The 57,074-nt window shown below is 72.2% G+C and carries 50 protein-coding genes and 3 pseudogenes; 19 read left to right on the top strand and 34 right to left on the bottom strand.

The genetic code is table 11. The features are described from left to right. Positions 1–457 precede the first annotated feature (457 nt). Positions 458–1,765: a helix-turn-helix domain-containing protein gene (locus tag GCL84_RS18815; protein ID WP_235926418.1), complete on the top strand. Its 1,308-nt coding sequence runs from the start codon at positions 458–460 to the stop codon at positions 1,763–1,765. A 447-nt stretch (positions 1,766–2,212) separates the two neighbouring features. Here GCL84_RS18815 and GCL84_RS18810 read toward each other — a convergent pair whose 3' ends face one another. The 17 genes from GCL84_RS18810 to GCL84_RS18730 all read right to left on the bottom strand — a co-directional run bounded on the left by GCL84_RS18810 (position 2,213) and on the right by GCL84_RS18730 (position 21,134). Beyond that, complete coding sequence (locus tag GCL84_RS18810; RefSeq protein ID WP_156756821.1) at positions 2,213–3,007, bottom strand: nuclear transport factor 2 family protein; 795 nt, start codon at positions 3,005–3,007, stop codon at positions 2,213–2,215. A 31-nt stretch (positions 3,008–3,038) separates the two neighbouring features. Further along, on the bottom strand, positions 3,039–3,587 hold the full coding sequence (locus tag GCL84_RS18805; protein WP_156756820.1) for a hypothetical protein: 549 nt from the start codon (positions 3,585–3,587) through the stop codon (positions 3,039–3,041). Positions 3,588–3,616: 29 nt separating this feature from the next. Further along, complete coding sequence (locus tag GCL84_RS18800; protein WP_156756819.1) at positions 3,617–4,840, bottom strand: MCE family protein; 1,224 nt, start codon at positions 4,838–4,840, stop codon at positions 3,617–3,619. Beyond that, positions 4,840–5,907, bottom strand: a complete 1,068-nt coding sequence (locus tag GCL84_RS18795) for an MCE family protein (RefSeq protein WP_156756818.1) — start codon at positions 5,905–5,907, stop codon at positions 4,840–4,842. Before GCL84_RS18795 ends, GCL84_RS18800 begins: the two co-directional genes overlap by 1 nt. Further along, positions 5,907–6,908 carry an MCE family protein gene (locus GCL84_RS18790; RefSeq protein WP_156756817.1) on the bottom strand — a complete coding sequence of 334 codons (1,002 nt, stop codon included), beginning with the start codon at positions 6,906–6,908 and terminating at the stop codon, positions 5,907–5,909. Before GCL84_RS18790 ends, GCL84_RS18795 begins: the two co-directional genes overlap by 1 nt. Further along, on the bottom strand, positions 6,908–7,900 hold the full coding sequence (locus GCL84_RS18785) for an MCE family protein (protein WP_235926417.1): 993 nt from the start codon (positions 7,898–7,900) through the stop codon (positions 6,908–6,910). The genes GCL84_RS18790 and GCL84_RS18785 overlap by 1 nt, the downstream gene beginning before the upstream one ends. Next, the gene (locus GCL84_RS18780; RefSeq protein WP_156756815.1) at positions 7,897–8,916 is read right to left on the bottom strand and encodes an MCE family protein; all 1,020 of its coding nucleotides are present in this window, start codon (positions 8,914–8,916) and stop codon (positions 7,897–7,899) included. Before GCL84_RS18780 ends, GCL84_RS18785 begins: the two co-directional genes overlap by 4 nt. Beyond that, positions 8,913–10,166, bottom strand: a complete 1,254-nt coding sequence (locus GCL84_RS18775; protein WP_156756814.1) for an MCE family protein — start codon at positions 10,164–10,166, stop codon at positions 8,913–8,915. The genes GCL84_RS18780 and GCL84_RS18775 overlap by 4 nt, the downstream gene beginning before the upstream one ends. Further along, positions 10,163–11,002 carry an MlaE family ABC transporter permease gene (locus GCL84_RS18770; RefSeq protein ID WP_156756813.1) on the bottom strand — a complete coding sequence of 280 codons (840 nt, stop codon included), beginning with the start codon at positions 11,000–11,002 and terminating at the stop codon, positions 10,163–10,165. The genes GCL84_RS18775 and GCL84_RS18770 overlap by 4 nt, the downstream gene beginning before the upstream one ends. Before the next feature lies 1 nt (position 11,003). Further along, positions 11,004–11,843, bottom strand: a complete 840-nt coding sequence (locus GCL84_RS18765; RefSeq protein WP_156756812.1) for an MlaE family ABC transporter permease — start codon at positions 11,841–11,843, stop codon at positions 11,004–11,006. After that, a complete protein-coding gene (locus GCL84_RS18760) occupies positions 11,816–13,057 on the bottom strand; it encodes an ABC transporter ATP-binding protein (protein ID WP_197523348.1) in 1,242 nt (413 codons plus the stop codon). The genes GCL84_RS18765 and GCL84_RS18760 overlap by 28 nt, the downstream gene beginning before the upstream one ends. A gap of 49 nt (positions 13,058–13,106) precedes the next feature. Beyond that, positions 13,107–14,363: a hypothetical protein gene (locus GCL84_RS18755; RefSeq protein WP_156756811.1), complete on the bottom strand. Its 1,257-nt coding sequence runs from the start codon at positions 14,361–14,363 to the stop codon at positions 13,107–13,109. Positions 14,364–14,755: 392 nt separating this feature from the next. Then, on the bottom strand, positions 14,756–15,097 hold the full coding sequence (locus GCL84_RS18750) for a hypothetical protein (RefSeq protein ID WP_156756810.1): 342 nt from the start codon (positions 15,095–15,097) through the stop codon (positions 14,756–14,758). 25 nt (positions 15,098–15,122) lie between these two features. After that, on the bottom strand, positions 15,123–17,219 hold the full coding sequence (locus GCL84_RS18745) for an AMP-binding protein (protein ID WP_156756809.1): 2,097 nt from the start codon (positions 17,217–17,219) through the stop codon (positions 15,123–15,125). A 436-nt stretch (positions 17,220–17,655) separates the two neighbouring features. Further along, complete coding sequence (locus GCL84_RS18740) at positions 17,656–18,906, bottom strand: lipase family protein (protein ID WP_156756808.1); 1,251 nt, start codon at positions 18,904–18,906, stop codon at positions 17,656–17,658. A 235-nt stretch (positions 18,907–19,141) separates the two neighbouring features. Continuing rightward, on the bottom strand, positions 19,142–20,854 hold the full coding sequence (locus tag GCL84_RS18735) for a DUF6801 domain-containing protein (RefSeq protein ID WP_156756807.1): 1,713 nt from the start codon (positions 20,852–20,854) through the stop codon (positions 19,142–19,144). Between the two features lie 106 nt (positions 20,855–20,960). After that, positions 20,961–21,134, bottom strand: coding sequence for a hypothetical protein (locus GCL84_RS18730; protein ID WP_156756806.1), 174 nt, complete (start codon positions 21,132–21,134; stop codon positions 20,961–20,963). A 563-nt stretch (positions 21,135–21,697) separates the two neighbouring features. Here GCL84_RS18730 and GCL84_RS18725 point away from each other — a divergent pair. Together GCL84_RS18725 and GCL84_RS18720 are read left to right on the top strand one after the other, a co-directional pair. Then, positions 21,698–23,041: a PucR family transcriptional regulator gene (locus tag GCL84_RS18725; RefSeq protein WP_235926415.1), complete on the top strand. Its 1,344-nt coding sequence runs from the start codon at positions 21,698–21,700 to the stop codon at positions 23,039–23,041. Between the two features lie 244 nt (positions 23,042–23,285). Beyond that, positions 23,286–23,843 carry a serine O-acetyltransferase gene (locus tag GCL84_RS18720; RefSeq protein WP_156756805.1) on the top strand — a complete coding sequence of 186 codons (558 nt, stop codon included), beginning with the start codon at positions 23,286–23,288 and terminating at the stop codon, positions 23,841–23,843. 227 nt (positions 23,844–24,070) lie between these two features. On the opposite strand, the gene GCL84_RS18715 is transcribed toward GCL84_RS18720, so the two are convergent. The 7 genes and pseudogenes from GCL84_RS18715 to GCL84_RS18695 all read right to left on the bottom strand — a co-directional run bounded on the left by GCL84_RS18715 (position 24,071) and on the right by GCL84_RS18695 (position 32,170). Continuing rightward, positions 24,071–24,778, bottom strand: coding sequence for an FkbM family methyltransferase (locus tag GCL84_RS18715; RefSeq protein WP_197523347.1), 708 nt, complete (start codon positions 24,776–24,778; stop codon positions 24,071–24,073). Between the two features lie 129 nt (positions 24,779–24,907). After that, entirely contained in the window at positions 24,908–25,279 is a 372-nt protein-coding gene (locus GCL84_RS18710) for an acyltransferase (protein WP_156756803.1), read from the bottom strand. 42 nt (positions 25,280–25,321) lie between these two features. Beyond that, positions 25,322–25,561, bottom strand: coding sequence for a hypothetical protein (locus GCL84_RS18705; protein ID WP_156756802.1), 240 nt, complete (start codon positions 25,559–25,561; stop codon positions 25,322–25,324). A gap of 269 nt (positions 25,562–25,830) precedes the next feature. Continuing rightward, a pseudogene (locus tag GCL84_RS31025) lies at positions 25,831–27,912 on the bottom strand (DNA gyrase subunit A); the annotation flags it as partial. Positions 27,913–28,644: 732 nt separating this feature from the next. Beyond that, positions 28,645–28,851 (bottom strand): annotated as a pseudogene (locus GCL84_RS31020) (hypothetical protein); the annotation flags it as partial. Positions 28,852–28,863: 12 nt separating this feature from the next. Then, positions 28,864–30,066 (bottom strand): annotated as a pseudogene (locus tag GCL84_RS31015) (DNA gyrase subunit A); the annotation flags it as partial. 52 nt (positions 30,067–30,118) lie between these two features. Further along, positions 30,119–32,170, bottom strand: coding sequence for a DNA gyrase/topoisomerase IV subunit B (locus GCL84_RS18695; protein ID WP_156756800.1), 2,052 nt, complete (start codon positions 32,168–32,170; stop codon positions 30,119–30,121). Between the two features lie 272 nt (positions 32,171–32,442). Here GCL84_RS18695 and GCL84_RS18690 point away from each other — a divergent pair, with 272 nt between their 5' ends. After that, positions 32,443–32,952, top strand: coding sequence for a lytic polysaccharide monooxygenase auxiliary activity family 9 protein (locus GCL84_RS18690; RefSeq protein WP_156756799.1), 510 nt, complete (start codon positions 32,443–32,445; stop codon positions 32,950–32,952). A gap of 17 nt (positions 32,953–32,969) precedes the next feature. Here the strand turns inward: GCL84_RS18690 and GCL84_RS18685 are convergent, their stop codons facing one another. Further along, a complete protein-coding gene (locus GCL84_RS18685) occupies positions 32,970–34,451 on the bottom strand; it encodes a helix-turn-helix domain-containing protein (protein WP_156756798.1) in 1,482 nt (493 codons plus the stop codon). 234 nt (positions 34,452–34,685) lie between these two features. On the opposite strand from GCL84_RS18685, the gene GCL84_RS18680 reads away from it, so the two are divergent. Both GCL84_RS18680 and GCL84_RS18675 read left to right on the top strand, forming a co-directional pair. Then, positions 34,686–34,838, top strand: coding sequence for a hypothetical protein (locus GCL84_RS18680; RefSeq protein WP_156756797.1), 153 nt, complete (start codon positions 34,686–34,688; stop codon positions 34,836–34,838). A 603-nt stretch (positions 34,839–35,441) separates the two neighbouring features. Then, positions 35,442–35,789 (top strand): hypothetical protein, encoded by a 348-nt coding sequence (locus tag GCL84_RS18675; RefSeq protein WP_197523346.1) that lies wholly within the window; start codon positions 35,442–35,444, stop codon positions 35,787–35,789. An 18-nt stretch (positions 35,790–35,807) separates the two neighbouring features. On the opposite strand, the gene GCL84_RS18670 is transcribed toward GCL84_RS18675, so the two are convergent. Genes GCL84_RS18670 through GCL84_RS18650 form a run of 5 tightly spaced genes read right to left on the bottom strand, consistent with a single transcriptional unit; the run spans position 35,808 to position 39,894 of the window. Further along, entirely contained in the window at positions 35,808–36,374 is a 567-nt protein-coding gene (locus tag GCL84_RS18670) for a 1,2-dihydroxy-3-keto-5-methylthiopentene dioxygenase (RefSeq protein ID WP_156756796.1), read from the bottom strand. Between the two features lies 1 nt (position 36,375). Further along, positions 36,376–36,981, bottom strand: a complete 606-nt coding sequence (mtnB, locus tag GCL84_RS18665) for a methylthioribulose 1-phosphate dehydratase (protein WP_156756795.1) — start codon at positions 36,979–36,981, stop codon at positions 36,376–36,378. Then, the gene (mtnC, locus tag GCL84_RS18660) at positions 36,978–37,697 is read right to left on the bottom strand and encodes an acireductone synthase (protein WP_156756794.1); all 720 of its coding nucleotides are present in this window, start codon (positions 37,695–37,697) and stop codon (positions 36,978–36,980) included. Before mtnC ends, mtnB begins: the two co-directional genes overlap by 4 nt. After that, complete coding sequence (locus GCL84_RS18655; protein WP_156756793.1) at positions 37,694–38,716, bottom strand: s-methyl-5-thioribose-1-phosphate isomerase; 1,023 nt, start codon at positions 38,714–38,716, stop codon at positions 37,694–37,696. Before GCL84_RS18655 ends, mtnC begins: the two co-directional genes overlap by 4 nt. Next, a complete protein-coding gene (locus GCL84_RS18650) occupies positions 38,716–39,894 on the bottom strand; it encodes an acyl-CoA dehydrogenase family protein (protein ID WP_156756792.1) in 1,179 nt (392 codons plus the stop codon). The genes GCL84_RS18655 and GCL84_RS18650 overlap by 1 nt, the downstream gene beginning before the upstream one ends. Positions 39,895–40,162: 268 nt before the next feature. Here GCL84_RS18650 and GCL84_RS18645 point away from each other — a divergent pair, with 268 nt between their 5' ends. The 8 genes from GCL84_RS18645 (at position 40,163) to GCL84_RS18610 (ending at position 47,337) form a co-directional block, all read left to right on the top strand. Beyond that, a complete protein-coding gene (locus GCL84_RS18645) occupies positions 40,163–40,423 on the top strand; it encodes a hypothetical protein (protein ID WP_156756791.1) in 261 nt (86 codons plus the stop codon). Then, on the top strand, positions 40,420–40,665 hold the full coding sequence (locus GCL84_RS18640) for a hypothetical protein (protein WP_156756790.1): 246 nt from the start codon (positions 40,420–40,422) through the stop codon (positions 40,663–40,665). The genes GCL84_RS18645 and GCL84_RS18640 overlap by 4 nt, the downstream gene beginning before the upstream one ends. A gap of 37 nt (positions 40,666–40,702) precedes the next feature. Further along, positions 40,703–43,417: an FtsK/SpoIIIE domain-containing protein gene (locus GCL84_RS18635; RefSeq protein WP_156756789.1), complete on the top strand. Its 2,715-nt coding sequence runs from the start codon at positions 40,703–40,705 to the stop codon at positions 43,415–43,417. Beyond that, positions 43,414–43,785 (top strand): hypothetical protein, encoded by a 372-nt coding sequence (locus tag GCL84_RS18630; RefSeq protein ID WP_156756788.1) that lies wholly within the window; start codon positions 43,414–43,416, stop codon positions 43,783–43,785. Before GCL84_RS18635 ends, GCL84_RS18630 begins: the two co-directional genes overlap by 4 nt. Positions 43,786–44,062: 277 nt before the next feature. Continuing rightward, complete coding sequence (locus GCL84_RS18625; RefSeq protein WP_156756787.1) at positions 44,063–44,908, top strand: aldo/keto reductase; 846 nt, start codon at positions 44,063–44,065, stop codon at positions 44,906–44,908. A gap of 4 nt (positions 44,909–44,912) precedes the next feature. Beyond that, positions 44,913–45,863: a magnesium transporter CorA family protein gene (locus GCL84_RS18620; RefSeq protein ID WP_235926414.1), complete on the top strand. Its 951-nt coding sequence runs from the start codon at positions 44,913–44,915 to the stop codon at positions 45,861–45,863. A gap of 134 nt (positions 45,864–45,997) precedes the next feature. Then, positions 45,998–46,645: a hypothetical protein gene (locus GCL84_RS18615; RefSeq protein WP_197523345.1), complete on the top strand. Its 648-nt coding sequence runs from the start codon at positions 45,998–46,000 to the stop codon at positions 46,643–46,645. A 101-nt stretch (positions 46,646–46,746) separates the two neighbouring features. Further along, positions 46,747–47,337, top strand: a complete 591-nt coding sequence (locus GCL84_RS18610) for a C39 family peptidase (protein ID WP_156756785.1) — start codon at positions 46,747–46,749, stop codon at positions 47,335–47,337. Here GCL84_RS18610 and GCL84_RS18605 read toward each other — a convergent pair. Next, positions 47,325–48,434 (bottom strand): ROK family transcriptional regulator, encoded by a 1,110-nt coding sequence (locus tag GCL84_RS18605; protein WP_156756784.1) that lies wholly within the window; start codon positions 48,432–48,434, stop codon positions 47,325–47,327. The two genes, GCL84_RS18610 and GCL84_RS18605, sit on opposite strands and share 13 nt — an antisense overlap. Positions 48,435–48,522: 88 nt before the next feature. On the opposite strand from GCL84_RS18605, the gene xylA reads away from it, so the two are divergent. Both xylA and xylB read left to right on the top strand, forming a co-directional pair. After that, positions 48,523–49,683 carry a xylose isomerase gene (gene xylA / locus GCL84_RS18600; RefSeq protein ID WP_156756783.1) on the top strand — a complete coding sequence of 387 codons (1,161 nt, stop codon included), beginning with the start codon at positions 48,523–48,525 and terminating at the stop codon, positions 49,681–49,683. Beyond that, complete coding sequence (xylB, locus tag GCL84_RS18595) at positions 49,680–51,071, top strand: xylulokinase (RefSeq protein ID WP_156756782.1); 1,392 nt, start codon at positions 49,680–49,682, stop codon at positions 51,069–51,071. The genes xylA and xylB overlap by 4 nt, the downstream gene beginning before the upstream one ends. A gap of 75 nt (positions 51,072–51,146) precedes the next feature. Here the strand turns inward: xylB and GCL84_RS18590 are convergent, their stop codons facing one another. After that, positions 51,147–51,689 carry an AAA family ATPase gene (locus GCL84_RS18590; RefSeq protein ID WP_156756781.1) on the bottom strand — a complete coding sequence of 181 codons (543 nt, stop codon included), beginning with the start codon at positions 51,687–51,689 and terminating at the stop codon, positions 51,147–51,149. On the opposite strand from GCL84_RS18590, the gene GCL84_RS18585 reads away from it, so the two are divergent. Continuing rightward, complete coding sequence (locus GCL84_RS18585; RefSeq protein ID WP_156756780.1) at positions 51,688–52,836, top strand: alkaline phosphatase family protein; 1,149 nt, start codon at positions 51,688–51,690, stop codon at positions 52,834–52,836. The genes GCL84_RS18590 and GCL84_RS18585 overlap by 2 nt on opposite strands. A 7-nt stretch (positions 52,837–52,843) precedes the next feature. On the opposite strand, the gene GCL84_RS18580 is transcribed toward GCL84_RS18585, so the two are convergent. Continuing rightward, positions 52,844–53,053: a hypothetical protein gene (locus GCL84_RS18580; RefSeq protein ID WP_156756779.1), complete on the bottom strand. Its 210-nt coding sequence runs from the start codon at positions 53,051–53,053 to the stop codon at positions 52,844–52,846. Between the two features lie 339 nt (positions 53,054–53,392). Here GCL84_RS18580 and GCL84_RS18575 point away from each other — a divergent pair, with 339 nt between their 5' ends. Both GCL84_RS18575 and GCL84_RS18570 read left to right on the top strand, forming a co-directional pair. Then, positions 53,393–54,964, top strand: coding sequence for a glycoside hydrolase family 13 protein (locus GCL84_RS18575; RefSeq protein WP_156756778.1), 1,572 nt, complete (start codon positions 53,393–53,395; stop codon positions 54,962–54,964). A gap of 1 nt (position 54,965) precedes the next feature. Continuing rightward, entirely contained in the window at positions 54,966–56,003 is a 1,038-nt protein-coding gene (locus GCL84_RS18570; protein WP_156756777.1) for a LacI family DNA-binding transcriptional regulator, read from the top strand. Positions 56,004–56,051: 48 nt separating this feature from the next. Here GCL84_RS18570 and GCL84_RS18565 read toward each other — a convergent pair. Beyond that, positions 56,052–57,074 (bottom strand): ABC transporter ATP-binding protein (locus GCL84_RS18565; RefSeq protein WP_156756776.1); only part of this gene is annotated, 1,023 nt, incomplete at its 5' end.

The raw sequence follows: 57,074 nt of genomic DNA, 5'->3' as shown, positions 1-57,074 counted from the left end.
GGTCGTTTCCGGGCAGGGGGTCGGGTGGTGAGGCACAAGCACTTGGAACCACCGGCGGCGCGGAAGGTTGCCGCCCGCGGAGGAGTTGTCCGGAAAAAAGGTGCGGGCGCGGCGCGCGTTCCCGTTCCCCGCGGGCGCCGGGAGGGCCATCCGGGTCTCACCGCGGCGTCGACCTTCCGGTGGCCGGGCGATTGAAGTACGCTTGCGTACCCAGCGGTACTCCGCAGTCCCACACAACCGACGTGGGCGGTTGTGGACCAATGACAAACTTACCGCCCGCACAGACCCCATTCAGGGAATAGGCGCAGAAGAAGTTCCCGGACCCGTCCGATCGCTGTAGATTCGCCCACAAGGCAGCGCTCGTTCGGAGAAGCGCTGGCGGCGCTTTCCGCGCCCTTATTTCACGCGGCGATCGACGACCTTCTCGGTCGCGATTCCCATGCCGGAGGAGGCGACCGTGGCAGAGCAGCGGGACGAACCGGACGGACTCGCCGAGTTCCCGCTGCGGATCGCCTTCGACTCCTTGCTCTCGCCCGCGGCCACGGCGGGCGAGCGCGACGACCAGGACGTGACCTCGATCGACCTGTGGTCACTGCTGCCGTCGGACCTGGCCCCGCTGTTCCGGCCCGGTGTGCAGGACCTGACCGAGGAGATCCGCAGCGAGCTCAACCGGGCCATACCGGCTTTCAGCAGGCGCATGGACGGCCCGTTCGGCAAGTCGGTCACCGAGGGCATCCAGCAGGCGATCATGCAGTTCATCGACCGCCTCGCCGACCCGACCGCGCCGCAGGACGACCGGGCGCAACTGTTCCGGGACATGGGCCTGCACGACTTCTACGACGGCCCCATCCTCGACGTGCTGCAGACCGCCTACCGCATCGGCGCGCGCGTGGCGTGGCGGCGGATGGCGCACGTCGGCGACCGGGCCGGGGTGCCGACGGCGACGCTGTGCCTGCTCGCCGAGGCGATCTTCGCCTACATCGACGAGCTGTCGGCGCTGTCGGTCGAGGGCCACGCCTCGGTGCGGGCCAGGGAGATGGGCGCGCTGGAGCGGCGCCGCAGACAACTCCTGGAGGTCATCCTCTCCCCCGCCGCGGCCACGCCGCAGGCACTGACGCGGCTGTCGGAGGCCGCGCGCTGGCCGGTGCCGGACCGGATCGTCACCGTGGCCCTGGAGGTCCGCGACGACGCCGTGGAGCTGCCCGGGGCGAACATGGACGGCCGGGTGCTGGTCGACCTGGAGGGCTCCGAGCCGTGCCTGGTGCTGGCCGAGGAGCACCGCGACCTGCTGCACAAGCTGCCGCAGGACCTGCCCGGCTGGCGCGCCGCGGTCGGCCCGACCGTGCCGGTGGCCGAGGCCGCGGAGTCGCTGCGCTGGGCGCGGCGGACGCTGACCCTGGTCGGCCAGGGCGCGCTGCCCGACGTCGAGGTGACCTGGTTCGAGCGGCACATGTCGGTGCTGTGGCTGCTCAACGACCCGTTCCTGGTGCAGGAGATCTCGGAGCGGGCACTGGCCCCGATGGCCGAGCTGACCGGCAAGCAGCGCGACAAGCTGTCCGAGACGCTGTTGATCTGGCTGGAGACCCGGCGCAGCGCCCCGGAGATCGCCCAACTGCTCGACGTGCACCCGCAGACGGTGCGCTACCGCCTGCGCCAGCTCGAGCGCCTGTTCGGCGCGTCCCTGGACGACCCGGACCGCCGCTTCGACATCGAGGTGGCGCTGCGCGCGCGCCGCACCCTGCGCGGCGCGGAGTTGACCAGGTAGCGGACAAGGCGAAGGCCCCCGGTGGGATTCCCACCGGGGGCCTTCGCCTTGTTCGATTGCCGACACCAGGCCGAGGCCGGGAAACCCGGGAAAAGAAAAAGGTGGGCGCGGTGCGGGCGCCCACCCTCTCCAACGGATGCTCGCCCAACAGCAGCCGGGGCCTGAACCACCACCAGGGCATCACGCGGGTGGCGGGCGCGGTGGCCCGCCTGCCGGGGTGGCACGTCCCCACGGGGGAGGAGACGAGGCCACCCGGCGACTGGAGCCAGGCGGGAAATCACCGCCTGGCGCCGTGTCCTGCCGAGGTGTTGGATTCGGCTGACACGCTTACGAGGATACCCATTCCCGCAATTGCCGGAAATGGCTTGGCGCACAATTCGCCGGAATCGAGCGGTGGCCGCCGGATAGTTGTCACCAGCGGGTGGAAGGCCTGGCTCGGCCGGGCCGCTAGATCGGCTGGATGCCGGACAGCCGCCAGGTGCCGTCCTGCTTGACCGCCTCGACGGTGAGCTGGGAGCCGCTGGAGGTGCTCTCGCCGCCCGCTGCCCGGGTGGCGGTCTGGTCCATGTAGACCAGCAGGGTGGCCTTGTCACCCTCCAGCTCGGACACGCCCGCCACGCGCACCGCGGCCTTGAGCGTGAGCTGCTGGGTGGGGGCCAGGTCGCGGACCGACTGGAACAGCACCTCGTAGTCGCCCGCGGCGTCGCCGACGAGGATCTCCTTGGCCGCGGCCTCGGTGAGCGCGACGTTGTCGTGCTTGAACGAGAAGATCCGCTCGAGCCCCTCGCGGACGGCCGTGGTGACCTCGACCGTCGGGCCGGTCTCGATGACGGCGTCGTTGCTGCCCGCCGCGGCGCGGATGTCCTGGGCGCGCAGGAACATCACCGTGCCCGCGACGGCGACCACCACGGCGAGCACGATCCCGGCGACGGGCAGCCACAGCGCCTTGCCGCCCAGCCGCGCGGGCTTGGGCTCGTCGTCGGCCTCAGCGCTGTCCTCGGCCTCGGCGCCGTCGTCGATCGGGTCGCTGTCGTCCACCGCGTGGTCGTCAGTGCCTTCGCGGTCGGCGGTGTCGAGATCGTCGGCGGTGTCGGCGTCATCCGCGGCCGGGGCGGTGGCGTCGTCGACGACGGCGTCCTGGTCGGGGCGGGACAGGCCGGTGCGGCGCTGCTGGACCGACCGGGACGAACCCGCGACCCGCCTGCCCGCGACCGTCCGCTTGCGCGTGGGTCCGGTGGACATGGCTACCTCCTGGAGCTGCTGCGGGCGGGGGTCAGGCGACGGGTTCGATCGCGACCTGCCCGAGCCCGGCCACGAGCCAGCCCTGGTCGGTGCGGCTCATGTCGGCCCGGTAGCGGATGCGCTTGTCGTTCTGGCTGCCGTCGGAGTTGGTCACCTCGACGATCACCGAGACGATCACCGTGGCCGCGCCCCTGGCCGTGTCCAGGTCGACCACCGCGGAGTCGGCGACCGAGGCCTGGGTGGTCGTGCCGCCCTGCTGCAACGACTTGATCGTGGCCTCGCGGTTGGTCTCCAACTCCTCGCGCAGCAGGCCGGTCGCGTGCGTGAGCCACTTGTCGTAGATGGCCTCGACGTCGCGGTAGTCCAGTGACTGGAGGCTGACGACCGCCGCGTCCGCGGCCCGCTGGGCCTCGTCGCGGGCGGTGGCGGCCTGCGCGCGGCCGGAGTCGGCCGAGGCCAGCCAGAACCCGGAGAACGCGGCGAACGCCACGGCCGCGGCCAGCAAGGCCGCGGCCGTGGCGCGCAGCGCCCGTCCCGCCCGCCGCGGCCCCGGGGTGGAGCCTTCGGCGTTGTCGCTCATGGTGGGTTACCTGCTCTTCGGTCGTCCGATCAGCGTCCCAGCGCCAGCAGGTCGCCCATGGTCCTGCTGAGGCCGTCGCCCGGTGCGGTGTTGCTCTGCCCCGGGAGCGTAGCGCTCGAGCTGTAATCTGCCGGTTTGACCGCGGGCGGGACCCCACCGTTGGGAGCGTTCTGCGACCCGCGCACGTTGCCGCTGCCCGGTGCGAGCAAGCACTTGGCGTTGGTGTTCAGCGGCGCGCCCGCGGTGTCGAGGCCGTTGCGGTAGCGGGTGCCCTCGTAGCCCGCGGTGCAGGGCAGCGGGTTGAAGAACGTCGCGGCCAGGCCGAAGTTCGCCCCGTTGGGGCCGATGACGTCGTGCGCGGCGGCGATGGCCTGCGGGGCCACCACGAGCAACTGCTCCAGGCCCGCCTGCCGGGTCACCAGCACATTGGCGGTGGTCAGCAGGTTGGCGAAGACCTGGCCCAGCGGCTTGCCGCTCTCGGCCAGCAGGCCCTGGATCTGCTCGGCCGCGGCCGGGGCGTTGGCCAGGATGGTGCGCAGGTCGCCGTCGGACTTGGCCAGCTGCTGGGCGACCACCTTGGCGTTGACGCCGAACTCCTGGATGGCGGCGCCCATGTCCACCTGGGTCTGCAGCACGGTGCCGGAGTCGCTGATGAGCTGCAGGGTCTGCGGCAGGTACTCGGTGGCGAGCTGGGTGAAGCTGCTGGCCGAGTCGAGCAGGACCTGCAGGCTCGGGCCGGTGCCCTGGGTGGCCAGGTAGAGCTCGTCGACGACCGTGCGCAGGTCGTCCCTGGGCACCGACTCGACCAGCTTGTCCAGGTTGAGCAGCAGCTTCTCGCTGGGCAGCGGCAGGCTGGTGGACTCCTTGGAGATGACCGAGCCCTCGCTGAGGTAGGGCTCGCCGTCGCGGCGGGGCCGCAGGTCGACGTACTGCTCGCCGACCGCGGAGCGGTTGGACACGAAGGCCTCGACGTCGGCGGGCACCGGCGGCGCGTCGTCGGTGATCCGCAGGTCCACCTCGACCCCGGTGGGGACCAGGTGCAGCTCCTCGACCCGGCCGATGCCGACGCCGCGGTAGGTGACCTGGGCGTTGGTGAAGATGCCGCCGGAGTCGGCCAGGCGCACCTTCACCACGTAGCCGGTGGCGCCGAACATCGTGTCCAGCCCCGCGTACTTGGCGCCCACGTAGCTGATGCCCACCAGCGCCGCCAGCACGAACAGCGTGATCTGGATCCGAACCCGTTTGGTGATCATCAGCCGTTCCCCCCCTGGCTCTGGTCGGCCGAGGGCAGCATCAGCGGCACCGAGGCCGGGGCGCCCTGGGCGCCGGGGCCCTGGGTCTTGGAGTCGAAGTTGAGGTAGACGTTGAGGTAGTCGCCCTTGATGGCGTTCATCGCCGCGTCCGGGAACGGGAACGTGAACAGCAGCTCCATGGCCTGTGGCAGGTTCTGCCCGGCCTCGTTGAGCTTGCGCAGCGTCGGCTCGAGCGCCTTGAGGTCTGCGACGAGGTCGTCCTTGGACCTGGTGACCACCTCGACCGCGGTGTCGGACAGCGAGTCCAGCGACTTGAGCATCGTCACGAACTGCTCGCGCTGCTCGGTGAGCACCTGGATGCCCGGGCCGAGGCCGTCGAGCAGCTCCTGGATCTGGGTCTTGCGCTCGCCGAGCGAGGCCGAGAGCCGGTCCAGGGAGTCCAGCGCCCGGGTGATCTCGCCCTTGTGCGAGTCCAGGCCGCCCGCGAACGTGTTGATGTTCGTGAGCAGGGACTTGATGTCCTTGGAGTTGCCGCCCAGTGCCGCGTTGAGCTCGCGGGCGATCTGCTGGATCTGGCCGACCCCGCCGCCGTTGAGCAGCAGCGACAGCGCGCCGAAGACCTCTTCGATCTCGGTGTTGCGGTTGGTGCGGTCGATCGGGATGTTGGCGCCGTCGGACAGCGTGCCCTGCTGGGCGTTCTCACCCGCCTCGGCGAGCTCGACGAACTTCTCGCCGAGGACGCTGGACTGGCGCAGCTGGGCCAGCGCGGTGCCCGAGAGCGACACCGAGCCGTTGACGACCATCTTGACCTTGGCGCTGCGGCCGTCGGGGGCCAGCTCGATGGACTCCACCTTGCCCACGGTGACGTCGTTGACCTTCACCGCGGACTGCGGGACGAGGTCGAGCACGTCCCGGAAGTCGGCGCTGACCCGGTAGGGGCGGTCGCCGAGGTCGGCGCCGCCGGGCAGGTCGACCCCGTAGAGGCCGGAGCCGCAGCCCGCGAGCAGGACCATGCCGACCCCCGCCGCGACAGCGGCGCGGACTCCGGTGCGCAGCCGGGCGCTCATCAGTTGCCTCCCGTGGCGGGCAGCGGCAGCATCGAGTACTCGTTGAGGTTGCCGCGGCCGTCGAGGGTCTTGGTGTTGGGGTCGTAGGCGTTGAGCAGGTTGCTCAGCGCCAGCGGGGTCGCGTCCAGCGCCTCGGACAGCGACGCGCGCTGCTGCGAGAGCAGCGCGGTGGTGCCCGCCAGCTTGTCGACATTGGACTTGATCAGCCCGCGGTTGTCCTTGATGAAGCCCTGCACGGTGCTCAGCGCCGAGGCCAGCTCGCGCAGCGCGGCGTCGAGGTTGTCCTTCTCGTCGGCGAAGTTCTTCGACACCGAGGCCAGCAGCCCCTGGAGCTGGCGGACCTGGCCGTCGTTCTGGGCCAGCAGGGTGGTGAACTTCTGCAGGCCGTCGACGGTGGTGAACAGGTCGTCCTGCGAGTTGCTCAGGGTCCTGGCCAGGTCGCCGAGGTCGCGCACGGTCTGCCCGAACTCCGCGCCGTTGCCCTCGAGGTACTCCGCGCCGGTCTTGAGCAGGTCGCTGAGCGCGCCGTCCTTGTTGGTGCCCTCCGGGCCCAGGGCGGTGGTCAGCTCGTTCAGGCTGGAGAACAGCTCGTCGATCTCGACCGGGACGACGGTGCGCTCGAGCGGGATCGTGGCGCCGTCGTCGATCGGCGTGCCCTCGGTCTCCACCGGGGAGAGCTGCACGTACCGGTCGGAGACCAGCGACGGGGTCACGATCAGCGCGTTGGCGCCCTGCGGGATCGGGGCGTCGCCGTCGATGGTCATGGTGACCTTGACGTTGGCGCCCTGCGGCTCGACGGTGTCCACCGAGCCGATCTTCACGCCGAGCGCGCGCACGTCGGAGTCGGGGTAGAGGCCGACCGCGGCGACGAAGTAGGCCGTGAGCGTCTTGGACTTGCCCGCGTTGAGCAGGCCCCACGTGCCCGCCGCGACGACGAGCAGCGCGGCCACGCCGATCGCGACACCGCGGATCAGCTTGTACTGGGACTTCGAGGCGGCCATCAGCGTCCTCCTGCCTTCGGCGGGACACAGCCGGCAGAACCGTCGGCCGACGGGATCAACCCGCAGATGTAGCTGTCGAGCCAGCGGCCGTTGCCGACCGCGTTGCCGATGAGCCGGTAGAACGGGCCCGCCAGGCGCAGCGACTTGTCCAGGTTGTCCTGGTTGCGCTGCAGGACGGTGGTGACCCGCTCGAGCTGCTGCAGCGCGGGGCCGATCTGCTGCTGGTTGTCGGCGACCAGGCCCGAGAGCTCGCGGGACAGGCGCTGGGTGCCGGTCAGCAACTGGTTGATCGCGCCGCGGCGGCGCTCGAACTCGGCCAGCAGCGTCGAGCCGTCCTTGATCAGCGCGTCGAACTGGTCGGTGCGGTCGGCGATCGTCTTGGCGACGCCGCTGCTGCTCTCCAGCAGGCTGCGCAGGTCCTGGTCGCGGCTGGAGATCGTCTTGGACAGCGCGGACAGCCCGTCCAGCGCCGAGCGGACGTTCTCCGGGGTGGAGGCGGAGAAGGTCTGCGACAGCACCTTGAAGCTCTCCGCCAGCCGGTCGGTGTCGAGCTCGCCGGTGGTCTTGGCCAGGTCGGCGAACGCGTCGTTGACGTCGTAGGCGGTGACCGTGCGCTCGAGCGGGATCGGGGTGTCGGAGTCCATCTCCTCGCGGCCGAGTGGGTCGAGCGCGATGTTCTTCTGGCCGAGCAGGGTCTTGATCTTGATGGCGGCCACGGTCTGGTCGCCCAGCCACACGCCGCGGGCCCGGAAGGTCACCTTGACGTAGGTGTTCTCCAGCTCCACGGCGGTCACCTTGCCGACCTTGACCCCGGCGACCCGGACCTCGTCGTCGGGCTTGATGCCCGCGGCTTCCTTGAAGTGCGCGGTGTAGGAGGTGCCGCCGATGACCGGCAGCGACTCCCAGGAGAAGACCAGCAGGCCGATCAGGGCGATGATGGCGGCGCCGACGAGCCCGACCTGGACGGTGTTGCGTTCGCGGAAGGGTTTCACCCTCGGCACCTCGCTGCGGTGATCGGCAGGCCGATGTCGCCGGGGCCCTGGCCGGGGCCCGGGCGGGCGTCGGTGTTGACCGAGCACAGGTAGAAGTTGAGCCAGGACCCGTACGAGGCCATCCGGCCGATCGCCTCGTACTTGATCGGCAGGTTCTGGAGGAACTTCTCGAACTGCGGCGTGTTGTTCGCCAGCGTGTTCGAGAACTGCCCGAGCGCGTCGATGTCGCGCTTGAGCGGCTCGCGGCCCTGCTCGAGCAGGCCCGCGGTGGAGTCGGACAGCTCGGCCAGCCCGGCGATGGCGTTGCCGATCGGGGTGGCGTCCTTGGCCAGGCCGGAGACGAGCTGCTGGGTGGTCAGCAGCAGCGACGAGAGCTGGTCGCCCTGCGAGTCGACCTGGCCGAGCACCGAGTTCAGGTTGGTGATGACCCGGCCGATGACGTCGTCCTTGGCGGCCAGCGTGCTGGTCAGCGAGCCGATGTGGGTCAGCAGGCTGTCCACCGTGCCGCCCTCGCCCTGCAGGACCTGCACGACCTCGAGGGACAGCTTGTTGACGTCCTCCGGCGACAGCGCCTGGAACAGCGGCTTGAAGCCGTTGAACATGGCGGTCAGGTCCAGCGCGGGGCGGGTGCGGTCGAGCGGGATGACCGCGTCCTCGGGCAGCGTGCCGGTGCCCGTGCCCTGCTCGAGGGCGATGTAGCGCTGGCCGATGAGGTTGCGGAACTTCACCGTCGCGACGACCGTCGGGGCCAGCGCCCAGCGGCGGTCGACGGTGAACTCCACCTGGCTGAACCGGCGGTCCACGATCTCGATGTCCTCGACCTGGCCGACGCGCACACCCGACATGCGGATGTCGTCGCCGACGTTGAGCGAGGTGACGTCGGAGAACTTCGCGAAGTACGCGAGGGTGGACCCGCCGCCCTTGTTGGCGATGGTGATGCCCAGGATGGTCGTCGCCAACACCGTGACCACCGTGAAGATCAGGCCCTTGATCAAGGGCCCGGTCAAGGACTTCATGACAGGCTCACCTCAGTTCCGCGCAGCACCGGGCCGACCAGCAGGCTGCTCCACTCGGGCAGGTCGCTGGGGCTGGCGCTCTCCGTGGTCGGGGCGACCAACTCGTTGATGAACCGGCTCTCCCGCGGCGAGTTCACCTCGCCGAGGTCGGCGTCGCGCACCTCGCCCTGCTCACCGGTGGACTCCGCCGACGCGGGGCGCGCGCCAGCCGCCAGTCCGCCGGAGTAGCAGCGGGGGCCGCCACCGGCGTTGAAGGTCGGGCGGTCGCGGCCCGGCACGTAGGCGCCGCGCGACTCCTTGACGACCAGGTTGACGTGCATGCCGGGCTCGTTGGTCCCGACGCCGAGCGCCTTCTCCACGTTCGGCTTGATGTTGACCACGGCCTGGGCCAGGCAGGGGAACTCGGGCGAGTACCGCGCCAGCAGCTCCAGGGTCGGCCGGGAGTTCTCCGCCAGCCCGATCAGGGTGTTGCCGTTGCCCTTGATGAACCTGTCCAGGTCGTCCGAGGCGCCGGTGAGGGACTGGAACAGGGCGGCGACCTGCTCCTTCTGCTCGCTGACCGTGCGCGTCGTGGTGGTCAGCTCGTCGAGCGCGTCGATGATGTCCGGCGCGGCCTTGTCGTAGACGTCGGCGGTGTCGGCGAACTTGGAGATGTCGACCTTGATCTGCTCGATCTGCGGGTTGAGCTCGTCGAGGTACTGGTTGAGCTGGACCAGCGTGTCGCCGAGGGTGGCGCCGCGGCCCTCGAGCGCCTGCGACAGCGCGCCCAGGGTCGAGTTGAGCTTCTGCGGCTGCACCGCCTGCAGCACGGGGAGCAGGTCGCGCAGCGCCTTCTCCACCTCGATGGCGGGCTCGGTCGTGTCCTGCTCGATCTGGTCGCCCTCGCGCATCGGGCGCTCGGGGTTCTCCGGGACCTGCAACGCGACGTAGCGCTGGCCGAACAGCGTCTTGGGCAGCAGCCGGGCGGTGGAGTTGCTGGGCAGCAGGTCCAGCTTGTCCGGCTCCATGGCCATCTCGATGCTGACCTCGTCGCCGTCGGTGCGGATGTCGCTGACCCGGCCCACGATCAGGCCGCGCACCTTGACGTCGGCGTTGGTCTTGAGCTGGTTGCCCACCCGGTCGGCCTTGAGCACCACGGTCGTGGAGCTGACGAACGTCTTGGCGTAGATGGCCAGCGACAGCCAGACCAGCAGCAGCATGATGACGATGAACATGACGCCCATGAACTGCTTGCGCACCCGTGTGCTCATCCGGCCACCCGCACCGTCGTCGTCGCGCCCCAGATAGCGAGGCTGGAGAAGAAGTCGAGGATAGAGATGATCACGATCGAGGTCCGCACGGACCGGCCCACCGCGGTGCCCACGCCCGCCGGGCCGCCGCTGGCGCGGTAGCCGTAGAAGCAGTGCGTCAGGATGATCGCGATGCTGAAGATCATGACCTTGACGAACGACCACACCACGTCCTCCGGGGGGAGGAACAGCGAGAAGTAGTGGTCGTAGGTGCCCGCCGACTGCCCGTAGACCGAGACCGTGATGGTCCGCGCCGCCAGGTAGGAGGTCAGCAGGCCGATCGTGTACAGCGGGATGATCGCGATGAAGCCCGCGATGATCCGCGAGGTCACCAGGTACGGCATCGACCGGACCGCCATGACCTCCAGCGCGTCGATCTCCTCGGAGATCCGCATCGCGCCGAGCTGGGCGGTGAAGCCGGAGCCGACGGTCGACGACAGCGCGAGGCTGGCGGCCAGCGGGGCGATCTCCCGGGTGTTGAAGTACGCCGAGAGGAAGCCCGCGAACGCCGAGGTGCCGATCTGGTTGAGGGCGGCGAAGCCCTGCAGGCCGACGACCGTGCCGGTGAAGACCGCGAGGCCGACCATCACGCCGATGGTGCCGCCGATGACGGCCAGCGCGCCGGAGCCGAAGCTCACCTCCGACAGCAGCCGGATGATCTCGCGGGTGTAGCGGGTCAGCGCGAAGGGGATCCACGCCAGGGCCCGCACGTAGAACAGGAGCTGGTCGCCGAGTTGTTCCAGGGCGTTGAACGGCCGCTGGAACGTGGCGCGGCCTCGGCCGCGGAGCGTCGCCACCTCACGCTCCCTTCGCTGGGACGAGGGACAGGTACACCACGGAGATCACGAGGTTGACCAGGAACAGCAGCAGGAAGGTGATGACCACGGACTGGTTCACCACGTCGCCGACGCCCTTCGGTCCGCCCTTGGGGTTCAAGCCGCGGTAGGCGGCGACCAGTCCGGCGAGGAAGCCGAAGATGACCGCCTTGAGAGTGCCGACCCACAGGTCGGAGAGCTGGGCCAGCGCCGAGAAGCTGGCCAGGAACGCGCCGGGCGTGCCGCCCTGCACGATCACGTTGAAGGTGTAGCCGCCGACCACGCCGACGACCGAGACCATGCCGTTGAGCAGCGCGGCCACGCCCATGGCGGCGAGCACGCGGGGCACGACCAGGCGCTGGATCGGCGAGACGCCGAGCACCATCATCGCGTCGATCTCCTCGCGGATGGTCCGCGAACCCAGGTCCGCGCAGATCGCCGAGCCGCCCGCGCCCGCCACGACGAGCGTCGTCACGATCGGACTGGCCTGCTGGATGACCGCGAGCACCGACGCCGCGCCGTTGAACGAGTCGGCGCCGATCTGCGCGGTCAGCGACCCGAGCTGCAGGGTGATGACCGCGCCGAACGGAATGGCCACCAGGGCGGCGGGCATGATCGAGACGCTGGCGATGAACCAGAACTGCTGGATGAACTCGCGGGTCTGGAAGGGCCGCTTGAAGATGTTGACGATGACGTCGAGCGCCAGCGCGAAGATGTTGCCGAACTCGCGCAGCGCGCCGGTGACGCCGTTGCGGACCGGTTCGAACGGCGAGGTCTTCTTGGAGGTGCGCGTGCTCACTGCTCGCCCTCTTCCTTGCGCCATGGCCGGGGCCGGGGGCGCGTGGACGGGGCCTGCTGCTGCGGCGGCGGGGCGGCCGGGCGCTGCTGGGGCTGGCGGTGGATCTGCTGGGTCGGCTGCGCCACCTGCCGGGTCGGCAACGGCTGGCTGACCTGGGTGTGCTCCCTGGTCATGGTGGAGGTCGCGGTCGACGACGGCGCCGAGGGCATGGGCATGCCGGTGGTGCGGCGGCGCCACTCCTGGTAGCGCTCGTAGTCCTCGCTCGACAGGCTGGCCAGGATGCCGTGCTGGGCCTGCTCGGGCAGCGTGTGCAGGATCTGCATGACCCGCTGCCTGCGGCGGCGGGCGGCGTCGCGCGGGGGCAGGCCCGGGGTCGGCTCGAGCTGCGGGACCACGCCGCGCAGGTCGTCGTCGAGGGAGCCGTCGCTGTGCCCGGCGTCCAGGTGCGCCTGCTCCTGGGCCATCTGCGCGGTGTCCTTCTCCTCGGACATGCCGATCGGGCCGATGCGGCGCCCGTTGAGGAACTGCTCGACGACCGGCTCGTCGGAGGTCAGCAGCACCTCGCGCGGGCCGAACATGACCAGTTCCTTGCGGAAGAGCATGCCCAGGTTGTCCGGCACCGTGCGCGCCACGTTGATGTTGTGGGTCACGATGAGGATGGTGGCGTCGATCTGGGCGTTCAGGTCGATCAGGAGCTGCGACAGGTACGCGGTGCGGACCGGGTCCAGACCGGAGTCGGGCTCGTCGCACAGGATGATCTGCGGGTCGAGCACCAGCGCGCGGGCCAGCCCGGCGCGCTTGCGCATACCGCCGGAGATCTCACCCGGGAGCTTGTTCTCCGCGCCGAGCATGCCGACCATGTCCAACTTGGACATGACGATGTCGCGGATCTCCGACTCCGACTTCTTGGTGTGCTCCCGCAGGGGGAACGCCACGTTGTCGAAGATCGGCATGGACCCGAACAGCGCGCCGTCCTGGAACAGCACCCCGAACAGCTTGCGGATCTCGTAGAGGTCGCGCTCCGGGCAGGAGCACAGGTCGACCCCGTTGATGACCACGCGGCCCTTCTCGGGCTTGAGCAGCCCGATCAGGCACTTGAGGAACACCGACTTGCCGGTACCCGAGGGACCTAGCAGGACGCTGACCTCGCCGGAGGGCAAGGTGAGCGTGACGTCCCGCCAGATGGCCTGCTTGCCGAACGACTTGCTCAGGCCTTCGACGGCGACCTCGACACCCATCACACCTCCCGTAGAAAAGTACGTTTCGCTATGCGCGCTACCGAGCGGACTAGGCCAGCCTCGGGTTGGTCAGCGTGTTCGTGACCTTGTTCCCCGGCCCGGACACGAGCCCGGACATCAGAGGGTCGAGCCGCTCGGTGGTCCCGCAACCGGTGAAGGCCGGGATGGTCGCCACCGTCTCCAACACCGACGGCGGCTGGTCGGGGGTGAGGTTGACCCTGCCCTTGAGGTTGAGCACCAAGTCGCTCACGGTCCGGCAGTTGGGGCCGATCGGCAGCGCGACGCCGTCCTGGAGGACCTGGGTGATCTGGAGCTTGACCGCGACGTCGGTGTCCACCTGGGCGTAGGCACCCTGCTGGTCGAACAGCACGGCGCCGGTGCCGGTCGCGTAGTTCTCCTGGAGCAGTTCGACGGTGTTCGAGACCGGCATGAACCGGAACACGACGAACTTGGACTCGGTGGCGCCGATGTCCAGGCGTCCCTTGAGGTTGCCGTCACCCTTGATCGCGGTCTGGAAGCCGCCCGTCATGATGACCTCGGCGCCGACCTTGGCGAGCTTGGTCTTGACCTCGAGGTCGAAGTCGTAGCGAATGCCGTCCGCGCCGGTCAGCGGCGGCAGCGCGTTCGCCGACAGACCGGGCTCGTTCAGCGTCTGCACCTGGCCCTGCTCCGGGGCCTGCTGCTGCTGCGGGGCCTGCGTGGGCGGCTGCACCGTGTCACCCGGCTGGGTGATCTCGAAGGTGCCCAGGGCGCCCTGCGAGGTGGTGGCCGCGCAGTCCACCTTGGTCTCGCCGACGGTGAGCGCGGCGGTGAGGCCGGTCAGCTCCACGGTGGCGGTGCCGGTCGACTTCGGGGTCACCTGGACGGCGGTGCCGGGGACGTCGAGGACGGCGTCGCCCTCGGCGGGCAGGCCCATGGCCTTCACCGACAGCGGGGCGACCTCGAGATCGGTCTTGGTCCCGGCCTCGGTCAGGGTCAGCTTCGGGGTGACGGTGGCGTCGACGGTCTCGCCGCTGGCGCGCAGCTTGCCCACGACGGCGGCGGGCAGGGTCACGGTGGCGCGCGGGGTCACGGAGACGGTGGCGCCGGTGCTGGCCTGCTCGGGCACGGTGACGGCGAACTCGATGGGGACCTGGACATCGCCGTCGGGCAGGCCGCAGGTGAACGAGCTCGCCAGTGGCGTGTCACCCGCCGTGGCCGCGCCGGTCGTGTAGTAGATGCCCCCCGCGACGGCGCCGAGCACGACAGCGGTCAACGCGGACTGCACCGCCAGGCGACGCCGCTTGCGGGTCCCGGAAACGTTCATGAGTTGACGCTCACCTGCCGATGAATATGCGGGCAAAATAACGCGGAGATCACGCGTGACGCTCGGCACGGGACGTTACCAGCGTGTCACCACGGTGACAACAGCGCTTTCCGTACTGGGCGGTAGCACTTCTGTTGTTGTCAGGGAGTGCGCAGTCGGCCGCTGGCTTTGTGTCCGGCGAGCAACATCATTTAGCGGTTCTACCAGGCGATAAACGTCCACGAGGACACAACTTGTGCGTAGTTGAGCATCAGTGGGGTAACTTCTTGTCACCGGTGGGCGAGGTGCGGACGCCAGCGACCCCTAAAGTCGATCCGCCGCCAATTGCTGCGGCTTTGCCCACGGGTTTGTACCACCAAACGACCGTTGCCCGATATTCGGCGGGCGCGTTCTCAAGCGCCCTCGCGCACGATTCTGAGGTCATCGCGGGTTTCCCGGATCAACGCGCAGGCCTCGGCCAGGTCGAGCGGGGTCCTGGCCGCCGCGAGCATCCGCGAGGCCTCGCGGTAGTGCTGCGCGGACCGGCGGCGCTGCTCGGCGACGATGCCGTTGCAGCGGCGCGGGACGGCCGCCAGCTCGTCGGCGAGCGCGGAGATCTCCAGGGTCACCTCGTCGAGCACCAGCCTGAACCGGGCCCGCTCCCGCCGGGACCGCCACCGCAGCAGGCAGCGGACCCCGACGACGCAGGCGGTGGCGAACAGGGCGGCGGTGGCGACCCACCACCCAGCGCTCACCGCGGCCCGCCCACCTGCCTGGGGCTCACGCGGCGCCCGCCCCGTCCTCGGCGTTCTCGAACAGCTCGCCCTCGACCAGGACGCGCTTGAGCACCTTGCCCGTCTGGTTGCGCGGCAGCTCGTCGACGAAGATGACCTCGCGCGGCACCGAGAACCGGGCCAGCCGCTGGTGGACGTAGGCGCGGATGGACTCCTCGTCCAGCCGGGCGCCGGGGCTGACCACGACGTAGGCGACCAGCCGCTGGCCGTACTCGGAGTCCGGCACGCCCACCACCGCGGCCTCCTCGACCTGCGGCAGGTCGACCAGGACCTCCTCGACCGGGCGCGGGAAGACGTTCTCCCCGCCGGAGACGATCATCTCGTCGTCGCGGCCGGAGACGAACAGCCTGCCGTCGGCGTCGAAGTAGCCGCGGTCGCCGGTGTCCATCAGGTTGTGCCGGATCTCGCGGCCCTGCCCGTCGGTGTAGCCGTCGAAGAGCATGTCGTTGCCGACGAAGATGCGGCCGACGACCCCGGGCGGGACCGGGTCGCCGTCGGGGCCGAGCAGGCCGATGCGGGTGCCCTGCGGCGGGCGGCCCGCGGTGGTCGGCGCGGCGCGCAGGTCGGCCGGGCCCGCCACGGTCGCCGAGGAGACCTCGGTGGAGCCGTAGAAGTTGTAGAGCACGTCGCCGAACTCGTCCATGAAGCCGGTGACGAGCTGGCCGGGCAGCGCCGAGCCGGAGGAGGCCACGATGCGCAGCGACGAGGTGTCGTAGCGGGCGCGCACCTCGCGCGGCAGCGCCATGATCCGCTGCAGCATGATCGGCACCGCGAACAGCGCCGTGCACTTGTGCTCGGCGATGGCGCGCAGCGTGCCCTCGGCGTCGAAGCGGCGCTGCACGACCATCCCGGCGCGCAGCGGCATCGCGATCTGCAGCGCGGTCAGGCCCCAGCTGTGGAAGATCGGCGCGGCGACGAAGATCTTGTCGCCCGCGCGCAGCGGGATGCGGGAGAGCACCTGGGCGGAGTCGGCCAGGCTGGGGGTGGGCCTGCGGGCGCCCCTGGGCGCGCCGGTGGTGCCGGAGGTGAGCACGACCAGGCGGCCGGGCTCCTTGGGCGCGGCGAGCACGGTGGTGGACCCGTCCTCGATCAGCTCGTCGATGGTGGTGTCGGTGTCCTCGGTCGGCCGCCCGGTGCTGATGATCGGCACCTCCTGCGGCACGTAGCGCAGCAGCGGCACGAACTCGTCGTCGGTGATCATCGCGACCATGTCGTGCCTGCGCACCATGTCGTCGATCTGCGAGCCCGCGAGCCCGGTGTTGAGCAGCACCGCGTCGGTGCCCAGCTTGCCCAGCGCGACCAGCGTCTGCACCAGGTAGCGGTGGTTGCGGCAGAGCACGCCGACCCGCTTGCCGGTGTCCACGCCGACGGTCCGGAACGCGTTGGCCAGCCGGGTGCTGCGCGCGTCGACCTCGCCGAAGGACAGCGAGCCCTCCTCGTCGGCGATGGCGACGGCGCCGGGCGAGCGGGCGGCGGCGGCGCAGTAGCCGCCCGCCAGCGTGGCGCCCCACTTGAACAGGGCGTGGAGCTGGCGCACGGTGCGGTCGGGCCGGGCCGGGGAGAAGATGCCCGCGCCGACGAGGGTCTTGGCCACGTGCGCCTTGGTGCCGCCGGGCTCGCGGTGCTGGTCGGCTCGCGCGTCGGGGATCCTGGCCAGGTGGTCGGAGACCCGGCGCAGGCCGTCGCGGGCCCAGTTCTTGATCTCCGACTCCGACCAGGTGGCCCCGCGCTCGTGGCGCAGCATCGGCTTGAAGAACACGATCTTGACCTGGGTGCGGCCGGGGCCCGCCTCGGAGAGCCGGATGGAGACCCAGCCGCCGGTGTCCGGGACCGGGGCGAGCACGAGCTGGTCGTCGCGGCGGTTGATCACCGCCCGCAGCCGCTGGGTGTGCACGGCGAAGGGGCCGAGGTTGGCGCGCACGAGGTACTCGTCGGCCGCCCCGTACTCGTCGGTGGCCAGTTTGTCGCAGCTGGACACGCCGCGGAAGAACCTCGGGTAGCGGGAGGGCTCGCCGAGCACCTCCCACAGGGCTGACCGGCCGTGGTCCACCGTCGTGTCGTAAACAACGCAGTCGACAGCCATGACACCCGCCCTCGCCTCGCTCGCCTGCCCGAGTCCCCGCCCTGGTTAACCGAATGAATCACCCGATTTAACCCCGGGTCAAGGGTTTGCGCAGAGGTAAACGAAAACTGCTCGGAGAACGCACACCGAGCAGGTGTTTTTGTCATCGACGCGCTAGCCGCCACACTTGATTTGTGAGTAGGTTTCCCGCGACGACCTGCGACGATGCGAGTGCGCAGAGTGCGGAGCGGGGGCCGCGTCCATAGCGCGCACAACTGCGCCCACCGCGCGTGGAAGCCCCCCGGCAGGCTCGTGGCACCTGGTACCCGGGTGCCACGAGAATCCCGTCAGAGGTTTTCTGGTGCGGCCCGTTTTGCCTCGGGTGAATCCGCGTCCCGCGGACGCGCGCAGGCCCGGGAGGACGGTGTCCCCCCGGGCCTGTCGGTTCAGCCGGGCGTCAGGCGCCGCAGTTGGGCGTCGGCGCGGTGCCCGCGATGCGGGCCTTCATGAACTCGAACGCGTCCTTGTTGCCCCGGTAGACCAGGGTGATGTGGTCGCTCTGGAACTCCTTGAACTGCACCGAGGTGCCGTTCGCGCACAGGTCGGTGCGCAGCTTGCGCTGCTGGCTCGGCGCGACGAGCTCGTCCTGGGCGCCCATGTACTGGAAGACCGGGATGTCGATCTTCTCCGGGCCCAGCTTGTTCTCCGCGACGCGGGCCAGCCACGGCGGGGTCAGCACCGGGCTCGTGGTGGTGAGGTCGATGAGCTTCTTGTTGGCGTAGGTGGTCAGCAGCTCGACGGTGCAGGCGTCGCCCTCGAGCTCCGAGAGCGTCTTGCGGCCCGCGTCGTTGAGGTAGCTGTCCAGCTTGAGGTCCGGGTAGGCCTTGTCCAGCCCGTAGAGGGCGTAGAGCAGGAAGCCGGAGCCGGGCTTGCCGTCCATGGTCAGCGCGACCTGGGTCAGGTCGGCGGGCACACCGCCCGCGGCCACGCCGACGACGTTGAGCTCGGGGGCGTAGGTCGGCTGCAACTGCGCGCCCCACAGCGACGCGCCGCCGCCCTGGGAGTAGCCGCGCAGCAGCACCTTGGCGTCCGGGGCGAAGCCGACCTCGCCGAGGCGCTGGCCCGCGCGCACCGCGTCGAGCACGGCGTTGCCCTCGGACTTGCCGGTGACGTAGGTGGTGTTGCTCGGGTTGGGGCCGTAGCCCTCGTAGTCGGTGACGGCGACCGACCAGCCCTGCTTGATGAAGTCGAGCACCGCGGGCGCCTCGTAGAGGACGCCGAGCTCCATCTGGTACGAGGGGGTGCAGCGGAACGCCGGGCCGTGCGTGCCGACGGCGAAGCTGACGACCGGCGTGGTCTTCGGGTCCTTGCCCTTGGGCACCAGGATCGAGCCGGTGACGGCGACCGGCTCACCGAGGGCGTTCGTGGACAGGTACATCACCTTCCACGAGGTGATGCGGTCGGTGTAGGACCCGGTCCTGGTCTGCTTCGACCGGATGATGTCGCCGGGCTTGCCCTGGGGCAGCGGATTCGGCGGCACGTAGAAATCGGGGTCCTGCGGCTCGTTGTCGGCCGCTGCCGCCGCCGAGACCGACTGCGCGGGAGCCGCGGGCGCCGCTGAGCTGGCCGGAGCCTGCACCACGGCCGTGACCACGGCCAACGCGGTCAGCGGCAGCGCCATCGCCGCACGCCGCACGCGGGGTTTCATCCTGGACAACACGAACCTCCGGCCGGGCGGGAAATAATTAAAAGAAACAACACAGGGATATTAGCACTGAATAGCGGGAACATTCCTCATTGATTTCTCACAAATAGGCGGGCCCGTTGTCTCGTGCGGGTGACAACGCCGGGACGCGCGGGTGCCCGGTGGAGCGCAGGCTCCACCGGGCACCCGGTCCGTGCTCAGCCGCCGGTCAGCGACCATTCAGTTGTCGAGCAGGCGCTCAGGCCTTGTGGGCGCGCTTGCGCTGCCACACCAGGGCGCCCGCACCGGCCAGCACCAGGAAGGCGCCGATGCCCAGGGGCAGGCCGATCGAGGCGCCGGTGGAGGCCAGGCCGCCACCGCCGCCACCGCCGGAGGACGGGTAGCCGCCGCCGGAGTTCCAGTCACCGCCACCGGTGCCCGGGTAGCCGATCGGGTCCTGGGTCAGGACCGGGGGCTCGGTGGTGGTCACCGAGGTGGTCGGCTCGGTCGAGGTCGGCTCAGTCGGCTCAGTGGAGGTCGGCTCAGTCGGCTCAGTGGAGGTCGGCTCAGTCGGCTCGGTCGAGGTCGGCTCAGTCGGCTCGGTCGAGGTCGGCTCAGTCGGCTCGGTCGAGCCCGGCGGGGTGGTCGGGTCGGTGGTCGGGCCGCCGCCCTCGCCCACGGTGAAGCGGGCGATCACGGCGTCCTGGCCGGGGAGCAGGGTGCACGGGGCGTCGAAGGTGCCCAGGCCGGTGTCCGAGCCGTCGGCGGTCTTCGGGGTCAGCGTGGTCGTGAAGTCCGCGACGCTGACGACGGTCTCACCGGCGTCCGGGATGACCTGCGGGGGGACGTCGCCGGAGGCGGTGACGGAGAACTCGCCCGAGGCCGGGACATCGGTGCTCGGGATGTTCAGGCCCGGGATGTTGACCTTGATCTCGGTGCCCGCGTTGTCCGCGACCACGTTGGCGACCGCGGAGCCCGCGATGGTCTTCGCGCCAACCAGGGACAGGCCCTGGGTGGCCGTCGGGGGGACGGTCGCGATGGCGGCGAAGTCCGTGGTGGTCAGGTTGCCACCGGCGGCCGCGGGCGGGGTCAGCGTCGCCTTGATCTGGACCCTGAGCTGCTGCTCGTTGATCAGCGGGAACGGGCAGGTGAAGTCGAGGACCTTGTCCACGGTCACCGGGGTACCCGTGCCGCCGCCGGGGTTGCTCGTCGGCGGGGTGGTGCCCGGGTCGGAGGTGGGGGGCGTGGTGCCCGGCTCCGAGGTGGTCGGGTCGGTGCTGCCCGGGGGCGTGGTGCCCGGCTCCGAGGTGGTCGGCTCGGTGCTGCCCGGGGGCGTGGTGCCGGGGCCGCCGTCGGGCGGGCCGACCTCGAAGTCGAGGATCTTCGGGTCCTGACCCGGGTCGAGGGTGCAGTCCGAGTCGAAGGTGCCCAGGCCGGTCTCGGAACCGTCGGCGGTCTTCGGGGTCAGCGTGGTCTTGAACCCGCCGATGGTGACCGTGGTCGGGCCCTGCTTCGGGAAGGCCGTGGGGACCTGGCCCTTGGCGATGACCGTGAACGTGCCCGAGGCGGGCACGTCGGTCTTGGCGACCTGCAGGTCCGGGATCGCGATCGGCAGGTCCATGCCCGCGTTGTTGAGCACGATGCCCGCCTGGCCACTGCCCTCGACGGTCTTCGCGCCGACCAGGGTCAGGCCCTGGGTGGCGGTCTCGGGGACGGTCACGGTGGCGGTGAACTCGCCTGCCTTGAGCTCGCCACCCTCGTTGGCCGGGGTCTCGACGGTGGTCTTGATGTTCACCGTCAGCTTCTGCACGCCGATGAGCGGGAACGGGCAGGAGTAGGTGAGCGTCTTGTCGACCTCGACCGTGTCGGCGGAGCTGGAGCCTGCGGTCAGCAGCAAGCTGGCCACCACCGCCCCGGTCACTCCGACGGCGGACGTCGCCGCCATCGCTCTCTTGGACTTCAGAATCCTCATATCCTCTTCCGTTTCCCGTGGGGACGCGCCCTGCCCGCCTCGCGGCGGGCGCAGGCCCGGGTTGTGCGGTGGACGACGCGGTGGACCGCCCCGGCCACACTCCGACCTATCTCGTGTTGGCCAGGGCGACCTCGATCGCGTCGCCCGTTCCTGCGGTGGCCGTGGACACCGCGCCGGTCAGCCGCCCGGGCCCGGTGGCGCGGACTGTCCCGGGGGCGATGGGCAGACGGGCAGCGGCGATGGCGGCTGTCCGCCTGCCCGCTCCGTTGCGAATACCCATTCTTTGTCTCCCAGGGCGACAAATGCGGTTTCAGCGTCAACGCGCTGGTGAAACCCATGACTTCACCAGCCCATTACCACCCTTGCCGGAACCTGAAACACGGTAACGACAAATTGTTCCGGGCCGTCGACAAGTGACCGAAAATTCTCGGTCGTGACCTCGCAACTTACCGATCGGTAAGATTTCGTGCAAGACCCCAGGAAGACGCAGATTCCGGCAATTGTCTAGCCGAGCTCGCCAAGCCGTCGCCGGGCGTCGCGCATGGTCATGACAAGTGTGACGGTGTGGAGCCGAGCGGTGGCGGAGAGTGCGACTCGAGCCCGGCGGCGGTTTCTGAATACCGCGGGTCGCCGGCGCCACGCTTGTCACGATTGCACAATGGTTGGCCGCGGAGTCCACGCCGGGCGACAACTCGCCAGGTGACCGTCCCCGCCAACGGGGAATTTCACAGATGTTCCGGCAAGTGTTTGACACTTGCGCGGAAGGATATTTATCGTCAGTGGAGCAAACGGTCCCCCGTCCCTGCCGACACGGACGGCTGTTTTGTCACGAAGAGGTGGCGCATGACGATGGAACCGAATCCGAGCACCGGGAGGCGGGCCGGGGCCGCTGCTGCCCCCCTGCGGCTGACCAGCGCCCGGCAGCCGACGCCGAACTGGAGCGAGCGCGGGGTCAGCGCCGCCCGCGCGCTGTGGTCGGCGATCCCGCCGGAGCTCTCGGCGCGGATGCGCACCCACTCCACCGAACTCGTGCGCGAGGTCATCGGCGAGATCCAGGGCGCGGTCCCCGCCTACGCCCAGCCGCTGGAGGGCGAGTTCCGCGACGTGCTGGTGCGCTCGGTGGAGATGGCGGTCGTGCGCTGCTTCGACGCGGGCGACGACGTCTCCGGCGCCGAGCAGCACTGGACCTCGGCGTTCACCTACGCGGGCAAGGTCGAGTACGCCCAGGGCCGCACGATGGACGCGCTGCAGACGGCCGTCCGGGTCGGCGCGCGCGTGGTCTGGCGCCGGATGAGCGCGGTGGGCCGGGCGACCGGTGTGCCGACCGAGACCCTGTTCACCCTGGCGGACCGGATCTTCGCCTACGTCGACGAGGTCTGCGCCATCGCCATCGCCGGCTACACCGAGGCGCAGGGCAGCGCCACGGGCGCCCTGGAGCGCAGGCGCAGGCAGCTCCTCAAGCAGATCCTCGCCAACCCCGCGGTGTCCCCGCAGGCGATCGCGGACCTGGCGAGCACCACCGACTGGGTGGTCCCCGAGCAGGTCTCGGTGATCGCCCTCGAGCACCGCCCCGACGCCCACCGCGACCCGGCGTCCATCCTCGGCGGCGAGCTGCTGGTCGACCTGGAGAGCGCGGACCCGTGCGTCATCGTCGCCGACCCGGACCGGCACCTGGGCAGGCTGGCCCGCGAGCTGGCGGGCCGCCGCGCCGTCGTCGGCCCGATGGTCCCGCTGGCCGAGGCGCACCGGTCGCTGGCCTGCGCCCGCCGCGCGCTGGCCCTGGTGCAGCGCGGCGTGCTGCCCGACCGGCCGGTGACCCGCTGCGCCGACCACCTCTCGGCCCTGGTCCTGCTCTCCGACGAGTTCCTGCTCGCGCAGCTCACCCAGCGCACGATGGCCCCGTTCGCCAACCTGACCCCCAAGCAGCAGGAGCGCCTGACCACGACGCTGCTGGCCTGGCTGGAGACCAGGGGCGGCATCAACGACATCGCCACCCGCCTCGACGTGCACCCGCAGACGGTGCGGTACCGCATGCACCAGATCGAGGAGCTGCTCGGCGACCGCATCGATGACCCGCAGGAACGGCTGTGCATGGAGATCGCGCTGCGCGCCCGCACCCTGCTCGGCCCGGCGGTGCCCGAGCAGCGCTACGCCCTCGACGAGGAGTTCTCGGCGGCCGCGGGCTGACCGGCGGCAGCGCGCGGGGCGCCTGTCCCGCGCGCTGGTCCGGTGACGCCGCCACACCCCGCGGCGATCTCCGGCACGCGGCGCCGGCCGTCCCGGTCGGCGGCCCGCCCGCGGGCCGTGGTGTGGCCGGCCCCGTCCCCAAACCCACTCTTTGGTGTTGTGCGACCGAGTCCAGGGCGGAATCCGCGGTCACGGGCCCTACCCTCCAGGCAACTCGCTCAACGACCAACAGGGGTGCGAAACCATGCGGGTTCCTCAGTGGACAGTGTTGTTCCTGGCCGACCTGCGCTCGGTGACCGGCGGTCAGCGGACCGGCCCGGTGGGCGCGGCGTGGCTGGTCGCCACCCGCCCCGGCGTGCTGGCGACGCTGCTGATGCGGTTGCAGGGCGCGGCGGACGAGCGGGTGGGCGCGCCGCTGCTGCGCGCGCTCAACCACCTGCTCACCGGCGCGGACTTCGAGCCGGGCGCGCGGATCGGGCCCGGGCTGCGGCTGGAGCACCCCAACGGCCTGGTGGTCGGCGCGCGCGCCGTGGTCGGGACGAACGCGTTCCTGTGCCAGCGGGTGACCCTGGGCGAGCGGCTCGGCGACAACCGCGGTCCGGAACACCCGGTCCTGGGCGACAACGTGTTCGTCGGCGCGGGCGCCGCCGTGCTGGGGTCGGTGCGCGTGGGCTGCGGGGCGCGGATCGGGGCGGGCGCGGTCGTGCTGCACGACGTCCCGGCGGGCGCGGTGGCCGTGGGGAACCCGGCGGTGATCGCCCGCAGGCGCACGCCGCGCTCACGGCCCCGCAGCCTGGTCTGAGCACCACCGGACTCGCGAGCCGGTACCCGTGATTCACGCAGGCAGTTGGCCACGGCGGCGGAGTCGGTGGGCACCCGCCCAGTTCGATGGGGTGCCTGCACCACGCGGACGAGCCGGCCCCGGCCGGGCGACTCCCGCCACCGCCTTGATCACCTCGGCCGGCAGCCCGGTTCCGGCGGTGCTCGTGCCCGGCGGGGGTCAGGGGCGGCGGCCGACCGCCTCGGTGGTCATGGGTCCTGCCGGACGAACACGCCGTCGCACCGCGCTATGCGGCCGGCGGCCGGGTCGGTGGAGCCGGGCTCCAGCCACCACAGCGCCAGGCCCGCGCGCTCCAGGCGAGCGGTGATGTCGCCGATGAGCCGCTGTCCCGCGTGGAGCGGGATGAGCGGCAGCTCCACCTGCGCGGCGGCCAGCCGGGGCAGCGAGCGCGCGGCGCCGTCGAGGACCGCCCACTCCTGGCCGTGGCCGCCGACCTTGAGCAGGGCGCGCTCCGGCGGGTAGCCGTAGCTGTCGAACAGCTCATCCACAGTGGACACCGGGGTGCGCTCGGCGCGCACGTGCCCGAACCCCGGTGCGGCCCGCGGGTGGCCTGCCGTCACCGGCGCCTCGACGTCACCGGGGGCCGCGCCGACGGCGAGCCGCTCCGGGTGCCAGTCGGGGTCAGCCGCGGCGGCCCTGACCAGCTCGTCGAAGGTGCGGCCGACCGGTTCGCAGGACACGATGTGGCCGCGGAAGCCGCAGTGGCGCAGGAACCCGGCGTACTGCCCGCCGCCCGCGCCGACGTCGAGCGCGGCGCGGATGTCGAGCCGGTCGCACAGCCCGGCCAGCCGCTTGCCGAAGGGGTGCCAGTTGACCTCGGCCCCGACGGCGCGGGCGGCCCGCTCGGCGAGGGAGCGCAGGGTGGCGGGGACGTAGTCCAGCAGTGCCGTCGGCACGGCATCACATCCTTCGGACCGGCGCTCGCGGGCAGACCGGGCGGGAGCCTCGATTGTGGACACACCGCGGGCCGTGCCGCCGCTTGGGCGGGCCACGACCACACCAACGGGTCACCCGGCGGGCGGGCGTCACCGCCCGATGCGGGCCTCGGCGCGGTCGAAGTGGGCGCCGTCGATGGGCCTGATCGGTTTGGCGGGGACGCCGCCGTGGAGCATGTGGCGGGCGTAGATGCCCGCCAGGGCGGTGACGCCGCCCGCGGCGAGGACGGCGCGCTCGGCGAGCTTGGTGCCCGGCATGACGGTGCAGTTGGTGCTGACGTACGCCTGCCGGTCGAGCACGACCGGGCGCAGGGTCCGCTTGCCGGTCTCCAGGTCGACGCCGCGGGTCAGGACGGTGCAGCGGACCCCGCCGATGGTGGCGGACTCGGCCATGACCAGGCCACCGGAGCAGTCGAGGTGGTGGCGGTCGGACACCACCGCGTGCGCGCCCAGGTCGGCCACGCCCTGGCGGGGGTCGTCGCAGGTCAGACCGGCGGCGGCGGATCACCAGTTGAGCCCGCCGATGACCGCGCCCTCGCCGACGCGCAGCGCCCGCAGGCCCCGGAAGGCGTTGCCGTGCCCGACCCGCACGCGCGCGCCGATCGACACCTCGGTCTCACCGGTGAACAGGCAGATGCCGACCCGGGCGGTGGGGTGCACGCGGTGGCCGAGCAGGGTCAGCAGGAGGTTCTTGACCCGGTGCGGCGGCAGGAGCCAGCACAGCGTCTGGAGCAGGCTTCTCACGGGGGACCTTCCGGGGTGTCGTCGAGCACCTGCCGGGTGAGCGGCGCGGGGCGGCTGGATCATCGACCCGACGAGCCGTGGGTTGTCCGGCCCGTCCGCGACTGGAGGTCCACAACGGGTGCGAGCCTTCCGCGTGGACTCCCGGCCTCATGGTTGTCCGAGCTTTCCCGGCTCTGCGGCCCAGTGCCACTCGTCGTCACCCGAAAGCATGAGGTGAGCGCAACCGCCGCCCGCGTCGAGCACCATCCTCGACGCGGGCGGGCGGCTGGTCAGCCCCGTTCGATGGTGTGCCCGATGACGTCCGGGCCGGGGTGCGCCGTGCCCGAGCCGTCGCGGCGCGGGTCGGGGTCGGGCAGCTCCACGGCGGACCCGGTGCGCGACGAGCCCACCGGCCGCGGTCCGACCCAGGCCAGCACCAGGCCCTCCTCACCCTTGAGGAAGCGGTGCGCGCGGACGCCGCCGGTGGCGCGCCCCTTGGCGGGGTAGTCGGCGAACGGGGTGACCTTGACCGTCTGCCCGGTGCAGGTGACCACCATCGGCTCACCGTGGTCGGCGTCGTCGGTGCGCACGGCGGCGAAGAAGGCCGCCGTGGCGCCCCCGGGCAGGGTGATGCCCGCCATCCCGCCGCCCTTGGCGCCCTGCGGTCGGACGATGGCGGCCTGGTAGCGCAGCAGCGCCGCCTCCGACGAGACGAACACCAGCGACTCGGCGCCGTCGGTGAGCCAGGTGGCGCCGATGACCTCGTCGCCGTCCTTGAGCGTGATGACCTCGAACTCGTCCGAGCGCACCGGCCAGTCGGGCGCGCACACCTTCACCACGCCCGCCCGGGTGCCCAGCGCCAGGCCCGGCGACCCGGCCGCCTGCTCGCCCAGCGGGGCGATGCCCACCACCCGCTCGCCCTTGTCCAGCGGGACCACCTCGCTGGCGGCCATGCCGCCGCTGAGCGACACCGTGCCCGCCTGCTCGGGCAGCACCGGCAGCGGCAGCACGTCGGTCTTGAACGCCCGGCCCCTGCTGGTCACCAGCAGCACCTGGCCGCGCGCGGTCGAGTGCACCACCGCGGCGACCGCGTCGTGCCGGGCGCGGCCGTTGCGGCGGCGGGCCTCCGAGGTCTCCTCCGACTCGGCCGCGGTGCGCGCGACCAGGCCGGTGGCCGACAGGATGACCTGGCACGGGTCGTCGGCGACCTCCAGCGGGCCCGCGGGCCTGGACGCGGCGAGGACCTCCTTGAGGTCGCCGTCGATCAGCGCGGTGCGGCGCTCGGCGGTGAGGTCCTTGGCTACCTTGGCCAGCTCGGTCGAGACGACCTTGCGCAGCACCCCGTCGTCGTCGAGGATCTTGGACAGCTCGGCGATCTCGGCGGCGAGCTGCGACTGCTCGTTCTCCAGCTCGAGCTTGTCGAACTTGGTGAGCCGGCGCAGCGGGGTGTCGAGGATGTAGTTGGCCTGGATCTCCGAGAGCGTGAACCGGCTGATCAGCCCGGACCTGGCCGCCGCCGCGTCGTCACTGCCCCGGATCAGGGCGATGACCTTGTCGATGTCGAGCAGCGCCAGCAGCAGGCCCTCGACCAGGTGCAGCCGGTCCTCGCGCTTGCGCTTGCGGTGCTGCGTGCGCCGGGTGACCACGTCGTAGCGGTGCTGGAGGAAGACCTCCAGCAACTGCTTGAGGCCCAGCGTGCGCGGCTGCCCCTCGACGAGCACCAGGTTGTTGATGCCGAAGGACTGCTCCATCGGCGTGAGCCGGTACAGGTCGGCCAGCAGCGCCTGCGGGTTGACCCCGACCTTGCACTCGATGACCAGCCGGGTGCCGTTCTCCCGGTCGGTGAGGTCCTTGACGTCGGCGATGCCGGTGAGCCGCTTGGACTTGGTGACCTCGTCGGTGATCTTCTCGATGATCTTCTCCGAGCCGACCTGGTAGGGCAGCTCGGTCACCGTGATCGCCTGCCGCCCGCGCGAGCCCTCCAGCGGCCCGATCTGCACCTTGGCCCGCATCCGCACCACGCCGCGGCCGGTCTCGTAGGCCTTGCGCACCTGGTCGAGGCCCAGCAGCATCCCGCCGGTGGGCAGGTCGGGCCCGGGGATGAACTCCATGAGCTTGTCCAGCGTGGCCGCCGGGTGCGTGATCAGCCACCGCGCCGCCGCCACGACCTCGCCCAGGTTGTGCGGGATCATGTTGGTGGCCATCCCGACCGCGATCCCGGACGTGCCGTTGACCAGCAGGTTCGGGAACGCCGCGGGCAGCACGGTCGGCTCCTGCAGCGAGCCGTCGTAGTTGGGCCGGAAGTCGACGGTGTCCTCGCCCAGCTCGCCGACGAGCAGCATGGCCTCGCTGGACATGCGGGCCTCGGTGTTGTGGTTGACGAACCCGCCCGCCAGGAACGAGTGGTCCTCGGTCCGCACGCGGACCGAGTAGACCTCCTCGGCGGGACCGGCCTCGACCGTGGCGACGGTCTCGAACCGGTAGCCCGAGTCCAGCACCGGCAGGACCGTGCGCAGCACCTCCTGGTCGGCGACGCGCGCCACGACCCGGGACCGCTCGGTCTCCCACCGGTCGACCAGCCCGGGGTCCACGCCCGCGTACTCGGCGACGAACGGCACCCGCTCACCCACGGCGGGCACGCCTGCCACCGCGTTGACCAGCGCGGTCTGCTTGGCGCCCGCGAACCCGACCCGCTCGGTGAACGCGCGCAGGTCCCGCGACCCGGACACGACCAGCGTCGTGCCCGCGCGCCGCGCGCCGACGCCGAACTCGACCAGCAGCTCCTGCACCTCGCGGGCCACCTGCTCGGTGCCGCCCGCGAACTCCACCGCCACGTCCGCGCCGGTGCCGCGCAGCGCGCCCGCCCGGTCGAAGCGGGCCATGAGGAACGCGCGCTTGAGACCCCAGCCGCCCGCCCAGACGAAGTCGGGGACGTGGTCGCCCGCGCCGCGGCTCGCGGCCAGCACGTGCTCGCGGGCGGTGGGCACGACCTGCTGCCAGGCGTTGCGCGCCACGCAGACCACGGTGCCCGGCCGGACCTCGTCGAGCCTGCGCCACTGCAGCAGCGGCACGCCCATCGGGTTGTCCAGGCAGAGCACCAGGTGGTTGTGGCTGCCGCGCAGGGCGAGGCCGGACTCGGTCGCCACGCGCAGGGTCGGGTGCACCCCGGAGTTGAAGACCCGGTCCACCCGGACCGCCTTGCCGTCCTTGTCCAGCACCTCGAGGTCGACGACCGCCTCGGAGTCCGGGGCGAGGGCGACCAGGTCGGCGATGCGCGGGCTGGCGCCGTCGGCCAGCCGGACGCGGGTGTCGCCGACGACGCAGTACCGGCTGGCCGCCGGGCCGTCGTCGGGCGAGCCGAAGTTGCCGTGGCCGTCGATGAGCGGGGCGTTGAGCGAGAAGTCCTGGGCGAGGCGGACCATGGCGTCGTAGATCGCCGAGTCGCCGTGCGGGTGGTACTTGCCCATGCAGTTGTGCACGACGCAGCCCTCGACGACGAAGGCGTGCTCGGGCGAGCCGACCTGGATGTCGAAGGTGGTGTCCGGGGTGACCGGGGTGACCGCGACGACCCGGCGCCCGGAGGTGGGCGCGGTCATCGCGCGGAGCTGGCGGTGCAGCTCGGGGTCGGTCGCGCCGCAGCCGATGCCCGCGGCGTCGAGGCCGCCCACGGCCAGGCCGGCCAGGAAGGCGGGCCAGGTGGCGCGGTCGGAGAGCACGTCCTCGGGCACCCGGCCCGCGAGCGCCTCGGTCATCGGGCGGGCCACCGGGTCGAGCGGGGTGAACGCCAGCGAGTGCAGGTCGCGGCCGTCGTCGGCGCCTGCCTCGAGCTTGTCGCGGCAGACCGCGACGCCCGCGCCGATCGCCCAGCCGTGCGCCCGGTCGACCGCCTCGGTCTCCGGGCTGGCCAGCACCACGCGCCCGTCGGCGTCGACCGCGCCCAGGGCGGTCAGCAGGCCGAGCACGAACTCGAACCCGGTGTCCTCGGCGCGCACCGCGGGGCGGGCGGCCGCCGCGGTGGTGGTCGCGCCGACCAGGGCGCGCGCCTGCACCCAGCCGCCCGCGGTCATGAACCGCTGGCCGGGGGTGACCAGCAGCGTGTGCCCGTCGTCCCAGGTCACGCGGACCAGGGCCGAGGCCGGGTTCTGGTACACCTCGACGACCGGCACGGGCGCGCCGCCGCCGTCGAGCACCAGGTCGCCGACCTCGAGCGCCTCGATCGGGCGCAGCCCCGCCGGGGTGGACACCAGCGCGCCGCGCACGAAGCAGTCGCCGACCACGCGGGAGGACTTCACGTACGCGTGGGTGGGCCGGTAGCCCTGCTCGTTCATCGAGAACAGGATGCGGCGGTGCACCGGCTTGAGCCCGTCGCGGGCGTCGGGCAGCGCGCGGGAGTGGATCACCGAGTACGCGTACTCCAGGTACGAGTCCTCGATCTCGGTCTCCACCGGGTTGTCGAAGACCTGCGCGCCAGCCTGGTCGAAGGCGGCGGCGTCGACCTTGGTCGTCGGGGCCTTGCGGCGTGCCATAAGTCAGCGGCTCTCTCTCGCGTGCTCTATCGGCTCCGGGCGCTCTGGCTGCTCACACATCGATGGCGGCCTGGTCGACCCGGCCGGAGGACTCCACCAGCCAGTTGCGCCTCGGCTCGACCTTCTCGCCCATCAACAGCTCCAGCGCGTTCTCCGCGGCCTCGGCGTCGTCCAGCGTGATCCGCCGGACCGAGCGGGTGGCCGGGTTCATCGTGGTCTCCCACAGCTCGTCGGCGTCCATCTCGCCGAGCCCCTTGAACCGGGGCACCGGCGTGACGACCTGCTTGCCCGCCTTCTGCAGCGCGGCGACGGTGGTCTCCATCTCCCGCTGGGTGAAGGTGAACCGGGTCTCCCCGCCCCGCCCCTTGGTCGTGATCTTGTGCAGCGGCGGCATCGCGGCGAACAGCCTGCCGTCGGAGATGACCGGCCGCATGTACTTGGCGAACAGGGTGATCAGCAGCGTCCGGATGTGCGACCCGTCGACGTCGGCGTCGGCCATCAGGATCACCCGCCCGTACCGCATCGCGGGCAGGTCGAAGGTGCGGCCCGTGCCCGCGCCGAGCACCTGCACGATCGCGGCGATCTCGGCGTTGCGCAGCGTGTCGGCCAGCGACGCCTTCTGCACGTTGAGGATCTTGCCGCGCAGCGGCAGCAGCGCCTGGTACTCCGACACCCGCGCCATCCGCGCCGAGCCCAGCGCGCTGTCGCCCTCCACCAGGAACAGCTCGCTGCGGGCCACGCCGGTGGTGCGGCAGTCGACGAGCTTGGGGGGCATGGCCGCGCCCTCGAGGGCGGTCTTGCGGCGGGCGGCGTCCTTCTGCTGCTTCTGGGTCAGGCGGACGCGGGAGGCGTCGACGATCTTCTGCAGGACGACCTTGGCCTCGGACTTGGTCCTGCGGTCCTCGACCCAGGCGCGGATGGTGCGCTCGACGACCGCGCCGATCACCTTGGTGATGCCCGCGGTGGACAGCTCGTCCTTGGTCTGGGAGGTGAACTGCGGCTCCGGGACGCGCACGTGCACGACCGCGGTCATGCCCTCGAGGACGTCGTCGAGGGAGGGCGGGTCCTCCTTGGGCTTGAGCAGCCCGCGGGTCTTGGAGATGGCGTCCTGCAACGTCTTCACCGCGGCGCGCTCGAAACCCTTGCGGTGGGTGCCGCCGTGGACGTTGCGGATGGTGTTGGTGAAGCACTCGACGGTGCGCTCGTAGCCGGTGCCCCAGCGGAAGGCCACCTCGACCTCGGCCGTGCGCTCCACTTTGGACCGCATGACGCCGTTCTCGTCGGCAGCGTTCTCGGTGTAGGTGCCCTCCCCCACCGCCATCAGCGTGCCGGACACCGCGCGGTCGCCGCCGGGGGTCAGGAACTCCACCATGGACGTGAGCCCGTCGGGGAAGTGGAAGGTCTCCTCGGAGATCGCGCCGTCGACGGCGGTGCGCAGCACGTAGGCGACGCCGGGGACGAGGAAGGCGGTGTTGCGGACCTTCTGCCGCACCGCCTCGACGTCGAGGACCGCGCCGTTCTCGAAGTAGCGGGCGTCGTGCCAGTAGCGGATGGAGGTGCCGGTGGACTGGCCGCGCTTCATCCTGCCGACGACCCCGAGGCCCGAGCGCGGGGTGAACGCCGCGGTGGGGCCGGGGCCGTCGAACACGCCGGGCACGCCGTGCGCGAAGGACATCTGGTGGACCTTGCCCTCGCGCCGGACCGTCACGTCGAACCGGTGCGACAGCGCGTTGACCGCGGAGGCGCCGACGCCGTGCAGCCCGCCGGAGGTCTTGTAGCCGGAGCCGCCGAACTTGCCGCCCGCGTGCAGCCGGGTCAGCACCAGCTCCACCCCGGAGAGGCCGGACTTGGCGTGCTGGCCGGTGGGGATGCCGCGGCCGTCGTCGTCGACCTCGACGCTGCCGTCGGCGTGCAGGGTGACGACCACCTTCGTCGCGTGACCGGCGACACCCTCGTCGGTCGCGTTGTCGATGATCTCGGCGAACAGGTGGTTGATGCCCCGGCTGTCGGTGGACCCGATGTACATGCCGGGGCGCTTGCGGACCGCCTCGAGCCCCTCGAGGTGGGTGAGGTCATCCGCCCCGTACAGCGTCTCCGCGCTCACACCCGCACCCCTCGCACTCCCATGTCTGCGTGCACTCCCCCGCGTCCCGGCCCGTGTCCGGACTCGAACAGGTGTCCCAACGTACCGGAGGGTATCCGGCGGGTCCGACAACGCTCACCGGGACGGGATTCCCGACCGCCGTGACCAGTCCACCCACTTCCTTGACGTGCCGTCAATTGTCGACCTATGGTCTAGACCACACTCCCGCTCAGCCCCTGGTCCGGCCGCCCCGCCCCACCCGGGCGTGGACGCACACCCCGAGGAGCAGCCCCATGGGATTCCCCCGCACCGTCGCCGTCGTCGCCGCCACCCCCCTGCTCTGGCTGGCCGTCCCGGCCACCCCGGCCCTCGCGCACGGGTACGTGAACAGCCCGCCCAGCCGCCAGGCCAACTGCGCGACCGGGGTCGTCCCCGGGTGCGGTGAGATCCAGTACGAGCCGCAGAGCGTCGAGGGCCCCAAGGGCCTGCGCGCGTGCGACGGCGGCAACGCCCGCTTCGCCGCGCTCGGCGACGAGTCCCGCGACTGGCCCGCGACGCCGGTCGGCGGCCGGGCGCACTTCACCTGGACCCTGACCGCGCGGCACGCGACCAGCACGTGGCAGTACTACGTGGGCGACACCCTGGTGACCGAGGTCGACGACGGCGGCGCGCGGCCCGGGTCGACCGTGACCCACGCGGTCGACCTCAGCCGGTTCCCCGGCGAGCAGAAGGTGCTCGCGGTGTGGAACATCGCCGACACCGCGAACGCCTTCTACGCCTGCGTCGACGTCCGGGTCGGCTGACCTGGGCGCGGGCCCGCTCAGCGCTCGGCGATGCCGAGCTCGCGGAACCACCGCTCCAGCCAGCCCATGTCGCGGGCCTGCACCAGGAAGTCGTTGAGGTCGGGCTCGTCGACGTAGTCCCGGACGCCGTGCGGGTCGATGTCCGCCCTGGCCTGCAACGCCGCCAGCTCCGGGACGCCGCCGCGGTCCTCGAGCTCGAGCACGAACAGCCGGGGGGCCAGCGCCGCCCGCCGCCGCCCGGCCACCGGCCCCTTGCCCACCAGCCACAGCTCCTCCGGCACCTCGACCGGGGTGAACCGCTCCGGGGAGATGTCGAGGCCGAACATCGACATCTCCCGCCGGGCGGCGAGCTGGAAGGCCAGGTCCGGCAGCGTGCCGCCGGTCCTGGCCAGGTACGGGTTGATGTCCAGGGCCGAGGCCAGCGCGGACCGGGTCGAGCGCTGCCCGTCGCCGGGGGCGCCCTCGGCCAGGTCCTTGGCCCGCCGCACGTCGACGTCGGTGACGGTGTTGCTGAAGAACGACGGCTGGCGGTCCAGCCGCGAGTGCAGCCTGCGGTAGGTGATCACCCGGCGGGCGACGCCGTGGCTGGCCCGCGGGCACAGCGCGACGACGAGGACCAGCGCGGTGGCCTGGCCCTCGCGCTCGTCGACGTCCTCCTCCTGGTCCTCGCCGACGGTGAAGTAGCGGGTGAACACCGGCCCCCGCCCGCCCGGCCCGGCCTCGACGTGGCACAGCGCCTCGTTGCTGAGCAGCTCCTCACCGGTGACCAGGGTGTCGAAGTGGGCGCTGAGCCCGGCGAAGACCGCGCGGTCCACGCTGGTCCCGACCGGCAGCGCCGAGGAGTCGGACAGGGTGACCGGCGCCCAGACGGCGCTCTCCACGCCGGTGCGCGTCTCGGCGAGCACCATCGGCGCGATCACCAGGTCGGACTCGTACAGGTGCAGGCTCCCGGCGGCGTAGTGGTGCGACTTCTTCAGGTCGGAGACGCGCTTGAGCTGGTACTCGATGTGCCCGTGCAGCGAGTCCTGCTCCCCGAACAGCTCCCGCTCCCGCCGCGCGGTCGGCACCACGATCGACACGTCGTGCGCCACCAGCGCGAGGTCCCCGTCGGCCCAGGTCGCCACCAGCGACCGCAGGTCCAGCGTGTCGGCGAGGACGACCCGCACCCTGCGCAACCCGCGCCTGCCCAACACCCGCCCCACCACCGCGTCGCGCCCGGTGTCGGCCACCGGCACCAGCCGGTCGCGGTCGGCGACCAGTGTCCGCAGCTCCGCCAGCCCGAGCTCGGCCTCCAACTGCTCGGCGATGGCGGGCGTCAGATCGGTCGCCCCCGCCTCGATCCGGTTGACCACGAACCGGCTGACCCCCAGCCGCTTGCCCAGCTCGGCCTGGGTGAGGTCCTTGGCCTGGCGGGCCCCGCGCACGGCCGCCTGGATCTGCTTGCGCAGCGTCGCCCGCGCCGAGGGGGGCGGGGCGGGGCTACCGGTGTCAGCACTCATGCCAGACCCTTCTGTGCACGTGCCTGCACACAGGTGCACACTCTACCACCTGTGGGAATGCCATGGTGGATCGGACATTTTTAGGACATCGCGGCAGATTTCCATTGCCAGATCGCGAGTGTGCACGCACACTTGGTGCAGAGCCGCACATGGGCGGTCCCACCGCTCAGGACCCGCGACTCTGCCCGCCCGGCACGCCGGGGAGTGGTGCCGGGCTCGAAGGAGGTGACCACCGTGAAGATCCTCTGTTCGCTGCGGACCCTGGTCACGACGGTGTCGGCGGCGTTCGCCATCGGGATCCTGGCCGGGATGACGCTCTCAGCCCAGGCCGCCGAGGCGCCGTCGACCAGTGACGTGCTCGACCACCGGATCGCCGAGGCGCGGTAGGGGTGTGAGCACAGGACAGCCCCGGGCTCGCCCGGGGCTGTTTGCCGAGGCCCGTGCTCAAACGGAGGCGACCGCAGGCCGCAGGCGCATGTCCTCGACGTACCCGGTTCGTAGCTGCGCACCTTCCAGCATTGCCCGGCATTCCTAATGCGTCAGGGAAGCCTTCGCCTCCCTGTGTGGCGAGGCAGATGTTGAACAGCCCGTAATAACCCAGGTGCGCCGCCAGGTGCTCGTCGGCCCAGGTGCGCATCTCCGCGATGGCGCGCGTGACCGCCTCCTCCTGGATGTTCCGGACGTCGAGGCCCAGCTCGGTGAAACGAACAACCTCCCAGTGCTCCCGACCGTTCCGGCTTGAGCCGGTGATCTTCTGCAAGAAGTAACCAAACTTCACTACGACCTCTTTCTCAGGCTTCCACTGTGCTGGCGTCTGAGGAACTGATCAGCGCAGATCACGGGGCATGACGGTGCAGACCGGGGCAGACGGGAGCAGACCGGCGGACAGCCACCGAGATGGTGATGGCCTGCCCACACTCAGTGCATGTCTGTACCCGACAACAAACAACTAGTCGTGGCAGAATTGACAGGCTGAGCGAAGGGGGTCGCGTGTCCGCTTCGGCACCCATGCGTGATCACTGGTGGTGGCGTCCCGGCTGGAAGGTGGGCCGGTCCTTCTACACCTGGCATTTCACCTTCGCAGACCAGCCGCAGGTCGCCGAGCTGCTCGCGCGATACGGCACAGCGGACGGCTTCCGTGCCCACGTGACGCTCGGCTACTCGAACTCCGCCGGACCGGCCGCACCCGTCGCTCACGCTCTCGACAAGTGCGGCAGCCACACCGCCGAGGTCACCATCTCCACGGTGTCGCTCATCAACCTGAACCGCGACCACAAAGCCCACGAATGGTCAGACGTCGCAACCGTCCGTCTTGGCTCAGATTCCCCTTCCACCTGACCCGATCCGGTACCCCACTCAGTCGCGGGAGGCGGCTAGCTCGTCGTAGGTCGGGAAAGCGTGGGCGATGGAGTCCTCTCGGAAGGAGGCGACCCACCCCTCCTCATCGTGGAAGAAGCGGACGGAGACGTAGTCGGGCGCGGTGCCCATGTCGAACCAGTGCGTGGTCTTGGCGGGCACGCTGAGCAGATCTCCGGCTTCACACAGGACGGCGTGGACCTTGGCGTCCATGTGCAGGTAGAAGACCCCGCTGCCCTTGGCGAAGAACCGGTCCTCGTCGTCGTCGTGGGTGTGCTCGGTGAGGAACTTCGCTCGAGCGGCTCGGCGGTCGGACTCCGGGGTCTCCGGGGACAGGGCCACGGCGTCGACGTGGGTGTAGCCCTCTCGGGCGTTGACCTCGTCGATCCGCTCCCGGTAGGCGGTGAGGACCTGGTCGGGAGTCGGGGTGGCCGGGAGGTCGGCCAGGGGCCAGCGGGAGAAGCGAACACCCAAGCGCCCCAGGACGTCCGCGATCTCAGCGGGATCGGTGGTGCGGAGCAGGACCCGGGTGGGGTCGTCCTCGGGCCAGACGGTCAGCAGGGTCATGTCAGGCTCCTTCCGGCAGTGCGTTGGCGAAGCGCAGCAGCCACTCCAGGCACTCCGCGCGGTGGCGGGCCTGGCGCAGGTCCTCGCCCCACACGTACACCCCGTGCCGGGCGACCACCAGCGCGGGTGTGGCCGGGTCGAAGCCCGCGGCGAAGGCGTCGCCCAGGACGCGCATGTCCTGGCTGTTGGGCACGACGGGGATGACGACCTCGTCGTCGTGGGCGGCGCGGCCGAAGCCCTTGAGCATCTCCAGGTCGCGCAGGACGATGCCGCGGGGGTTGCGCTCGGCGGCGATGACGGGGGCGAGTTGGTGCAGGTGCACCACCGCGCCGGCGCCCGCCACCGCAGCGATCCTGGCGTGCAGTCCAGCTTCCGCCGACGGGGTCAGCTCGCCCGACACCGCCGCGCCGTCCGCGTCGACCACGACCACGTCGGCCTCGGTCAGCTCGCCCTTGTCCAGGCCGCTGGCGGTGACGGCGAGCCGCAGCGGGTCGCGCGAGAGCGTCACCGACAGGTTGCCCGACGTGCCGCGCATCCAGCCCAGGGCGGCGAACCGGGCCGACTCGGCGGCGAGTTGCCGCCCCGCCTCCGACAGCCCGGCCGTCATGCCCGCTCGACCCGGATCTCGTCGAACGACCGCACGGCCAGGTGGTCGCCGAAGTCCGCGTCCGCGAAGGGCTCGCCGGGCCGGGCCAGGCCCGCGGTCTGCCAGCCGTCCGCCGCCGCGGCGTCGAGTTCGGCGGGCACGTCGGACAGGAACAGCACCGACCCCGGTTCCCCGGCGCCGAGCGCGGAGCGGATCACCTCGTAGGACGTGGCCGCGCGCTTGGGGCCAGCGTTGACGGTGTCGAAGTGGTGGCGGAACAGCGGGGTGAGGTCGCCGTCGGTGGTGTTGGAGAACGAGGCGACCTGGCCGGTGACCGAGCCGGAGGAGAACACCGCCAGCGCCAGCCCAGCGCTGTGCCAGGCGCGCAGGGCGGGCACCACGTCGGGGAAGTACTCCGAGACGAGCTCGCCCGAGGCGTACCCGGCCCGCCAGATCTCGCCCTGCAGGTCCTTGAGCGGCGCGGCCTTGCGGTCCTTGGCCATCCACCGGTGCAGCACCGCGACGACCTCGGCGGTGGTCGCGGACCCGGGCAGCCCGGCCTCGGCCCTGGTGCGCGCCACGGCCGAGCGGACCAGGTCGGAGTCGGGGTGCTCGTCGATCCACGGCCCGAGCCGGGGCCGGGCGAAGTCGTAGAGGCCGACGTGGACGGCGCTGGTGGGCATCAGGGTGCCCTCGATGTCCAGGACGAGCCATGCCGCGCGGAGCGTGTGGGTCACGAACTGCCTTCCCGGTGGTAGTCGGCCAACGAGCCCGGGGCGAACGGGCCCCGGTCGGTCACCACTGTCCCCACGAACCGCGGGGGTGTCACGTCGAAGGCCGGGTAGTGCCCGCGCACCCGGTCGCTGGCGGTGCGCACGCCGAGGGTGTGCAGCACCTCGGCGCCGGGGCGGTGCTCGATGGGCACGTCGGCCGCGGTCGGGGCGGCCGGGTCGGGGGCCTGCACCTGGGCCAGGAACGGGACGCCGAAGGCGTGCGCGGCCACCGCGAGGCCGAGCGTGCCGACCTTGTTGACCACGTGCCCGTCCATGGTGACCCGGTCGGCGGCGGTGACCAGCGCGTCGACGTCCCCTGTGGACAGCACGGCGGCGCCCATGCCGTCGGTGATGAGCGTGGTGTCGACGCCCATCTCGGCCAGGGTCTCGGCGGTCAGCCGCGCGCCTTGCAGGTACGGGCGGGTCTCGGTGCAGTAGAAGGAGATCTCGTTGCCCAGGGCCCGCACGGCGTTGACCGTCTCGATGAGGTAGGCGTCGGCCCAGCAGTGCGTCAGCACGCGCGCGCCGGGCGGCAGCAGCTTGGCCGTGTGCTCCCCCAGCGACCGGCTGCGGGCGTGGTAGACCGCCGCCCCCGCCTGCGCCCCGGCCGTCGCGGCGGCGACGAGGTCGGGGCCCGGGGCCGCGTCGACGGCCCCGAGGACGGCGCGCACGGCCTTGCCCAGGTGGTTGTTGGTCGAGCGGCTGGCCACCAGCACCGCGCCCGCCCGGTCCAACTCGGCGCGCGCGAGCTCCGGCGGCAGCCCGGCGGCGGCGCGGGCGGCCAGGACCATCCCGTACAGCGCGGCGAAGTACGGCCCGGACGACTGGGTGACCATGTCGGAGATCGCGCGCGCGACGGCGCCCACGTCGGCGCAGCGCACCCACTCGCGGCGGAACGGGAAGCACCTGCGGTCGAGGATGAGCACGGCGTCCTCGGTCAGCCGCACGCTGTCGGCCAGGGCCGGGACGATGCGCGGCGCCATCAGCTGTAGCCGTCCGGCCTCGGCAGCGCGCCGGTGAGCACGTGCCTGCCGACCTCGGCGGCCTTGTAGACGGTCGGGTCGTGCAGGGTCAGCGTGCGGGCGTTGCGCCAGAAGCGGTCCAGGCCGACGCGGGCGGCGGTGGCGCGCGCGCCGGTCACCTCGAACACCCGGGAGCTGATCTCGACGGCCAGCTCCGAGACGAGCACCTTCGCCTGCGACACCAGCACGCCCAGTTCGCCGCGCCGCACCGGGTCCAGCCCGACCCCCAGCGCGTCGGCGTCGGCGAACGCGACCACGGCGCGGTCGACGAGCAGCTCGGCCGCGGCGAGGCGGGCGCTGAGCGTGCCGTAGGCGGCCTGGGTGTGCGTGTCCTCGACCGCGCTGTCCACACCGGACGTCGGCCAGGCGCGGGCCTTCTCCCGGGTGTAGGCGGCCCCGGTGCGCAGCGCGCCCCTGCCCAGGCCCGCGAGCACCTGGGTGAGCGCGAGCTGGAAGCCGAGGCTGATCAGGGTGCCGCGCGGGGCCTCCGGGTCGTCCGGGTCGTCGGCGCGGTCGAGGAGGTCGGCGGGGTCGACCCGGACCGAGGTGAACTCGACGCCGCCGCTGGCCGACAGGCGCTGGCCGAGGTTGTCCCAGTCGCCGAGGTAGCGCAGTCCCGGCGCGCCCGCGTCGAGCACGAAGGTGAGCTTGCGGCCGGTCGGCGGGTGCAGGGCGCTGACGACGAGCCGGTCGGCGACGCTGGCCCCGGTGGCGAAGAACTTCACGCCGTCGCAGGCGAACCCGCCGCCCGGGGCGTCGGTGAGGATCAAGGCCTGGTCGCGCGGGTTGGACACCCCGGCCCAGAACCAGTCGTTGGCGGCGGTCCGCCTGGCCAGCTCGGTGGCGCGCTCGGGCGCGCTGAACAGCCAGGGCCGCCACAACTGCAGGTAGTGGTAGCCGAGCAGGTGGCCGATGGAGGCGTCGGCGGCGGCGATCTCGCCGACGACGGCGAACGCGGTGCGCCAGCCCTGCCCCTGCCCGCCCAGCCCGGTCGGGATGGTCAGCGCGAGCAGCCCGGCCGAGCGCAGCTCCTCGATCTCGGCCACCGGCTCCGCGCCCTTGGCCTCGCGCCGCACGGCGTCCTCGGCCAGCCGAGCGGCGACCTGGCGAGCCCTGGCCACCCAGTCCACGTCACCCATTCGGCTCTCCCACGGGTCGACACATAGGAATTCGACAATGCGAGCTCGCGCTCGAACGAGTATCGCACCCGCGCGCACGCCGCTCCACGATGTGGGAGCGGGGCGGACGCGGTGGTGACCGAGCGCGAGCGGGTGCCACCGGACGCGTGAAATCCGGCGGCGGCCGGTGGCCGATGGCGCAGCGGTGGTCCGGTTGCCAGAGCGGACCGGGTCCTGATGGAGCACCCGGTTCAGCCGATGCCGGTGATCGCCACTAAATTGTCGCGTCATGGCGGGCGTGGAAGAGATCAGGGCCGGGATCCAGTTGTCGAACCGGCAGGCCGAGGCGAGCATCGCCGCGATCAACGAGGCGGCGATGCGCCTCGACGAGGCCCGCAACGCGCTGCTCAACGCCACCCAGGGCAGCAGCCAGGCCGAGGTGTCGCAGTCGCACGGGATGCTGGCGGAGGCGTTGCAGACGCTGCAGGGCGTGCAGTCGACCATCCGGTCGAGCATCGCCTCGGTCGAGGGGTACGCGGCCCGGCTTTGACGATCTCCGGCCTGGCCGAGACCCTGCGCGCGGTCTCGGCGGCGTTGGAGAGCGCACAGGGCACGCTGGCCGGTCCGGCGGCGACCTCGATCGAGCAGGCGGGCGCGACGCTGGCGTCGGTGCGCCGCGACGACGGCTTTCACCCGGTCGAGCTGGACCAGGCCGCGGCGGAACTGGCCAGGGCGGTGGAACTCGTGGCCCGGGCCAGGCAGGCTGTCGACGACTACCGGATGAGGCTCTAGCGCCCTGGCGGGGACGCGGGCCGGTGAGGCGTGGAGCATGGCGAAGGGCGAGCGCAAGCGGCGGGCCGAAGCGGCGCTGGCCGAGCTGCGCAAGGTGCTGGGGCTGGCGCTGGGCGCGGCCCGGGGCGCGCGCGAGCGGGCCGAGACCACCGTGCGCCAACTCGAGTTCGAACGCGACCTGCGGGTCAAGGGCCTGGGCGCGGCGGCGGGCGATCGCGAGCTGGGCGAGCGGATGGCCGACGACCCGGCGCTGCGGCAGGTGTGGGACGAGATCACCGCGCGCCGCGACGCCCGGTACGCACGGTGGCGCACCGACGGCCTGGTCGGGGTGCACCGGCTGGTCAACGACGAGGCGCCCGGCGCGGCCGGTGAGCCCTGGCAGACCTGGCTGGGCCAGGCGGGCGTCGACCCCGGCGTGGTGGTGCCCCGGCTGTGGCGGATCGGGTCGGGGCTGGTGGAGCAGTCCGCCCCGGAGGACGCCTTCCCGCTGGCGGTGCCGCTGCTCGACCACGGGCACCTGCGGGTCAACACCGTGCCGGGCGCGCGGCCCGCGGCGGACGCGATGGTCGAGGCGCTGGTGCTGCGGCTGCTGAGCGCGTTCGCGCCCGGCCTGGTGCGGGTGCACCTGTGGGACGTCGGGCACCTGACGGGTCCGCTGCCCGGGTTGCAGCCGCTGACCACGGCCGGGCTCGTGGTGGTGCACGACCCGACCCGGCTCGACGACCTGCTCGCCCAGCTCGCCGGGCACATCCGCCGCGTGCACGCGGCGGCGCTGCGCGACCAGCAGTCGCTGCGGGAGGCGAGCGCCGCCGCGGGCAGGCGGGTGGAGCCGTGGCGGGTGGCGGTGCTGTTCGGCAACGGCGAGCGGCTGCCCGACGAGCAGTACCAGGAGCTGAACCGGATCGCCCGCACCGGCCCGGAGTCCGGGGTGCACCTGGTGCTGGTGGACATGCCGCTGACGGCCAACAGCCCGGTGGAGACGGTCACCTTCACCGGCCCGGAGGAGGCCACCAGCAGCATGACCGGGCCGGGGGTGGTCGTCACCCCGGACCCGCCGCCGCCCGCGTCCCTGGTGAACCTCGGCGCGACGACGATCGCCGCCGAGGTGCTGGTGCGCCGGGGCGGCCCGCGCCAGTTCGCCGACCTGCTGCCCGACACCCTGGGCACGGCCAGCTCGGTGGACGAGCTGCGCACCCCGGTCGGGTTCCACGAGGGCGACCCGGTGGAGGTCGTGCTCGGCGACGCCACGCCGCACGCGCTGGTGGCCGGGCCCAGCGGGTCGGGCAAGACGAACTTCCTCTACGCCATGCTCGGCGGGCTCGCGGCCAGGTACGCGCCGTCGGAGCTGGAGCTGTACCTGCTCGACTTCAAGGAGGGCGTGTCCTTCGCCGGGCTGACCCCCGGCCGCAAGGACCCGAGCTGGCTGCCGCAGGCGCGGCTGGTCGGGGTGAACGTCAACACCGACCGCGAGTTCGGCCTGGCGCTGCTGCGCTTCCTCACCGAGGAGCTGGCCAGGCGGGCGGAGGCGGCCAAGCGCCAGGAGGTCACCAAGCTCTCCGAGCTGCGCCAGGCCGACCCGGGCGGGCACTGGCCGCGCATCGTCGCGGTGATCGACGAGTTCCAGGCGCTGTTCGCCGGGCGCGACCAGATCACCCAGCAGGCCGCGGCGCTGCTGGAGGACGTGGCCAGGCGCGGCCGGTCGCAGGGCATCCACCTGGTGCTGGCCAGCCAGGACATCGCCGGGATCGAGGCGTTCTGGGGCAAGCCCGCGGTCTACGACCAGTGCACGCTGCGGATCGCGATGCCCAAGGCCAAGCGGGTGCTGGTGGAGGAGAACACCGCCGCGCTGTCGCTGCCGCGCTGGCACGCGGTGGTCAACCACGAGTCCGGCGTGGCGCACGGCAACGAGGTCGCGCACGTGCCGGACTCGTCGAGCCGGGGCACCTTCGACAAGCTGCAGCGCGACCTGTGGGCGCTGCTGAACTCCCCGACGCCGCGGCTGTTCGACGGCGCGCACCAGCCGGAGCTGGCCGGGGCCGCGGACTACGCCGCCCCGCGCGGGGCGGTGCTGGGCCAGGTCATCGAGGTGCACGACCGGTCGGCGGCGTTCCGGATCGAGCCGGTGCCCGGCCGCAACCTGGCGGTCATCGGCACCGCGACCAAGGACGCGCTGGCGGTGCTGGAGAGCGCGGCGCTGTCGCTGGGGCGGGTCTACGGCCCGAGCGAGTGCGAGTTCCAGTTGTGGTGCCCGGTGAAAGCCCTGAACCACCACGCGGAGGCACTGGCGACGCGGTTGCGGGTGGACGGGCACGACGTCGAGGAGCGCTACGGCGAGGACATCGCCGAGCTGACCGAGCCGTCGTCACTGGACCGCAGGCGGTTCGTGTTCTTCTTCGCCGTCGACGCCGCCGCGCACCTGCTCGAGCACAAGCCGGACCCGTTCACCGAGAGCGGCTTCGACCGGCTGCGCGGCCTGCTCAAGAAGGGCCCGTCGGGCAACGTGCACACCTTCGGCTGGTGGCGCGGCATGGGCCGGTTCAAGGAGACGCTCGGCTTCGGCGGCATGGACGACATCGGCGGCTGGGTGGCCCTGGACGTGCAGGGCGGCGAGCTGAACACGCTGGCGGGCGGCCAGATCGTCGACTGGTCCCCGCGACCGCACCGGGCGGTCTTCTTCGACCGCACCACCCACAGCCTGCCCGAGGTGCTGATCCCGTTCGACACCACCACCGCGCTGGAGGTGCGGCCGTGACCGCGATCCCCGACCCGGCCAGCCGCTACAAGGCGTTCCTCGGCCTGGCGCACGAGGCGGCCGAGGGCTTCCGCGAGGAGGAGGCCGCGCGCGCGGCCAAGCTGGGCTCGCGCATCCACGAGGCGGGCCGGGCCGCCGAGTCGGCCCGCAAGTCGGAGAAGGCGGTCACCGAGGAGATCAACGACTGGTGGCGCGAGGTCCACGGCCGGATGAACAAGGCCAAGTGGAGCGGACCGAGCCCGCGCCCCGTCGCCGACCCCGAGGCCGACCCGGACGCCCTGGACGACTACCTGGCCGACATCATGCCCGCCACGGCGGCCTTCGACAGCGCGCTGCGCAAGGCGATCTGGCCGCGCAAGGTGCAGTGACCGCGGACCGGCAGTGACCCCGGGCCGGCAGTGACCGCGGGCCGGCAGTGACCGCGGGCCGGCAGTGACCGCGGACCAGCGGTGTGTCCGGTCCGGCCGGGGGCATCGGCCGGACCGGACACCGCCACCGCCACAGGACTTGGCCACCCAGGTCTACCAGCACGATCCCGCGACAGACCACACAGGACGGCGGATAACCCGGTTCAGGTGACCGCCGGGGAGGGTGTGCGCGGGCGTCGTCCGGCCGCGCAGGCACCGTGGTGGCACGATCAGCGGCATGCAGACACGCACCATCGGCGATTCGGCGGTCAGCGCGATCGGGCTCGGGGCCATGCCCCTGTCGGTCGAGGGGCGCCCCGACCGCGAGCGGGCCGTCGCGACGGTCGTCGCCGCGGTCGAGGCGGGCATCACCCTGATCGACACCGCCGACGCCTACGCGCCGGGCCACGACGACTTCGGCCACAACGAGGAGCTGGTGGCCGAGGCCGTGCGCAGGACGGGCGCGGACGTGCTGATCTCCACCAAGGGCGGGCACACCCGCACCCCGGACGGCGGGTGGGGCCTCGACGGCAGGCCCGAGTACCTGCGCTCGGCCTGCGAGGCCTCGCTCAAGCGCCTCGGGGTCGAGGCCATCGACCTCTACCACTTCCACCGCCCCGACCCGGCGGTGCCGATCGCCGAGTCGGTCGGCGCGCTGGCCGGGCTGCTCGACGCGGGCAAGATCAGGATGGCCGCGGTGTCGAACTTCGACCCGGCCCAGATCCGCGAGGCCAACGAGGTCCTCGGCGGGCGGCTGGCCGCGGTGCAGAACCAGTTCTCCCCCGCCTACCGCGACAGCCAGCCGGAGCTGGAGCTGTGCGCGGAGCTGGGCATCGCCTTCCTGCCGTGGAGCCCGCTCGGCGGCATCGGCAAGGCCGACGACCTCGGTGGCGGGGCGGACCCGTTCCGCTCGGTCGCCCGGGCGCACGGGGTGAGCCCGCAGCGGGTCGCGCTGGCCTGGATGCTGGCCAAGGCGCCGGTCGTGGTGCCGATCCCGGGGTCCTCGCGGCCCGCGAGCATCACCGACTCGGCCGCGGCCGCGGAGCTGGTGCTGACCGCGGACGAGCTGGCGGGCCTGGGCTGAGCGGGTGCGCGGCCGCCTGTACCGGGCGGGTGAGCTGGTCGACGAGGACCTCGGGCTCCGCGGCCTCGCCGACCGGCTCGCCCGCGAGGGCGCCGTGGCCTGGGTCGACCTGCGCGCCCCCGACGACTCCGAGCTGGCCCAGGTCGGCGCGGAGCTCGGCCTGCACCCGTTGGCCCTGGAGGACGCGCGCGAGTCGCGGCAGCGGCCCAAGGTCGACCACTACCGCGACCACCTGTTCCTCACCGTCTACCTGACGCGGCTGGGCGAGAGCGGGCTCGCCAGCCACGAGCTGGGCGTGTTCGTCACCGAACGGGCCATCGTCACCGTGCACGACGGCTTCGACCTCGCCCCGGTCCTGCGCCGCTGGGACGCCGCCGACCCGCCGACCGACCGGGTCGGCGCGCTGCTGCACGGCGTGCTCGACGAGGTCGCCGACAGCCACCTGGCCACCGCGCAGGCCCTCGACGAGGACCTGGAGCAGCTCGAGGACGCGGTGTTCGGCGAGAACGAGCCAGACCAGGACATCCAGCGCCGCGTCCTGGCGCTGCGCCGCACGCTGACCACCCTGCGCCGGGTGCTGCACCCGATGCGCGACGTCATGCTCTCCCTCACCCGCGACAAGACCCTCGACGACGACGAGCTGCGCCCCTACTTCGCCGACGTCAGCGACCACGTCGCGCACGCGGCGGAGATGACCGAGATCCTGCGCGAGCAGCTCACGGCCATCCGCGAGACCCAGCTCAACGTCCAGAGCAACCGCCTGAACCTCATCATGAAGAAGGTGACCGGCTGGGCGGCCATCATCGCCATCCCCACCGCCATCACCGGCTTCTACGGCCAGAACGTCCCCTACCCCGGCCACGACCAACCCTGGGGCGTCTGGTTCTCCACCGCCCTGATCCTGGTCCTGTCCCTCGGCCTCTACACCATGTTCAAACGCCGCGACTGGCTCTGAGGCCAGGTTCCGCCCAGTTGATCACGTGCGAGACCTGGCGCCTGACGACCCGAGGAGTTCGCGGCATGGATCCAGATGCCCTCGACGGACCGGTCCCGGCGGGGAGCCGGCGTGGGCAACCGATCCTCGACCTGGTGGACAAGGCGATCACCATCCAGAGCTCGCTGGTGGGCAAGAACATCGCCAGGGCCCGCCAGCGGAACCCGGAGGCGACGCCGGCACAGGTGATTCGCACCCTGGAGCGGATGTACGTCAGCTCCCTGACCGGCACGGGTGCCGCGGTCGGGGGCGCCGCGGCCGCGCCCGCCGTCGGCACCGGGATCGCACTGGCGCTGTCGGCGGGCGAAGCCTTCACGTCCCTCGAGCTGAGCACGCTCTTCGCGCTCTCGGTCGCCGAGGTCCACGGTGTCCCCCTCGACGAGGTCGAGCGCCGCCGGACGATCGTCCTGGGCATCCTGCTCGGCGAGGCGGGCTCCACCACCATCGGCAAGGTCGCCGAGCGCACCGGGCAGCACTGGGGTCGTCAACTCGTCGCCAAGGTGCCCGTCTCGACGCTGCGCCGGGTGAACAGCGTCCTGGGGAGGAACTTCGTCACGAAGTACGGGGCCAAGCAGGGGATCATCGTCCTAGGCCGGGTGGCGCCGTTCGGCATCGGCGCCGTGATCGGTGGCGGCGCCAACGCCGCTGTCGCGGCGCTGGCCGTGCGGGCCGCCCGTCGCGCGTTCGGCCCGCCCCCGGCGTCGTGGCCGGTGGGCGGGCCCCCGCCCGTGCGCCTGCCCTGACGGGCGGGTTCCTGCCACCGGCCGACACCGGTCACAGGCTATCCATGTACAGCCGTGGTCCGTAAACTTTCCACCGTCCCATCGGACCACGGGAGGTTCCCATGCGCCTGCGCGTCCTTGCCGCGCTCGTCGCCACCCTGTCCCTGCTCACCCCCGCCGTCGCCGCGGCCGAACCCGTGCACGCCCAGAACTGGAGAGTCCTCAACCACGACTACCAGGTCCAGGAGACCGGCTACTGGTGCGGGCCCGCCGCCGTGCGGATCGCGCTGTCCGCGCGCGGCGTCTACCGCACCCAGGGCGACCTCGCCCGCGCGCTGGGCACGACCACCAACGGCACCGACTGGATCGGCCAGGTCACCGGGGTCCTCGCGGGCTCCGTGGGCTGGTACGAGACCAAGGAGATGCCCAACGACCCGCCGACGCCCGGTCAGCGCGACCTGCTGTGGCGCGACATCGTGCTCAACATCAACAACAACTACCCGATCGTGGCGAACATCGTGGCCCCGGCGAACAACCACCCGCCGGGCTACCCGAACTACACGATCTACCACTACTTCACGGTCATCGGCTACAACCCCGACACCTGGCAGGTCTACATCGCCGACCCGGCCAACTTCGGCGGGAACCACCACTACTGGCTCACCTTCGACCAGCTCGCGAGCCTGATCCCACCCAAGGGCTACAGCGCCTGACGGCTGCGCAGCCAGGCGTCCGGGTCGCCGTGGACGTGTGCCACGGCGGCCCGGGCCATCCCGAGCGCGGGGGCCTGCCCGCCCAGCGCCGACGAGCGCACGGACAGCTCGGACCACGGGGCGCCGATCGCGCGGGCGCGCAGCTCCTCGACCAGCGGGGGCACGAGCCACGGCGCCAGCCGCGCGTGGTCGCCGCCCAGCACCACCGTCGGGATGTCCAGCAGGTTCACCAGCGCGGACAACGCCTGGCCCAGCTTGGTCCCCGCCTTCTGCAACGCTGCCAACGCTTTCGCGTCCCCGGCCTCCGCCGCCCGCACGGCGGGCAGGCTGTCCGACCCCGCGAAGGTCTCCAAACACCCCCGTGCCCCACAGGCGCACCGCGGCCCCGCGGGCTCGACGCACACGTGGCCCAACTCCCCCGCGAACCCGTGCACGCCGGTGAGCAGCTCGCCGCCGCGCACGATCCCCGCGCCCACACCGACCTCCCCCGACACCACCACGAAGTCCCGGGGCCCGTCCGGTGACAGCTCCGCCAACGCGGCCGCGTTCGCCTCGTTCGCCACCACCACGGGGAAGCCGGGCACCACAACCTCCACTTCGGACCAGCCCAGGTTCGGCGCGGACAACAGCACCCCCTCGCGGACCAGCCCGGGCACGGCGACACCCACGCCGCCCACGGGCGCGCCGACGCGCACCAGCGACCGCACCACCCCCGCGACCTCCGCCAGCACCACCGCCGCGGGCGCGCCCCGGTTGTCCCGGGCGCGCACCCGCCGCGCGCGCACGCGGCCGAGCGGGTCCACCAGGCAGGCGGTGAGGTGGTCGACGCCGATGGCCACCCCGACGCCGTGCGGGCCCGCGGCCGACAGGCGCAGGCCGACACCGGTCCGGCCCCGGCCGCCGGAGCGCTCCTGCGGGCCGGTCTCCTCGACCAGCCCGCCCGCGACCAGCCGGTCGACCACCGCCGAGACCGTCGCCTTGGCCAGTCCGGTCGCGGCGGCCAGATCAGCGCGCGAGCGGCCCGCGCCCGCGGTGACCCCGGCCAGCACCAGGGCGGTGTTGTGCCTGCGGACGTCGCTCTGGCCGATCGGGCGCACCCGGCCTCCCCAGCCTTGACGGACCCCAGCGGGTCAAATTAAGTTCAACCACTGAACGAATACCAGGAACGACCCGGCGGAGGCAACGGTGCCCAACCCCCCGACACCCGCGGACAGGTTCAGCTTCGGGCTCTGGACCGTCGGCTGGCGCGCCAACGACCCGTTCGGGGACGCGACCCGACCCGCGCTCGACCCGGTCGAGGCCGTGCACCGGCTGGCCGAGCTGGGCGCGTGGGGCGTCACGTTCCACGACGACGACCTGGTCCCGTTCGGTTCCGACGCGGGCGCGCGCGCCCGCCACCTGGGGCGGTTCACCGCCGCCCTGGACGAGACCGGGCTGACCGTGCCGATGGTGACGACGAACCTGTTCACCCACCCGGTGTTCAAGGACGGCGCGTTCACCAGCAACGACCGCGACGTGCGCCGGTTCGCCCTGCGCAAGGCGCTGCGCAACGTCGAGCTGGCCGCCGAGCTGGGCGCCAAGACGTTCGTGCTGTGGGGCGGGCGCGAGGGCTCGGAGACCGACTCCGCAAAGGACTTCCGGGCCGCCTTCGACCGCTACCGCGAGGCCATCGACACCATCGCCGGGCACGTCAAGGCCCAGGGCCACGACCTGCGGCTGGCCCTGGAGCCCAAGCCCAACGAGCCGCGCGGGGACATCCTGCTGCCGACCATCGGGCACGCGCTGGCGTTCATCGGCGAGCTCGAGCACGGCGACGTCGTCGGGGTGAACCCGGAGGTGGGCCACGAGCAGATGGCCGGGCTGAACTTCGTGCACGGCATCGCGCAGGCGCTGTGGGCGGGCAAGCTGTTCCACCTCGACCTCAACGGGCAGAAGGGGCCGCGCTACGACCAGGACATGGTCTTCGGCCACGGCGACCTGCTCTCGGCGTTCTTCCTGGTCGACCTGCTGGAGACCGCGGGCTACGACGGCCCCCGGCACTTCGACTACAAGCCCGCGCGCACCGAGGACGTCACCGGGGTGTGGGCGTCGGCCGCGGCGAACATGCGGATGTACCTGCTGCTGCGGGAGCGCGCGGCGGCCTTCCGGGCCGACCCCGAGGTCCAGGCCGCGCGGGCGGCCTCCGGTGTCGACGACATGCTGGCGCCGACGCTGTCCGCGGGTGAGACGGCCGCGGACCTGCTGGCGGGGGAGGACGTGGACCCGGCCGTCGCCGCCGAGCGCGGCTACGGGTTCGTGGCGCTGGCGCAGTTGGCCACCGAGCACCTGCTGGGCGCGCGCGGATGAGCACCCTGGTCGCGGGGGTCGACTCCTCCACCCAGTCGTGCAAGGTCGTCGTGCGCGACGCCGAGACCGGCGCGGCGGTCCGCTCCGGCTCGGCCCCGCACCCCGAGGGCTCCGAGGTCGACCCCCGGCACTGGTGGTCGGCGCTGACCGGGGCCATCGAGGCCGCGGGCGGGCTCGACGACGTGGTGGCGCTGTCGATCGCCGGGCAGCAGCACGGCATGGTCGCCCTGGACGCGGGCGGCGAGGTCGTGCGGGACGCGCTGCTGTGGAACGACACCCGCTCCGCGCCGTCCGCGCTGGACCTGGTCGACGAGCTGGGCGGCCCGGCGGCGTGGGCGCGGGCGTGCGGCACGGTGCCCACGGCGTCGTTCACCGCGACCAAGCTGCGCTGGCTGCGCGACAACGAGCCGGACAACGCGGCCCGGGTCGCCGCCGTCGCCCTCCCGCACGACTGGCTGACCTGGCGGCTGTCCGGCGCCGAGGGCCTCGACACCCTCACCACCGACCGCAGCGACGCCAGCGGCACCGGCTACTTCGCCCCCCAGACCGGCCGGTACCTGCCCGAGCACCTGGAACTGGCCCTGGGCCACACCGCCTCGGTGCCGCGCGTCGTCGCCCCGGCCGACCAGGCGGGCGCCCACGGCCCAACGCGCCTGGGCGCGGGCATGGGCGACAACGCCGCCGTGGCCCTGGGCGTCGGCGCAGGCCCCGGCGACGTCGTGGTGTCCATCGGCACCTCGGGCACCGTCTTCGCCGTCAGCGAGACCCCGACCGCCGACCCCACCGGCACCATCGCGGGCTTCGCCGACGCCGCGGGCCGCTACCTGCCCCTGGTCTGCACCCTCAACGCCGCCCGGGTCCTCACCGCCACCCGCACCATCCTCGGCGTGACCCTGGACGAACTCAGCGACCTGGCCCTGAGCGCCCCCGCGGGCGCGGGCGGCCTGGTCTTCCTGCCCTACCTGGAAGGCGAGCGCACCCCCAACCGCCCCACGGCCCGCGGCGCCCTGCACGGATTGACCCTGGCCACCAGCACGCCCGCCCACCTGGCCCGCGCGGCGGTGGAAGGCGTCCTCTGCGGCCTGGCCGACGGCCTGGACGCCCTGACGACCGCGGGCGTGGCGGCCAACCGGGTGGTCCTGGTGGGCGGCGGCGCCCGCTCGACCGCCATCCGCACCCTGGCCCCCACCATCCTCGGCAGGCCGGTGGTGGTCCCCACCCCAGCCGAGTACGCCGCGGAGGGCGCCGCCCGCCAAGCGGCCTGGCTCCTCACCGGCGGGGAGGAACCGCCGCTCTGGGCCACCGCACACGCCTCGACCCACGAGGCCCCCTGCGAACCGGCCGTGCGCGCCAGGTACGCGGAGGTAAGGGAATCCACAGTGGATTGACGTCCGCCCGCACCTCGCAGCCCAGGACTGACGGAGATCAAGCGGGGCACCCTCAAGCAGGCACTCCCACGCCCTCTACAGCCGCATACTGCGATCGGACAACGCGATCAGCACCGTCTGCTCCACAGTCATGGTCGACGAGTCGATCCACCGACCGTGGTCGGCGATCTCCTCGCGCATGATCGCATCGAGGAACCCCCAGTCGTCCGCCAACTCCTTGTCCCGCTCGGCGATCCGCCGCGCCGCCACCCCAGGCTCCGGCGCCAACACCACCAACCGCACCGGCAGCCCCTTCAACTGCCGCCGGTAGTAGTCCAGGTGCTCCGCCCGCACCACCACGTCGTCGATCACCGGCACGACCCCGGCCGCGTGGAAGCTGCGGGCCAGCACCGAGGCGTTGCGCGCCCGCAGCAGCAACTGCCGGTCCGCCTCCGCGTCCCCCTCGGGCACCGGCGACCGCGCGCCCGCCACGATCATGCCCTGCACCAGGTCGCACTCGATGTGCGCGCCGCGCGGGAAACGCCCAGCCAGCTCCCTGGCCACGGTCGACTTCCCGCTGCCGGGAATCCCGACGACCAGGTACACCGACGGCGCTGGCGTGGTATCGACATCAACCATGAACCCTTGTCTACCACCCGCCCCCGTGATCCCCCGCTACGGCACGGCCGCGCTGTCCGACGTCACCCCGTCCGCGCTGGCCTCGCTCGGGGTGGCGGGCATGGCCAACCCGCTCGCCATGACACCGGTCCGCGCGGTCTGCCTGCTGCTGGTCGACGGCCTGGGGTGGGAACTGCTCCAGCGGCACCGAGACGTCGCGCCGTTCCTCGCCGCGCTCCCCGGCGGGCCCATCACCGCGGGCTTCCCCGCCACCACCGCGAGCAGCCTGACCGCGATAGGCACCGGCCTGCCCCCGGGCGAGAGCGGCATCGTGGGCATGGCGTTCGCGGTCGGCGGGGAGGTCCTGGACGCCCTGCGGTGGCACCGGCACGGGACGGCGGTCGACCTGCGGGACGCGCTGCGGCCGGAAGACGTCCAGCCCGTGACGACGGCCTTCGAGCGCGCGCGGGCGGCGGGGGTCGACGTCCGGGTGGTGCAGCCCGCCGCGCACACGGCGAGCGGCCTGAGCCGGGCGGCCTTCCGGGGTGGGGCCATGGTCGGTGTCCACGCGGTGGGCGACCTGGTGGAAGGCGCCCGCGCCGCGCTGTGCTCGCCGGGGCAGGTCTTCTGCTACGCCTACCACGCCGACCTCGACTTCCTGGGGCACGTCTACGGGCCGGGCAGCGCCCAGTGGCGGCGCCAGCTCGCCGTCGTCGACCGGATCGCCGCGGGCATCGCCGAGGACCTGCCGCCGGGGGCGCGCCTGCTGGTGACCGCCGACCACGGGATGGTCTCAGCGGGGCACCGCACGGACCTCGACACGACCCCGGACCTGCTCGACGGGGTCGACCTCGTCACCGGCGAACCCCGGGTCCGGCTCGTGCACACCGCACCGGGCGCGCGGGACGACGTCCTGGCGACCTGGCGCTCCCACCTGGGCGAGCACGCGGAGGTCCGCACGCGCGAGGAGGCCGTCGCGGCGGGGTGGTTCGGGCCCAGGGTCTCGCCGCGCGTCGCGGGGCGGATCGGGGACCTGGTGGTCGCCACGACCGGCACCGCGGTGATCACCCGGTCCTCGGTCGAGCCGCTGATGTCCGCGGTCGTGGGGCAGCACGGCTCGTTCACCAGCGCCGAGCAGCTCGTCCCCCTGCTCGGCCACGACGCCTGAGACGGGGTCAGAGGTCGTCGCGGCGCTGGGCGGGCAGCGACCGGGGTGCGCGGCGGCGCAGTTCCTGGACCAGGTCGTCGTTGGCCTCGTGGTTGTTCGCGTCGGCGTTGGCCAGGAAGTAGCGGACCAGGGCCTGGGCGGCGTCCTGCCGGGAGGTGATCGTCGGGCCGTCCGCCGGGTCGACGGCGGCGGGCTCCGGATCCTGCTGGCCGTACATCGGCGTCCCCCTCCCTTTACCGGTCCAGGATTCCCGAACGGACACCGCCCGGGGGTCACGAAAGGATGAACAAGATCACCTGATTTGGTTACATCCTGTTCCATTGACCCGTTGCGCGACGGTAAAGGGACACTATTGGCCTAACTGCGATGTCGCCATTCGACACGCCCAGTCGCGACTGTTGCTCAGCTTGGGCGGCCGGGCACCGCCCGGGCGGCGTCGGACCCCCGAACGGGCACCGGTCTGCGCAGGGCTTGCGCAAGGGCGCTGAAAGCGCTTTCACCGCGTCTGACCCGCTGCTAGCGTCGGCCGGACGCGAGCTCGGGGAAGAGGGGTGCCATGACTGGCGACTGGTGGCGCGACGCGGTCATCTACCAGGTGTACGTGCGCAGCTTCGCCGACAGCGACGGTGACGGGATCGGCGACCTGCCCGGCATCACCGCGCGGCTGCCGCACCTGTCGGGCCTGGGCGTCGACGCCCTGTGGATCACGCCGTTCTACACCTCGCCGATGGCCGACGGCGGCTACGACGTCGCCGACTACCGCGACGTCGACCCGACCCTGGGCACCCTCGACGACGCCCGCGAGCTGGTCGCCCAGGCGCACCGGCAGGGCCTCAAGGTCATCGTCGACATCGTCCCGAACCACACCTCCGCGCGGCACAGGTGGTTCCAGGAGGCGGTCGCCGCCGAGCCGGGCTCCGCCGCGCGCGAGCGCTACGTCTTCCGCGACAGCGGCGAGAACCCGCCCAACGACTGGGAATCGGTGTTCGGCGGCGGCGCGTGGACGCGGCTGCCCGACGGGCAGTGGTACCTGCACCTGTTCGACCCCACGCAGCCCGACCTCAACTGGCACAACCCCGAGGTGCGGGCCGAGTTCCTCGACGTGCTGCGGTTCTGGCTCGACCTGGGCGTCGACGGCTTCCGCATCGACGTCGCGCACGGCATGGTCAAGCAGGACGGCCTGCCCGACGTGGGCGAGACCAGGCAGCACCGGCTGCTCGACACCCGGCCGCTGCCCTACTTCGACCAGGACGGCGTGCACGAGATCTACCGCGACTGGCGCGAGGTCCTCGACTCCTACGAGCCGACCCGGGTCGCGGTGGCCGAGGCGTGGACGTCCACCCCGGAGCGGCTGGCGCGCTACCTGCGCCCGGACGAGCTGCACACGGCCTTCAACTTCCACTTCCTCGCCACCGCGTGGGCGGCCCCGGCGCTGCGCGAGGTCATCGACTCGTCGCTGGCGGCCGTGCGCCCGATCGGCGCCCCCGCGACCTGGGTGCTGTCCAACCACGACGTCCACCGGCACGCGACCCGCTACGGCGGCGGCGCCGAGGGTGTGCGCCGGGCCAGGGCGGCGACGCTGCTGATGCTGGCGCTGCCCGGTTCGGTCTACCTGTACCAGGGCGAGGAGCTGGGCCTGGAGGAGGTGCTCGACCTGCCCGAGGACCTGTTGCAGGACCCGACGTGGGAGCGCTCCGGGCGCACCGACCGCGGCCGCGACGGCTGCCGCGTCCCGATCCCCTGGGGCGCGGGCGGTTCCGCGCTCGGGTTCGGCCCGGACGGGTCGACGCCGTGGCTGCCGCAGCCCGCGGCCTGGGCGGGGCTGTCGGTCGAGGCGCAGACCGGCGCCGAGGGCTCGACCCTGGAGCTGTACCGGGGCGCGCTGGCGATCCGCCGCGAGCACCCGGCGCTGGGCGCCGGGGACACCCTGCGCTGGCAGGACGCCGACGCGCCGCTGCTGTGGTTCAGCCGCACGGCGGGCGGGCGGACCCTGCACTGCGCGGTGAACCTGGGCGCCGAGCCCGCCCGGCTGCCCGCGGGCGCGGTGCTGCTGGCCTCGGGCGAGTACGCCCACGACGGCGCGGACCTGGTGCTGCCGCGGGACACCGCGGTGTGGTGGGAGTCCTGACGTGGCGCAGGGCGCGGGCGCCCGGCTCAGCGACATCGCCGCGCAGGCGGGGGTCAGCGAGGCCACGGTCAGCCGCGTCCTCAACGGCAAGGCGGGCGTGTCCACCACGACCCGCCAGCGGGTGCTGGCCGCGCTGGACACCCTCGGCTACGAACGGCCTGCCCGGCTGCGAACGCGCAGCGCCGGGCTGATCGGGGTGATCACCCCCGAGCTGAGCAACCCGATCTTCCCCGCCTTCGCGCAGGTGATCGAGCAGGTCCTGACCCGCGACGGGTACACGCCGGTGCTGTGCACGCAGAGCCCCGGCGGGTCGACCGAGGACGAGCTGACCGGCACCCTGGTCGACCGGGGCGTCAACGGGATCATCTACGTCTCCGGCCTGCACGCGGACTCGACCGCGGACATGGACCGGTACGTGCGGCTCGCGGGCCGGGGCGTGCCGTTCGTGATGATCAACGGCTACACCGAGAAGGTGTCCGCCCCGTTCGTCTCCGCCGACGACCGCTCGGCCATGCGGCTGGCGGTGCAGCACCTGGTGGAGCTGGGGCACGAGCGGATCGGCCTCGCCGTGGGCCCGCGCCGCTACGTCCCCGTCGTGCGCAAGATCGAGGGTTTCGTCCAGCACCTGCGCACCGCGCTGCCGTTGTCGGTCGAGCAGGCAGAGGGCTTCATCCAGCACTCGCTGTTCACCGTCGAGGGTGGACAGGCCGCGGCGGGCGCCCTCATCGACCGCGGCTGCACCGCCATCGTCTGCGGCAGCGACCTGATGGCCTTCGGCGCCATCCGCGCCGCCCGCCAGCGCGGCCTGACCGTCCCCCGGGACATCTCCGTCGTCGGCTTCGACGACTCCCCGCTCATCGTCTTCGCCGACCCGCCGCTCACCACGCTGCGCCAGCCGGTGGACGCGATGGGCCAGGCGGCGGTCAACGCGCTGCTGGAGGAGGTCACCGGCAACCCCGCGCCGCACGCGGAGTACGTGTTCATGCCGGAGCTGGTCGTGCGCGGTTCGACAGCCGCGGCGGGCGGTGCCAGGGCTTGAGGGTCGCACGCCCCCGCGAGGCTCGAGTTCGCGGGGGCGTCCGGTCTGTCACGCCAGGCGTTCGCCGGTCTGGGGGTGGAAGACGTGCAGTTCGGCGGCGTCGCGGATGGCCACGGTGACGGTCTGCGCCAGCGCGGGCGGGGTCCGGCCGTCGACGCGCATGACCAGGCGCTGGTCGGAGTCCCGCACCGAACCGTGCACCAGCGCGTCGGCGCCCAACTCCTCGACCAGTTCCACGACCAGCTCGAACGCGTTCTCGGTGCCCGAGGGCGACAAGGCGAGCGATTCCGGCCGGACGCCGACAGTGACCCGGTCGGTGCCCGCCTTCGCGACAGCGGCGGCGGATTCGCGCGGCAGCGCGACATCGAGGCCGCCGAGGCTGACCCCGTCGGCGCGCACGGGGACCTCGACGAGGTTCATCGCGGGCGAGCCGATGAACCCCGCCACGAACGCGTTCGCAGGCCGGTCATACAACGCCCGCGGCGTGTCACACTGCTGCAACAACCCATCCTTGAGCACCGCCACCCGATGCCCCATCGTCATCGCCTCAACCTGATCATGCGTCACATAAATCGTCGTCGTACCCAACCGACGCTGCAACGCAGCGATGTTCGCCCGCGTCTCCACCCGCAACTTCGCATCCAAATTCGACAACGGCTCATCCATCAAGAACACCGCCGGATCCCGCACGATCGCCCGCCCCATCGCCACCCGCTGCCGCTGCCCACCGGAAAGCGCCTTCGGCTTGCGCTCCAAGAACTTCTCCAGATCCAGCAGCCGCGCCGCCTCCAGCACCTTCGCCGCGATCTCCACCTTCGGCAACCCCTGCAACTTCAACGCGAAACCCATGTTCTGAGCAACAGTCATGTGCGGATACAACGCATACGACTGGAACACCATCGCGATATCCCGCCCCTTCGGCGGCACATTCGTCACATCCCGCTCACCAATACGGATCGTGCCCTCGTTGACATCCTCCAACCCAGCGAGCATCCGCAACGCGGTCGACTTACCCGACCCGGACGGACCAACCAGCACGAGAAACTCCCCGTCGGCAACCTCAAGGTCGAG

Source organism: Actinokineospora pegani (genome assembly GCF_009745975.1).
GTDB lineage: Bacteria > Actinomycetota > Actinomycetes > Mycobacteriales > Pseudonocardiaceae > Actinokineospora > Actinokineospora pegani.
This window is presented reverse-complemented; position numbering and strand designations above follow the sequence as displayed.

What these genes read in the sequence shown, in the direction of transcription:
- GCL84_RS18625 (WP_156756787.1), top strand. Translation starts at nt 44,063, where the DNA reads ATGCAGACACGCACCATCGGCGATTCGGCGGTCAGCGCGATCGGGCTC.
- GCL84_RS18790 (WP_156756817.1), bottom strand. Translation starts at nt 6,908, where the DNA reads ATGGCCGCCTCGAAGTCCCAGTACAAGCTGATCCGCGGTGTCGCGATC.
- GCL84_RS18765 (WP_156756812.1), bottom strand. Translation starts at nt 11,843, where the DNA reads ATGGCGCAAGGAAGAGGGCGAGCAGTGAGCACGCGCACCTCCAAGAAG.
- GCL84_RS18795 (WP_156756818.1), bottom strand. Translation starts at nt 5,907, where the DNA reads ATGAGCGCCCGGCTGCGCACCGGAGTCCGCGCCGCTGTCGCGGCGGGG.
- GCL84_RS18780 (WP_156756815.1), bottom strand. Translation starts at nt 8,916, where the DNA reads ATGAAGTCCTTGACCGGGCCCTTGATCAAGGGCCTGATCTTCACGGTG.
- GCL84_RS18580 (WP_156756779.1), bottom strand. Translation starts at nt 53,053, where the DNA reads ATGTACGGCCAGCAGGATCCGGAGCCCGCCGCCGTCGACCCGGCGGAC.
- GCL84_RS18650 (WP_156756792.1), bottom strand. Translation starts at nt 39,894, where the DNA reads ATGGGTGACGTGGACTGGGTGGCCAGGGCTCGCCAGGTCGCCGCTCGG.
- GCL84_RS18725 (WP_235926415.1), top strand. Translation starts at nt 21,698, where the DNA reads ATGACGATGGAACCGAATCCGAGCACCGGGAGGCGGGCCGGGGCCGCT.
- GCL84_RS18635 (WP_156756789.1), top strand. Translation starts at nt 40,703, where the DNA reads ATGGCGAAGGGCGAGCGCAAGCGGCGGGCCGAAGCGGCGCTGGCCGAG.
- GCL84_RS18720 (WP_156756805.1), top strand. Translation starts at nt 23,286, where the DNA reads ATGCGGGTTCCTCAGTGGACAGTGTTGTTCCTGGCCGACCTGCGCTCG.
- GCL84_RS18585 (WP_156756780.1), top strand. Translation starts at nt 51,688, where the DNA reads ATGAACCCTTGTCTACCACCCGCCCCCGTGATCCCCCGCTACGGCACG.
- GCL84_RS18645 (WP_156756791.1), top strand. Translation starts at nt 40,163, where the DNA reads ATGGCGGGCGTGGAAGAGATCAGGGCCGGGATCCAGTTGTCGAACCGG.
- GCL84_RS18775 (WP_156756814.1), bottom strand. Translation starts at nt 10,166, where the DNA reads ATGAGCACACGGGTGCGCAAGCAGTTCATGGGCGTCATGTTCATCGTC.
- GCL84_RS18740 (WP_156756808.1), bottom strand. Translation starts at nt 18,906, where the DNA reads ATGAAACCCCGCGTGCGGCGTGCGGCGATGGCGCTGCCGCTGACCGCG.
- GCL84_RS18735 (WP_156756807.1), bottom strand. Translation starts at nt 20,854, where the DNA reads ATGAGGATTCTGAAGTCCAAGAGAGCGATGGCGGCGACGTCCGCCGTC.
- GCL84_RS18590 (WP_156756781.1), bottom strand. Translation starts at nt 51,689, where the DNA reads ATGGTTGATGTCGATACCACGCCAGCGCCGTCGGTGTACCTGGTCGTC.
- GCL84_RS18690 (WP_156756799.1), top strand. Translation starts at nt 32,443, where the DNA reads ATGGGATTCCCCCGCACCGTCGCCGTCGTCGCCGCCACCCCCCTGCTC.
- GCL84_RS18610 (WP_156756785.1), top strand. Translation starts at nt 46,747, where the DNA reads ATGCGCCTGCGCGTCCTTGCCGCGCTCGTCGCCACCCTGTCCCTGCTC.
- GCL84_RS18575 (WP_156756778.1), top strand. Translation starts at nt 53,393, where the DNA reads ATGACTGGCGACTGGTGGCGCGACGCGGTCATCTACCAGGTGTACGTG.
- GCL84_RS18685 (WP_156756798.1), bottom strand. Translation starts at nt 34,451, where the DNA reads ATGAGTGCTGACACCGGTAGCCCCGCCCCGCCCCCCTCGGCGCGGGCG.
- GCL84_RS18800 (WP_156756819.1), bottom strand. Translation starts at nt 4,840, where the DNA reads ATGATCACCAAACGGGTTCGGATCCAGATCACGCTGTTCGTGCTGGCG.
- xylB (WP_156756782.1), top strand. Translation starts at nt 49,680, where the DNA reads ATGAGCACCCTGGTCGCGGGGGTCGACTCCTCCACCCAGTCGTGCAAG.
- mtnB (WP_156756795.1), bottom strand. Translation starts at nt 36,981, where the DNA reads ATGACGGCCGGGCTGTCGGAGGCGGGGCGGCAACTCGCCGCCGAGTCG.
- GCL84_RS18810 (WP_156756821.1), bottom strand. Translation starts at nt 3,007, where the DNA reads ATGTCCACCGGACCCACGCGCAAGCGGACGGTCGCGGGCAGGCGGGTC.
- GCL84_RS18760 (WP_197523348.1), bottom strand. Translation starts at nt 13,057, where the DNA reads ATGGGTGTCGAGGTCGCCGTCGAAGGCCTGAGCAAGTCGTTCGGCAAG.
- GCL84_RS18730 (WP_156756806.1), bottom strand. Translation starts at nt 21,134, where the DNA reads ATGGGTATTCGCAACGGAGCGGGCAGGCGGACAGCCGCCATCGCCGCT.
- GCL84_RS18755 (WP_156756811.1), bottom strand. Translation starts at nt 14,363, where the DNA reads ATGAACGTTTCCGGGACCCGCAAGCGGCGTCGCCTGGCGGTGCAGTCC.
- GCL84_RS18805 (WP_156756820.1), bottom strand. Translation starts at nt 3,587, where the DNA reads ATGAGCGACAACGCCGAAGGCTCCACCCCGGGGCCGCGGCGGGCGGGA.
- GCL84_RS18745 (WP_156756809.1), bottom strand. Translation starts at nt 17,219, where the DNA reads ATGGCTGTCGACTGCGTTGTTTACGACACGACGGTGGACCACGGCCGG.
- GCL84_RS18670 (WP_156756796.1), bottom strand. Translation starts at nt 36,374, where the DNA reads ATGACCCTGCTGACCGTCTGGCCCGAGGACGACCCCACCCGGGTCCTG.
- GCL84_RS18655 (WP_156756793.1), bottom strand. Translation starts at nt 38,716, where the DNA reads ATGGCGCCGCGCATCGTCCCGGCCCTGGCCGACAGCGTGCGGCTGACC.